Origin of the sequence: Shewanella sp. Arc9-LZ, from assembly GCF_010092445.1 — a bacterium.
In the GTDB taxonomy this organism is placed as follows: domain Bacteria; phylum Pseudomonadota; class Gammaproteobacteria; order Enterobacterales; family Shewanellaceae; genus Shewanella.
In genome coordinates this window covers 2768226-2825896 of sequence record NZ_CP048031.1, presented here as the reverse complement: position 1 = coordinate 2825896, position 57671 = coordinate 2768226, and the positions used below count along the sequence as shown (strand labels likewise).

Annotated in this window: 49 protein-coding genes (2 of these 49 cut by a window edge); 29 read left to right on the top strand and 20 right to left on the bottom strand. The window is 40.9% G+C overall.

Annotated features, from left to right (window positions below):
- From purB to GUY17_RS12055, 5 genes are all read right to left on the bottom strand, one after another.
- On the bottom strand, window positions 1-469 hold the 5' portion of the coding sequence (gene purB, locus GUY17_RS12075) for an adenylosuccinate lyase (protein WP_101086954.1). Its footprint begins 902 nt before the window's first position; only the first 469 of its 1371 coding nucleotides appear in the window; it begins with the start codon at window positions 467-469; its stop codon lies beyond the left edge, outside the window.
- A gap of 39 nt (window positions 470-508) precedes the next feature.
- The gene (gene hflD, locus GUY17_RS12070; RefSeq protein WP_281047853.1) at window positions 509-1141 is read right to left on the bottom strand and encodes a high frequency lysogenization protein HflD; all 633 of its coding nucleotides are present in this window, start codon (window positions 1139-1141) and stop codon (window positions 509-511) included.
- A gap of 3 nt (window positions 1142-1144) precedes the next feature.
- Window positions 1145-2263: a tRNA 2-thiouridine(34) synthase MnmA gene (mnmA, locus tag GUY17_RS12065; protein ID WP_101086955.1), complete on the bottom strand. Its 1119-nt coding sequence runs from the start codon at window positions 2261-2263 to the stop codon at window positions 1145-1147.
- A 258-nt stretch (window positions 2264-2521) separates the two neighbouring features.
- Window positions 2522-2995, bottom strand: a complete 474-nt coding sequence (locus tag GUY17_RS12060; RefSeq protein ID WP_162023298.1) for an NUDIX hydrolase — start codon at window positions 2993-2995, stop codon at window positions 2522-2524.
- A 32-nt stretch (window positions 2996-3027) separates the two neighbouring features.
- Window positions 3028-3723 carry a pseudouridine synthase gene (locus tag GUY17_RS12055; protein ID WP_101086957.1) on the bottom strand — a complete coding sequence of 232 codons (696 nt, stop codon included), beginning with the start codon at window positions 3721-3723 and terminating at the stop codon, window positions 3028-3030.
- 380 nt (window positions 3724-4103) lie between these two features.
- On the opposite strand from GUY17_RS12055, the gene GUY17_RS12050 reads away from it, so the two are divergent.
- Window positions 4104-6329 carry an NADP-dependent isocitrate dehydrogenase gene (locus GUY17_RS12050; RefSeq protein WP_101086958.1) on the top strand — a complete coding sequence of 742 codons (2226 nt, stop codon included), beginning with the start codon at window positions 4104-4106 and terminating at the stop codon, window positions 6327-6329.
- A 155-nt stretch (window positions 6330-6484) separates the two neighbouring features.
- Here the strand turns inward: GUY17_RS12050 and cspD are convergent, their stop codons facing one another.
- A complete protein-coding gene (gene cspD, locus GUY17_RS12045; protein WP_011637711.1) occupies window positions 6485-6691 on the bottom strand; it encodes a cold shock domain-containing protein CspD in 207 nt (68 codons plus the stop codon).
- 196 nt (window positions 6692-6887) lie between these two features.
- On the opposite strand from cspD, the gene clpS reads away from it, so the two are divergent.
- Complete coding sequence (gene clpS / locus GUY17_RS12040) at window positions 6888-7196, top strand: ATP-dependent Clp protease adapter ClpS (protein WP_101086959.1); 309 nt, start codon at window positions 6888-6890, stop codon at window positions 7194-7196.
- Window positions 7197-7238: 42 nt separating this feature from the next.
- Window positions 7239-9497, top strand: a complete 2259-nt coding sequence (gene clpA, locus GUY17_RS12035; RefSeq protein ID WP_101086960.1) for an ATP-dependent Clp protease ATP-binding subunit ClpA — start codon at window positions 7239-7241, stop codon at window positions 9495-9497.
- A 398-nt stretch (window positions 9498-9895) separates the two neighbouring features.
- Here clpA and infA read toward each other — a convergent pair whose 3' ends face one another.
- From infA to aat, 3 genes are all read right to left on the bottom strand, one after another.
- Complete coding sequence (gene infA / locus GUY17_RS12030; RefSeq protein ID WP_011496276.1) at window positions 9896-10114, bottom strand: translation initiation factor IF-1; 219 nt, start codon at window positions 10112-10114, stop codon at window positions 9896-9898.
- A gap of 79 nt (window positions 10115-10193) precedes the next feature.
- Window positions 10194-10913, bottom strand: coding sequence for an arginyltransferase (locus GUY17_RS12025; protein ID WP_162023297.1), 720 nt, complete (start codon window positions 10911-10913; stop codon window positions 10194-10196).
- Window positions 10903-11610, bottom strand: a complete 708-nt coding sequence (gene aat / locus GUY17_RS12020) for a leucyl/phenylalanyl-tRNA--protein transferase (protein WP_162023296.1) — start codon at window positions 11608-11610, stop codon at window positions 10903-10905. Before aat ends, GUY17_RS12025 begins: the two co-directional genes overlap by 11 nt.
- 46 nt (window positions 11611-11656) lie before the next feature.
- Here aat and GUY17_RS12015 point away from each other — a divergent pair, with 46 nt between their 5' ends.
- Complete coding sequence (locus GUY17_RS12015) at window positions 11657-12151, top strand: glycine zipper 2TM domain-containing protein (RefSeq protein ID WP_254439816.1); 495 nt, start codon at window positions 11657-11659, stop codon at window positions 12149-12151.
- Between the two features lie 159 nt (window positions 12152-12310).
- Here GUY17_RS12015 and GUY17_RS12010 read toward each other — a convergent pair whose 3' ends face one another.
- Window positions 12311-12673 carry a hypothetical protein gene (locus GUY17_RS12010; RefSeq protein WP_162023295.1) on the bottom strand — a complete coding sequence of 121 codons (363 nt, stop codon included), beginning with the start codon at window positions 12671-12673 and terminating at the stop codon, window positions 12311-12313.
- A gap of 424 nt (window positions 12674-13097) precedes the next feature.
- On the opposite strand from GUY17_RS12010, the gene GUY17_RS12005 reads away from it, so the two are divergent.
- Complete coding sequence (locus GUY17_RS12005) at window positions 13098-13850, top strand: Nif3-like dinuclear metal center hexameric protein (RefSeq protein WP_162024351.1); 753 nt, start codon at window positions 13098-13100, stop codon at window positions 13848-13850.
- A gap of 89 nt (window positions 13851-13939) precedes the next feature.
- A complete protein-coding gene (locus GUY17_RS12000; protein WP_162023294.1) occupies window positions 13940-15865 on the top strand; it encodes a monovalent cation:proton antiporter-2 (CPA2) family protein in 1926 nt (641 codons plus the stop codon).
- 110 nt (window positions 15866-15975) lie between these two features.
- Here the strand turns inward: GUY17_RS12000 and metG are convergent, their stop codons facing one another.
- Window positions 15976-18027 carry a methionine--tRNA ligase gene (gene metG, locus GUY17_RS11995; protein WP_101086967.1) on the bottom strand — a complete coding sequence of 684 codons (2052 nt, stop codon included), beginning with the start codon at window positions 18025-18027 and terminating at the stop codon, window positions 15976-15978.
- 156 nt (window positions 18028-18183) lie between these two features.
- Here metG and apbC point away from each other — a divergent pair, with 156 nt between their 5' ends.
- From apbC to GUY17_RS11950, 9 genes are read left to right on the top strand one after another with little or no spacing between them, the layout of a single operon-like run.
- Entirely contained in the window at window positions 18184-19299 is a 1116-nt protein-coding gene (apbC, locus tag GUY17_RS11990; protein ID WP_101086968.1) for an iron-sulfur cluster carrier protein ApbC, read from the top strand.
- A 9-nt stretch (window positions 19300-19308) separates the two neighbouring features.
- The gene (gene udk / locus GUY17_RS11985) at window positions 19309-19947 is read left to right on the top strand and encodes a uridine kinase (RefSeq protein WP_101086969.1); all 639 of its coding nucleotides are present in this window, start codon (window positions 19309-19311) and stop codon (window positions 19945-19947) included.
- Between the two features lie 23 nt (window positions 19948-19970).
- Window positions 19971-20555 (top strand): dCTP deaminase, encoded by a 585-nt coding sequence (gene dcd, locus GUY17_RS11980; RefSeq protein ID WP_101086970.1) that lies wholly within the window; start codon window positions 19971-19973, stop codon window positions 20553-20555.
- Entirely contained in the window at window positions 20555-21388 is an 834-nt protein-coding gene (gene pabC, locus GUY17_RS11975) for an aminodeoxychorismate lyase (protein ID WP_162023293.1), read from the top strand. The genes dcd and pabC overlap by 1 nt, the downstream gene beginning before the upstream one ends.
- Window positions 21385-22398, top strand: a complete 1014-nt coding sequence (gene mltG / locus GUY17_RS11970) for an endolytic transglycosylase MltG (RefSeq protein ID WP_162023292.1) — start codon at window positions 21385-21387, stop codon at window positions 22396-22398. Before pabC ends, mltG begins: the two co-directional genes overlap by 4 nt.
- Window positions 22395-23042, top strand: a complete 648-nt coding sequence (tmk, locus tag GUY17_RS11965) for a dTMP kinase (RefSeq protein ID WP_162023291.1) — start codon at window positions 22395-22397, stop codon at window positions 23040-23042. Before mltG ends, tmk begins: the two co-directional genes overlap by 4 nt.
- A 28-nt stretch (window positions 23043-23070) precedes the next feature.
- Window positions 23071-24054 (top strand): DNA polymerase III subunit delta', encoded by a 984-nt coding sequence (gene holB / locus GUY17_RS11960; RefSeq protein WP_059743857.1) that lies wholly within the window; start codon window positions 23071-23073, stop codon window positions 24052-24054.
- 51 nt (window positions 24055-24105) lie between these two features.
- A complete protein-coding gene (locus tag GUY17_RS11955) occupies window positions 24106-24432 on the top strand; it encodes a PilZ domain-containing protein (protein ID WP_059743855.1) in 327 nt (108 codons plus the stop codon).
- 55 nt (window positions 24433-24487) lie between these two features.
- The gene (locus tag GUY17_RS11950; RefSeq protein ID WP_162023290.1) at window positions 24488-25276 is read left to right on the top strand and encodes a TatD family hydrolase; all 789 of its coding nucleotides are present in this window, start codon (window positions 24488-24490) and stop codon (window positions 25274-25276) included.
- Between the two features lie 500 nt (window positions 25277-25776).
- On the opposite strand, the gene rsmF is transcribed toward GUY17_RS11950, so the two are convergent.
- Complete coding sequence (rsmF, locus tag GUY17_RS11945) at window positions 25777-27231, bottom strand: 16S rRNA (cytosine(1407)-C(5))-methyltransferase RsmF (RefSeq protein WP_162023289.1); 1455 nt, start codon at window positions 27229-27231, stop codon at window positions 25777-25779.
- A 124-nt stretch (window positions 27232-27355) separates the two neighbouring features.
- Between rsmF and GUY17_RS11940 the strand changes: the two genes are divergently transcribed.
- Window positions 27356-28582 (top strand): nucleoside recognition domain-containing protein, encoded by a 1227-nt coding sequence (locus GUY17_RS11940; protein ID WP_162023288.1) that lies wholly within the window; start codon window positions 27356-27358, stop codon window positions 28580-28582.
- A gap of 131 nt (window positions 28583-28713) precedes the next feature.
- Here the strand turns inward: GUY17_RS11940 and GUY17_RS11935 are convergent, their stop codons facing one another.
- The 3 genes from GUY17_RS11935 to GUY17_RS11925 form a co-directional block, all read right to left on the bottom strand.
- On the bottom strand, window positions 28714-31359 hold the full coding sequence (locus GUY17_RS11935; RefSeq protein ID WP_162023287.1) for a PqiB family protein: 2646 nt from the start codon (window positions 31357-31359) through the stop codon (window positions 28714-28716).
- On the bottom strand, window positions 31346-31942 hold the full coding sequence (locus GUY17_RS11930; protein WP_162024350.1) for a paraquat-inducible protein A: 597 nt from the start codon (window positions 31940-31942) through the stop codon (window positions 31346-31348). The genes GUY17_RS11935 and GUY17_RS11930 overlap by 14 nt, the downstream gene beginning before the upstream one ends.
- A gap of 109 nt (window positions 31943-32051) precedes the next feature.
- Complete coding sequence (locus tag GUY17_RS11925; RefSeq protein WP_011637688.1) at window positions 32052-32678, bottom strand: paraquat-inducible protein A; 627 nt, start codon at window positions 32676-32678, stop codon at window positions 32052-32054.
- Between the two features lie 213 nt (window positions 32679-32891).
- Here GUY17_RS11925 and GUY17_RS11920 point away from each other — a divergent pair, with 213 nt between their 5' ends.
- The 13 genes from GUY17_RS11920 (at window position 32892) to GUY17_RS11860 (ending at window position 53781) form a co-directional block, all read left to right on the top strand.
- A complete protein-coding gene (locus GUY17_RS11920; RefSeq protein WP_101086979.1) occupies window positions 32892-33185 on the top strand; it encodes a YebG family protein in 294 nt (97 codons plus the stop codon).
- Window positions 33186-33234: 49 nt separating this feature from the next.
- On the top strand, window positions 33235-33693 hold the full coding sequence (locus GUY17_RS11915) for a GAF domain-containing protein (RefSeq protein ID WP_101086980.1): 459 nt from the start codon (window positions 33235-33237) through the stop codon (window positions 33691-33693).
- Between the two features lie 277 nt (window positions 33694-33970).
- Window positions 33971-34582, top strand: coding sequence for an RNA chaperone ProQ (gene proQ / locus GUY17_RS11910; protein ID WP_011637685.1), 612 nt, complete (start codon window positions 33971-33973; stop codon window positions 34580-34582).
- A gap of 21 nt (window positions 34583-34603) precedes the next feature.
- Window positions 34604-36655: a carboxy terminal-processing peptidase gene (prc, locus tag GUY17_RS11905; RefSeq protein WP_162023286.1), complete on the top strand. Its 2052-nt coding sequence runs from the start codon at window positions 34604-34606 to the stop codon at window positions 36653-36655.
- A gap of 132 nt (window positions 36656-36787) precedes the next feature.
- Window positions 36788-39349 (top strand): aminopeptidase N, encoded by a 2562-nt coding sequence (gene pepN / locus GUY17_RS11900; protein ID WP_162023285.1) that lies wholly within the window; start codon window positions 36788-36790, stop codon window positions 39347-39349.
- Between the two features lie 90 nt (window positions 39350-39439).
- Window positions 39440-39655, top strand: coding sequence for a DUF2835 domain-containing protein (locus GUY17_RS11895; protein WP_162023284.1), 216 nt, complete (start codon window positions 39440-39442; stop codon window positions 39653-39655).
- Window positions 39656-39970: 315 nt separating this feature from the next.
- Complete coding sequence (locus GUY17_RS11890; protein ID WP_162023283.1) at window positions 39971-42019, top strand: DUF1302 domain-containing protein; 2049 nt, start codon at window positions 39971-39973, stop codon at window positions 42017-42019.
- 13 nt (window positions 42020-42032) lie between these two features.
- Complete coding sequence (locus GUY17_RS11885) at window positions 42033-43397, top strand: DUF1329 domain-containing protein (RefSeq protein WP_101086985.1); 1365 nt, start codon at window positions 42033-42035, stop codon at window positions 43395-43397.
- 58 nt (window positions 43398-43455) lie between these two features.
- Window positions 43456-44466 carry a YCF48-related protein gene (locus GUY17_RS11880; RefSeq protein WP_101086986.1) on the top strand — a complete coding sequence of 337 codons (1011 nt, stop codon included), beginning with the start codon at window positions 43456-43458 and terminating at the stop codon, window positions 44464-44466.
- 49 nt (window positions 44467-44515) lie between these two features.
- A complete protein-coding gene (locus GUY17_RS11875) occupies window positions 44516-46822 on the top strand; it encodes an RND family transporter (RefSeq protein WP_162023282.1) in 2307 nt (768 codons plus the stop codon).
- Between the two features lie 328 nt (window positions 46823-47150).
- Entirely contained in the window at window positions 47151-51998 is a 4848-nt protein-coding gene (locus GUY17_RS11870) for an NAD-glutamate dehydrogenase (RefSeq protein ID WP_162023281.1), read from the top strand.
- Between the two features lie 61 nt (window positions 51999-52059).
- Window positions 52060-53079 (top strand): quinone-dependent dihydroorotate dehydrogenase, encoded by a 1020-nt coding sequence (gene pyrD, locus GUY17_RS11865; protein WP_162023280.1) that lies wholly within the window; start codon window positions 52060-52062, stop codon window positions 53077-53079.
- 168 nt (window positions 53080-53247) lie between these two features.
- A complete protein-coding gene (locus GUY17_RS11860; RefSeq protein WP_011637675.1) occupies window positions 53248-53781 on the top strand; it encodes a cell division protein ZapC in 534 nt (177 codons plus the stop codon).
- 88 nt (window positions 53782-53869) lie between these two features.
- On the opposite strand, the gene GUY17_RS11855 is transcribed toward GUY17_RS11860, so the two are convergent.
- The 5 genes from GUY17_RS11855 to GUY17_RS11835 form a co-directional block, all read right to left on the bottom strand.
- Complete coding sequence (locus tag GUY17_RS11855) at window positions 53870-54619, bottom strand: SDR family oxidoreductase (protein WP_162023279.1); 750 nt, start codon at window positions 54617-54619, stop codon at window positions 53870-53872.
- An 83-nt stretch (window positions 54620-54702) separates the two neighbouring features.
- On the bottom strand, window positions 54703-55428 hold the full coding sequence (locus GUY17_RS11850; RefSeq protein WP_162023278.1) for a histidine phosphatase family protein: 726 nt from the start codon (window positions 55426-55428) through the stop codon (window positions 54703-54705).
- Window positions 55429-55430: 2 nt separating this feature from the next.
- Window positions 55431-56498, bottom strand: coding sequence for a phosphotransferase family protein (locus tag GUY17_RS11845; protein WP_162023277.1), 1068 nt, complete (start codon window positions 56496-56498; stop codon window positions 55431-55433).
- Complete coding sequence (locus GUY17_RS11840; RefSeq protein WP_162023276.1) at window positions 56498-57331, bottom strand: SDR family oxidoreductase; 834 nt, start codon at window positions 57329-57331, stop codon at window positions 56498-56500. Before GUY17_RS11840 ends, GUY17_RS11845 begins: the two co-directional genes overlap by 1 nt.
- A gap of 11 nt (window positions 57332-57342) precedes the next feature.
- Window positions 57343-57671 carry the final stretch of an acyl-CoA dehydrogenase family protein gene (locus GUY17_RS11835; protein WP_101086994.1) on the bottom strand. 892 nt of this gene lie beyond the right edge of the window, so 329 of the gene's 1221 nt are visible here — the last part of the coding sequence; the start codon falls outside the window, past its right edge — the gene reads right to left on this strand; it ends in the stop codon at window positions 57343-57345.

Sequence of the window (57671 nt, the reverse complement as noted above, 5' to 3'; positions counted from 1 at the left end):
ATTTTTTGATCGCATCAATAATCTGCTGACAATGCGGCACTAGCACTTGTTCACGCGCTTCTTTTAACATTAAGCCATGAGATAAGTTGTTAATGTCTTCAGAGGTACAGGCAAAATGGACAAATTCATCAATGGCGACTAACTCGGCATTATTGGCAATTTGTTCTTTAATAAAGTACTCAACCGCTTTAACGTCGTGATTGGTGGTGCTTTCAATCGCTTTAACGCGCAGGGCGTCTTGTTCGCTAAAGTTGTCCTTGATGCTGTCTAGCACGGCAAGGGCGGTTTCGCTAAAAGGGGGAACTTCTTCAATCTCTGGGCAGCTAGATAATAGCTTTAACCAGTTGATTTCAACTTGAACACGGTACTTAGTAAGACCGAACTCGCTGAAAATCCCTCGTAATGAGGCGGTTTTACTACCATAACGACCGTCTACCGGAGAGATAGCAGTTAGTGCGGAAAGATCCATTTGAAGCTCCTTGATGAACTTTGTTGTAGGGTGATTCGATTAATTGTTATTTTGGCTTTGTTTTGCTGTATCAAATATGGCCTTACGGGCAAACACTAAATGGCGGCGTTTGCCACCTAATTGGCGCCATAATACTGCACTGCGCATTGCAGCAAGCAGTAACGCACGAATTTTGTTTTGCACCTGAGGCTGTTTTAAGCAATCGGGATTACCTGATATTTGTAATTTAGGGCCTAATTCACTGATGATATCACTGTAAATACTGGCAAAATTGGCAAGTACTTGTTCATCGGTAATCGCAAAATGTGCCAGTTGGCGATGCACTTGATTGATGCGCTCTGCCAGCATACCCAAACCATTGGGCGAGCGGGCAAGCTTACGTTCAAGCGCTAATACGCCAACTAAGTAACGAGTGGTTTCGACATCTTTGTTACTGCCATCGCCGAGCTGATTTTGAATCAGTTGGTAGCCATTATCTAAAATGGCTTTATCTTGATAGACCTCAACTGTCGATTCAGGCTCTGTGACTAAAATAGTATTAAGCGTAGCAGCTAAGGCGTCTTTGTCACTTTCGCCGTGGCGTGCTAAATACTGCACTTGGCCAATCGCTTGTAAAATACCCGCGAAGGCCATAGTGCGTTCAAACAAGATGTTGTCTGGAGTTTGGCTCACGGATTATCCTCGAATTAAAGTATCGATTATGCCGCCACCTAAACAGATGTCACCATCATAAAACACGGCTGATTGCCCAGGGGTCACTGCGGCAACCGCCTCATCAAACATCACCGTAATATTGTCTGCGTCATCATAGGTGAGGGTACATCCAACATCACGTTGACGATAACGGGTCTTTACCGTAATCGTGCTGTTATTGGCTGGACCTTTACGATCAACCCAATGGAGCTGATTGACAGTCATACCTGTTGACATTAAACGAGGGTGATTGCCGCCTTGCGCCACAATAAGCACATTACGGACTAAATCTTTTTCGACCACATACCATGGGTCTTCATTGCTGTTTTTTAGTCCACCAATGCCAAGGCCTTTGCGTTGTCCAAGTGTGTGATACATCAACCCTTGATGTGTACCAATCACTTCACCTTCCGATGTTTCGATATCACCAGGTTGTGCTGGTAAATACGTTGCTAAGAAGTCAGTAAATTTACGTTCACCAATAAAGCATATGCCAGTGCTGTCTTTTTTGTCGTGAGTAATGAGTCCCAATTTTTGGGCTATTTCGCGTACTTGATGTTTTTCAAGTTCACCGACAGGGAACAAGCTACGGGCAACTTGTTCGTGGCTTAAGGTGTATAAGAAGTAACTTTGATCTTTATTGCCATCAACCCCACGGAGCATTTCAACGCTGCCATCGCTATTATCACGACGACGAACATAATGGCCCATGGCGATATAATCGGCGTCTAAAATGTCGTCGGCAAATTCAAGAAATGCTTTAAATTTGATTTCTTTATTACACATGATATCGGGATTAGGCGTGCGGCCTGCTTTGTATTCTGCTAAGAAGTATTCGAATACGTTATCCCAGTATTCGGCAGCAAAATTGACGGTGTGCATTTTTATACCTAGCTTGTCGCAAACCGCTTGAGCATCTTTTAAATCATCTGCTGCAGCGCAATATTCATCAGTATCGTCTTCTTCCCAGTTCTTCATAAACAGACCTTCAACTTCGTAGCCTTGCTGCATTAACAAGTAAGCTGATACTGAAGAGTCCACACCGCCGGACATGCCGACAATGACTTTTTTTCCGTTTGAAGTAGGGCTGAGTGATGTCATAAATCCTAAAAACCTTGAAGAAAGATAATGTATATATTGTGCCGCAATGCCGATGTTTCAAGGCGATTGTGCTAGATTTTTGCTAGTCGTTAACTTGAATACTATTAGTTGCGAATATCGCAGAGATTATAGTTGCACATATCGAAGAGATTAATTGGTAAACGGCCAATTAATACGACATTTGTGCGGCGCGTATTCTATCACGCATTCGCTTAATGGGCTATCTTGAGGCACATACAAATAGCCTAATACAAGCCATTAAAAATAATCGACATTGAGCAACGATAACGGCGTGTGCTGTGCGGAATGGTTTTTATCCGTTTGTTGTAAAAAATCTTCAATACTTTTTAGCACTAATGGGCTACGAAGCTGGTTGCCAAGGGCGATGATGTCTGCAAGATTAAGCCAATGGGTAGCGGTAATGGCATTATCACCGGGTGTGGCGTGTTGTTGCTCGGCCAGCTCAATACAAAATGTATAACGAACAAAGGCTAAATCTGTAGCTGCCCGAAATTGATAGATCCCTACTAAGGCTTGTGGTGTCAGCTCAAGTCCCGTTTCTTCAACAATTTCACGAGCGCATGCTGCAATAATCGATTCATTGGCTTCTAAATGCCCCGCTGGTTGGTTAAATTTAACCTCACCGTTGATGCATTCTTCAACCAATAAAAATTTACCTTGGCAGTGGATCACGCAAGCTACAGTAGTATTAGGTTTATAGCGCTCAGTCATATTTCCCTCTTGTATAAAGCGTCTGCCAGCGATTACATTGCCGTGCTGATCACTTTGTATTCACCATTTGGTAAATCATCTAGACACCATTGACCTATTTTATAACGGATTAATCTTAAGGTTGGGTGACCTACATGTGCGGTCATTCTTCTGACTTGGCGATTTCGACCTTCACAAATTTGCACTTCCAGCCAGGTTGTTGGAATGGCTTTACGCTCTCGCACCGGCGGGGTTCTTGGCCAAATATCAGGAGATGTCATTACGCAAACTTTAGCCGGTAATGTCATGCCGTCTTTTAATTCAACCCCATTACATAAGGCATTGATTGCCTCATCTGATGGTTCGCCTTCCACTTGAACCCAATAGGTTTTAAAGGTTTTTTGCGATGGCTGGGTAAGCTTTGCCTGCAATTGTCCGTCGTTGGTAAGCAATAGCAAACCTTCACTATCACGGTCTAAACGTCCTGCTGCGTAAACATCGGCTACTGGAATAAAGTCTTTTAATGTTTGTCGGCCTGCTTCATCGGTAAATTGGCACAACACGTCAAATGGCTTGTTAAATAATACGATGACGGGATTTTCAGGCCGTGGTTTTTGTGGCGGTCGCGATTTTGCCCTGCCACGATTGGCTGTCGCACTTGTTGCCTCTGAATTAACTGGTTTTGTAGACGCGCCAGTTCTGTAAGTAGATGTTTTTTTAAATTGACTGAATTTACCGATTTTTGACATAAAGGTATGGTTAACATCCTTTGCTAATACAAGTGAGTGAAAAGTGAACGAATATAAATCTATTTATGGTAGTTTACTGCGTATTCGCCCTTAGTGGAATTTGAAAATTACTAAGAATGATCTATGATGTCCGCCTAAAAATTGTGATCTGTACCTAATTTATCATTCTGAGATATCGGCTTTAACCGCTAAATCTCAGAGGTTTGAGAACAAAATATAATAATAAAGGGATAGGGGATTTCACATACTTGGCTTATAAAAAAGTGTGCCATGGTCGCTGACCACGGTTAACTTGTGCGAGTGTTATCCACCAAAGCCCGTCAAATGCTTACGCAATTTATTCTAATAAATTATAAATTTACAATAATGTAGGAAACAAAATGAAAGATAACACTCCAACGATCATATACACAGAAACCGACGAAGCACCGGCACTTGCCACGCTGTCTTTATTACCGATTATCCGCACTTTCACTAACGCTGCTGGCGTAAAAGTTGAAACGCGCGATATCTCTTTGTCAGGTCGTGTTATTGCTAACTTCCCTGAAAAGTTAACCGCAGAGCAAAAAATTGCTGATGCGCTAACCGAATTAGGCGAATTGGCTAATAAGCCAGAAGCTAACATCATTAAATTACCTAACGTTAGTGCATCAATTCCGCAGTTAAAAGCCTGTATTGCTGAACTTCAAGCAAAAGGTTATGACATTCCTAACTATCCTGATGAGCCTAAAAATGACGCAGAAGTTGAAGCTCAATCGCGTTATGATAAAATTAAAGGTAGCGCGGTAAACCCAGTATTACGTGAAGGTAACTCAGATCGTCGTGCACCAACGTCAGTGAAAAACTACGCCAAGAAAAACCCACATTCAATGGGTAAATGGGCCAGCGACTCTAAGTCTCACGTTGCTCATATGAACGAAGGCGACTTCTATGGCAGTGAGCAGTCTGTCACTCTAGCGGCAGCTGATAAAGTCAATATCGTGTTGACTCAACAAGACGGCAAAGACGTTGTATTGAAAAGCGGCTTAGCGTTATTAGCGGACGAAATTATTGACTCATCAGTGATGAGCAAAAAAGCGTTAGTGGATTTTTATGCTCGTGAAATCGAAGCGGCAAAATCTGAAGATGTTTTACTATCTTTACACCTTAAAGCGACCATGATGAAAGTGTCTGACCCAATATTATTTGGTCTTGCCGTTAAAGTGTTCTTTAAAGATGTGTTCGATAAGCACGGTAAATTATTTGCTGAGTTAGGCGTTGATGTAAACAATGGTTTTGGTGATGTTTATGCCAAAATTAGCACGTTACCAGAAGCTAAACGTAACGAAATTGAAGCAGATATTGCTGCTGTTTATGCTGCTCGTCCAGCACTTGCGATGGTTGATTCTGATAAAGGTATCACTAACTTACACGTACCTAGTGACATCATTATTGATGCATCAATGCCGGCAGCTATCCGTTCTTCGGGTAAAATGTGGGGTCCTGATGGCCAGTTACAAGACACCAAAGCAATGATCCCAGATCGTTGTTACGCTGGTGTTTATCAAGAAACGATTTCGTTCTGTAAAAAGCACGGTGCATTTGATCCAACTACGATGGGCAGCGTACCTAACGTGGGCTTAATGGCTCAAAAAGCAGAAGAATACGGTAGCCACGATAAAACCTTTGAAATTAAAGCTGCTGGTACGGTTAATGTGATTAACCAAGCCGGTGATGTGTTAATGAGCCATGACGTTGAAGCTGGCGACATTTATCGCATGTGCCAAGTGAAAGATGCGCCAATTCGCGACTGGGTAAAACTAGCCGTCAAGCGTGCACGTTTAAGTAATACGCCTGCGGTATTCTGGTTAGACAGCAACCGTGCTCATGATGCTGAGTTAATTAAGAAAGTGACTCAATATCTAGCTGAGCAAGATACTGCTGGTTTAGACATTCAAATAATGACGCCAGAGGATGCAACTCGCTTTACGCTAGAGCGCATCATCAAAGGTGAAGACACTATTTCGGTAACGGGTAACGTGTTACGTGACTACTTAACCGATTTATTCCCAATTCTTGAACTGGGTACCAGTGCTAAAATGTTGTCTATCGTGCCGTTAATGAATGGCGGTGGCTTATTTGAAACAGGTGCCGGTGGTTCAGCGCCTAAGCACGTGCAACAAGTCGAAAAAGAAGGTCACTTACGTTGGGATTCATTAGGTGAGTTTCTAGCACTTGCTGCGTCTTTAGAGCATTTAAGCCAAACGACCAATAATCCTAAGGCACAAGTATTAGCAGACACCTTAGATGTCGCTATTGGTGTATTCCTTGATACCAATAAATCACCATCACGTCGTGTAGGTGAACTTGATAACCGCGGTAGTCACTTTTACCTAGCAATGTATTGGGCACAAGCATTAACTGAGCAAACGGCTGATGCAGAGCTTGCTGCACACTTTGCACCTCTAGCTAAGTCATTGGCTGCAAATGAAACGGTTATTCTTGCTGAATTGAACGGTGCACAAGGCCCAGCAGTTGATTTAGGTGGTTATTACCGTTTAGATGCAGCTAAAGCCGAACAAGCAATGCGCCCTAGTGCAACATTAAACCAGTTTGTAATTGGTTAATCTGCACAAGAGCTCTCCTAACTAGGTGTGAGTTATTCTGTTAATGAATACATCTTCAATTGAAGGTGTATTAAATTGATTGAGTTGATGTTTTTTTAGGCAATAAAAAAGACAGGGATTAAAATCCCTGTCTTTTTGTTTTATAGTCTCACCAATTAGATTGTTGGCGAGATGGCTGAAGCATGCATTCCTTTGGGGCCTTCTTCAACTTCGAAGCACACAGGTTGACCTGCTTTTAAGGTACGATAACCTTCCATTTCGATAGTTGAATAGTGCGCAAATACATCTTCGCCACCCTGATCAGGGCAAATAAACCCGAATCCTTTGGCGTTGTTGAACCATTTAACAGTTCCGTTTGCCATACTTCCACTTCCTTCTGTTGTCTACTTACCAGTAAGATAGTAAAACTTATTATCCAGCGGTCTAGTATTCGCCGCCTACCAAACAGAATGAAATTTGTACGAAAATATGTCAAGTGGTAATTAACAAAAAAACAACATTTAATTAATTTAACGATATCAAGTGGTCGGGAACCAAACGAGAGGCTAGAATTAAACAATGGCTAAATTAGGCAATGTAGAACATATTGAAGGAAAGGTTGAATCTGAACTACAACCACCCCATATGTATAAAGTGGTGCTAAACAATGATGATTACACCCCGATGGACTTTGTGGTAGAAGTATTACAACGTTTTTTTGAAAAAAATGAACAGCAAGCTGTAGATATTATGTTAGCGATCCATAACCAAGGCAAAGGATTGTGTGGTGTATTTCCATTTGGGATTGCAGAAACAAAAGTTTTTCAAGTAAATCAGTTTGCAAGAGAAAACCAACATCCGTTACTGTGTACGTTAGAGAAAGTATAAAATCGATATCTCACAGTCTGTGGTTAAATTTAGGGGGTGCTTATGCTGAACAAAGACCTGGAAGTCACCTTGAACCTAGCGTTTCAGCAAGCTAGAGATTCACGTCATGAATACATGACGGTAGAACATTTATTATTAGCGCTGATTGATAATCCTTCTGCCTACGAAGCATTAATTGCTTGTGGGGCGGATGTTAATCGTTTACGAGAAGAAGTGGCTAATTTCATTCAACAAACCACGCCCATTATTGCAGAATCAACTGAAGAACGTGAAACCCAACCCACTTTGGGATTTCAACGTGTTTTGCAACGAGCTGTATTCCATGTGCAATCGTCTGGTCGTAACGAAGTTTCTGGTGCCAATGTACTCGTCGCTATTTTTAGTGAACAAGAATCGCAAGCAGTGTATTTACTGCGTCGTTGTGATATTACCCGTTTAGATGTGGTTAATTTTATTTCTCATGGCATGTCAAAAGAAGATGATTCTGGCGAACCACAAGATCAAGAACGCATTGACGAACAATCTGAAAATCCAGAAGACCGCAGCATGTTGGCGCAGTTTGCTGCTAATTTAAATCAATTAGCCCAAGACGGCAGTATCGATCCATTAATTGGCCGTGATGCTGAAATTGAACGTGCTATTCAAACATTGTGTCGTCGCCGTAAGAATAACCCATTACTTGTGGGTGAAGCTGGGGTGGGGAAAACGGCTATTGCAGAAGGTTTAGCTTATCGTATTGTCAATAAGCAAGTGCCTGATGTTATGGCCAATGCAACGGTGTATTCGTTAGATTTAGGCTCATTATTAGCGGGCACTAAATACCGTGGTGATTTTGAAAAGCGTTTTAAAAGCTTATTAAAAGAACTCGCTGCTGATGAGCATGCCATTTTGTTTATTGATGAAATTCATACCATTATTGGTGCTGGTGCCGCTTCTGGCGGTGTGATGGATGCATCTAACTTACTTAAACCATTATTATCGAGTGGTAAGTTACGTTGCATGGGCTCAACCACATTCCAAGAATATCAAAGCATTTTCGAGAAAGATCGTGCTTTAGCGCGTCGCTTCCAAAAGATTGATATTAATGAGCCTTCAGTTGCCGAAACCACCAAAATTTTGATGGGACTTAAATCTAAGTACGAAGAATACCATGGGGTGCGTTATACCCAAGCTGCCATCAGCAGTGCGGCTATTTTATCGGCCAAACACATAAACGATCGTCATTTACCTGATAAAGCGATTGATGTGATTGACGAAGCCGGTGCGCGCATGGTGATGATGCCGCAAAGCAAACGTAAGAAGACCATTGGTCAAGCGGAAATAGAGGCCATCATTGCTAAGTTGGCGCGTATTCCTGAGAAGTCGGTATCGTCGACTGACAAGGATATGTTACGTAACCTTGAACGTAACCTTAAGATGGTAGTATTTGGTCAAGACAAAGCGATTGAGAGCCTTAGTGCTGCTATACGCTTATCGCGCAGCGGTTTAGGTTCTGAGAAAAAGCCAGTAGGCAGCTTTATGTTTGCAGGCCCGACTGGGGTAGGTAAAACAGAAGTCACTAATCAATTAGCTAATTGTCTTAACCTTAAACTGATTCGCTTTGATATGTCTGAGTACATGGAACGTCATACCGTGTCACGTTTAATCGGGGCGCCTCCAGGTTATGTGGGTTATGACCAAGGTGGTATGTTAACCGATGCTGTGATTAAAAATCCGCATTGTGTGGTGCTACTTGATGAAATTGAAAAGGCGCATCCTGATGTATTCAACTTGTTACTGCAAGTGATGGATCACGGTACTTTGACCGACAACAATGGTCGCAAAGCAGATTTCAGAAATGTCACCTTAGTGATGACCACCAACGCTGGCGTACAAGAAACTATTCGTAAATCGATTGGTTTTAGACAGCAAGATCACACTCAAGATGCCTTAGCTGAAATCAATAAAGTCTTTTCACCTGAGTTCCGTAATCGCTTAGATTCAATTGTATGGTTTAATCATTTGGATATGACCGTTATCGCCAAAGTGGTTGATAAGTTCTTAGTTGAGCTTCAGGCACAGCTAGATGATAAGCGTGTCACGCTAGATGTTAGTGATGAAGCGCGAACCTTGCTTGCAGAGAAAGGTTATGACAAGTCGATGGGCGCACGCCCAATGTCACGTGTCGTCACTGAATTGATTAAACGTCCGTTAGCGGATGAGATTCTGTTTGGTGTGCTTGAAAGAGGTGGTATTGCGCATATTGACGTTAAAGAAGGTGAGATCAATATCGATTGCGAGTCGTTAGAAAAAGTCTCGTAGGAATCAATCCATATACTTGAAAATATGCCATTAAAAAAGATGACCCATGGGTCATCTTTTTTTATGTATGTTAATTGCGCCCAATACCGTTACTTATAAATAAGCCTTCAACTCAAAGCATTTCTTACTGTTCAATTCAATGGGTATTGATAGCAAAATGGGTATTCCCTTTTTAAATCAATAAACATAGTAGTGGATCGTATGAGGTGCTTCTGCAAAACGGATTACAACCATCGCGATGCCTGGTTGAATGCTCTGATAAAGGGATACCCATTACGTTGAACATTCGTCTTGTTTGATGCGTGTTGCTTTACGTTGAATACACTTTATTTATGCAGTTTGGTATAACAACAAAAAAACCGACAGGCAGTCGGTTTTTACATTGTTGAGGCTAGCGATTAACGTGCGCGGAAGACGATACGACCTTTTGATAGGTCATAAGGAGTCAACTGTACAGTGACTTTGTCACCCGTTAAAATACGGATGTAGTTTTTGCGCATTTTGCCAGAGATGTGGGCTATCACCACATGTCCATTTTCAAGCTCTACGCGGAACATTGTATTTGGCAAGGTCTCAAGGATAGTGCCCTGCATTTCAATGTTGTCTTCTTTCGCCATTAATTAGTTATCCCATTAGCCTTCAAATATGAAAAAATCGGGCGTATCATGCCCCAAAAACACTGAACTGTAAAGGGCGTTAACGAGAAAGAGCCGTAAGATTTTCACCAACTTGCCAACCGAGTGCTGTTAAAATTTGATACGGACGGTATTGACGTTTGTAGCTCATTTTCCGATTTTGATCAATTTGATAGCCTAAATATAAAAAACGTTTACCCAATGATTTTGCTAATTGGCATTGGATTAAAATCATCAGCGAACCTAATGAACGGTCGGCATAATCAGGATCAAAATAACTGTAAATTGCTGAGAAGCTGCTCATCATTTCATCGGTTACGGCCACCCCAATTAATCGCTCTTGATCAAACACCTCAATAAACATCGGCGGTAACCAATCTGATAATAAAAAATCATCATATTGGGTTGGCGATGCAGGAAACATTGGCCCATCGTTGTGACGTTCATTGATATAACGTTGATACAAATCATAGTGCTCTGGCCGTGAGGTATGAGTGACTTTCCAATGCAAATCTTGGTTGTTTTTTAAGGTTCTTTTTTGGCGTTTAGATAATATAAAATCATTAACATTCAATCTAATAGACTGACAAGCTTGGCAGGAGGGACAACGAGGTTTGTAAATAGCATTGCCGTTACGACGAAAGCCCATCGTCAGCAGTTGTTCAAACAGCGCTGCGTCTATTTGCGGTTCTTGGATCACCAGTAATTGCTCTTTATTACCTTCAATATAATTGCAATCAAAAGGCTGGCTTATTCCAACGCTGACAGATTTAGAATTCAATAAACACCTCTTGTTTGTTCCACATTGACGCTGAAGTTGTACGATCTCTGTACTGATGAAGCACCGTTAAAAACTCGCTTCTAGGTAAGGCTTTAGCCCCAAGGCTAACTAAGTGAGGATTCATTACTTGCGCATCAATCAATTGAAAATCGTGTTTCACCAAGTGTTGATTCAGTATAGCAAAGGCTGCTTTTGATGCATTTGTTTGACGATGAAACATCGATTCACCGCAAAAAATACCGCCCACCGGAATACCATACAATCCGCCCACTAGCTGTTCGCCTTCCCATACTTCAATAGAATGAGCACGCCCTTGGAGATGCAGCTCATAGTAGGCCATTTGTATTTCGGCCGAAATCCAAGTGCCATCTTGGGTGTTACGGGGCCCAGCACAACCGGCAACAACATCTAAAAATGCATGATTGATGGTAAAGCGCCATGAAGACTTTTTAAGAAATTTAATTAAGCTTTTACTGCCAAAAGGATGGCTTGGTGTGAACACCGCTCGAGGATCGGGAGACCACCACAAAATGGGGTCATTAGCGTTAAACCAAGGGAAAATACCTTGGTAATAGGCTTGTGCTAGGCGGTCTGGCCGCAAGTCTCCTCCGATGGCTAATAGACCATTCGGATCAGTAAGAGCTTGCTCAGGCGGCGGGAAGCCGATGGATTGATTTAAATAAGACAGTGAGTTCACAATTGAGTATATTATTTGTAATACCTTATCGTTAACTTAGCGGAAAATGGCCATGTTTAAAATCATAACTGTAAGTGTGAAGAGTATTTTTGCAGTATTGCTGACTATTTGTTTGTTTTGTGGTCAAAGCCAAGCTGCTTACGAACGTAATCAAGCCGTTCCAGTTGAAAAAGTGTTATACGGCCACATTGAATCTGTGAAGCATGTGACAGAGAAACAGCTAGTAGAAGATAGTCGAAGCGGTTGGAAAACCTTTGGCGGTGCATTAATCGGTGGTGTCATCGGTCATCAATTTGGTGGCGGTTCAGGTAAAGATGTTGCTACTGTTTTGGGGGCGTTGATTGGCGGTGGCATTGGCAGTCAGCACGGTAACCAACAATATTATCTTGAAACTAAGTTAGTTGAACTAATGATAAAGCAAGAAGATGGTAGCCAAGTTATGGTGATCCAAGATGCGGATCCGGGTATGAGTTTTACTGCCGGAGATGAGGTTAGGGTGGTTTACTTAACCGGTTATGTCAGGGTCGACCTAGCGATGTAAATATTCTCGATGTAGTAATTCTCGATGTATTTATTCTCGATGTAATTATTCTCGATGTGAAAATGCAACTAAAACAAAAGGAGCCTAGGCTCCTTTTGTTTACACACTGTGGTCAATATTTGCTAACAATACTGTTTGATCTGTTGTTGCTAATAGAGATTAAAATCCACGCGGCAAAGTTTGATTACCGGTTGTGTTTTCGAGTTTTTTACGCCACAACTGCTTAGGCGTTAATCCGCCTGAGTTTGATTGCACTTTTTTACTCGGTTGTTTTTTCGCTGCAGTTTTTGTCGTTAACCTTGCAGCAGGTTTAATAGCTGCTTGGTTCGCAGTCGGTGCTTTTTTTACTGACGATGCAGTTAGTTGTGAATGCATGGATTCAAGTTCGCTAAAGCGCACTGATTTACCGCCGTCAATTTTGTACCAGCTGCCAGCTTGTTCAATAGAAACTGCTTGTCCAGACTGCTTTTCAAGAGCCATTTGTAGTTGGCCGATGACCTCTTCTTTAGTCAATGTTGTCATAGTTAATAACCTATTTGTTATCATGTTAAATGAAGGTTGTTACTAATTTTAATGTGTGAAGGCTACAAAAGTCCAATTAGTGGCTGTAATTGTCGGTTTATCTCTCATAAAGTCCGATTTATCAGCGTTTATGACTGCTGTTGTTGAAATATTCGACAGTGAGTTACATTGAATTATTAAACTCATCTCTAGTGAAGGTATTGAATAAATAAGCTAAAATTAGCACGATACCGTTTATTATTCTGAGCAGAGGTTAATTAGTTAAATCCCTAAAAAATCGTACAACTCAGTGGCTGATTCGCTTGCAATTCAACAACGGATTGTAAGTGATAAACGGCCCATTATCTTCTGAGTTGACTTCAGAGGCTTCTATCCATTTTGTTAGGAAAATATTATGTCAACACATCATCAAGGCTCCTCTACCATTACTCGTCAAACGTTAGGGACATATTTAGACAGTTTTTTAAACGTGTCAGCCTTTAAAGACTACGCTCCTAATGGCTTACAAGTTGAAGGTAAGTCTGATATCCGCACGATTGTGACAGGCGTAACAGCATGCCAAGCATTAATTGAGCAAGCGGCGGCCGTTAATGCTGATGCTATTCTTGTTCATCACGGTTTTTTTTGGAAAAACGAGCCAGAAATTATCACTGGGATGAAGTATCGCCGAATTAAGGCATTAATGGACCATGATATGAGTTTATTCGGCTACCATTTACCGCTTGATGCCCATCACGGTATTGGAAATAATGCCCAACTAGCTTACCAGTTAGGGATTATTAGTCCTCGAGTATATGAACCAGTAGGACAAGACTTACTCTGGCATGGTCATTTAGAGCATCCTTTAAGCGCCAGCGAATTTAGTCAATTACTGACTAAGGTACTTAAACGTGCACCATTACATATTGGTGATAACAGCAAGCCTATTTCAACCTTGGCTTGGTGTACTGGTGGTGCTCAAGACTATATTGATTATGCAGCCCAAATGGGGGTAGATGCGTTTATAAGCGGTGAAGTGTCAGAACGTACTTATCATGCGGCAATGGAGCAAGGGCTGCATTATTTTGCTGCAGGACATCATGCTACTGAACAATTTGGTATTCAGGCATTAGGGCAGCATTTAGCCAGTAAGTTTGATTTAACCCATCATTTTATTGATATCGTTAACCCAGTGTAGTGGATTAAAATACATCGCTGAATATTGGCCCGCACTTGTAATTGCAGTGTAAAAGTCGATATTAATTATTTACCCGATAAGGACCCCCAATGACAGAGTACTTTTTACAGGCTTTTATTTATCTCACCGCTGCAGTCATTGCTGTTCCGTTAGCGAATAAATTAGGCTTGGGTTCCGTGTTGGGATATTTGATTGCGGGTGTGGTCATTGGTCCTATTGTTGGTTTAGTGGGCAGTGAAACCAATACCATTCAACACTTCGCCGAATTTGGTGTGGTGATGATGCTATTTTTGGTTGGCTTAGAACTGGAACCCAAAATGTTGTGGGCGATGCGTAATCGTTTACTGGGTCTTGGTGGCTTACAAGTTGTGGGTTCGGTTGTGGTGGTAATGGCTTGTGCAATTTATGCGGGCTACCAACTGAGTATTGCATTAACGATAGGATTAATTTTTTCACTATCCTCTACCGCAATTGTGTTGCAGACCTTATCTGAAAAACGCCTCAATAAAACCCACGCCGGAAAGAACGCATTTTCGGTATTGTTGTTTCAAGACATCGCGGTCATCCCCATGTTGGCCTTTATTCCGTTATTAGCCTTACCTGAGTTAGTTGAGAAAGCCCAAGCTGCAGTTAGTAGTATGAGTGAACAACACGAGCAGTTAAGCCTAGTGGCCTCATTACCTGGTTGGGCATATGCCATTGTACTGGTATTAGCTATTGGGGCTGTGGTGTTAGGTGGTCACTATCTCAGTAGACCATTATTTAAAATGGTCGCCGAATCAGGTGCTCGTGAAATCTCCACCGCAGCAGCACTTATGTTGGTCATCGGCATTGCGGCATTAATGAGTTTAGTGGGTATATCACCCGCATTAGGCACCTTTTTAGCAGGCGTTGTACTGGCAAACAGTGAATTTAAGCATGAGCTTGAAGCCAATATTGGTCCGTTTAAAGGCTTATTATTGGGATTGTTTTTTATCACTGTTGGCGCTGGAATCGACTTTACGGTTCTATTTGCTGATTTTGGTGAAATAATTGCAATCACCTTAAGTGTTATGCTGATTAAAGCACTTGTGCTGTATTTATTAGCGTTGATTTTTAGGATTAAGGGCAGTGATCGTTGGTTGTTTGCGTTATGTCTGGCTCAAGCGGGGGAGTTTGGTTTTGTATTACTGAGTTTCAGTGTTCAACAGCATGTTATTCCAACTGATCTGGCGCAGACTTTATCTATCGTAGTCGCGTTATCGATGTTTTTAACCCCAGGGTTATTTATATTATTCGATAAAGTGATTTATCCACGCTTTCAAGTGAAAAAAAATCAGCGTGAACAGGATAATATTGATGATGAGGGCACGGTGATTATTGCGGGTATTGGCCGTTTTGGCCAGGTGGTAAATCGCTTTTTAATTTCGAATAATATTAAAACCGTAGTGCTCGATTATCAGGTTTCACAGGTCGACGCTATCAGGCGTATTAATACTAAGGCCTATTTCGGTGATGCGACTCGTCCAGATTTATTAAAAACTGCTGGCATTGAACAAGCTTCGCTTTTTGTGGTGGCCATCGATAATAGAGAAAGTAGTGTGGAGTTAGTTAAATACTTACATCATACCTACCCTAAACTTAAGATTGTTGCTAGAGCATTTGACCGTGGTCATGGGCATTTATTAAAAGAGGCTGGCGCTGACGCGGTCGAGTCGGAAACGCATCATTCAGCTCTTGAACTCAGCTTGTCATCGTTACAGTTATTAGGTCATTCGGAAGAATATGTGTTGAGACGAAAGGCAACCTATAAGCGGGTTGAAAAAGAAGCCTCTAAACGTTTATACGATATGTGGTTGAAAGAATCAGTGGGTGAGCGTTTTGGTAACGATTTTATTAAACTGTTTATGTTATATGAAGAGCGATTAAAGCAGGCAATGGATGAAGATAATGCCACTCACCAACAAGATGTAGATATCCAGAACGAAGTTAATGCAAAGCCAAAATCAGATGTTGATGTTAATTCTAATCATTAATGCACTACTTTATACTTGTAGATTAATCACTTAATCACTGGTAGTGTTTTTCTGGATGTGTTTCTGTTGAAAAGACCGCCGAGGCGGTCTTTTTTCTATGTATTTAACAGTTACTTAACGCGCATGCCAGGTTGAGCACCTTCATGGGGTTCTAGTATAAACAGATCTTTACCGCCAGGACCTGCAGCTAATACCATACCTTCTGAATCACCAAACTTCATTGTACGTGGGGCAAGGTTTGCCACCATCACGGTGAGTTTGCCAACCAAATCTTCAGGAGCATAAGCAGATTTAATACCTGCAAATACTTGTTTGGTTTCGCCGCCTAAATCTAATTCAAGACGCAGTAATTTATTGGCTTTCTCGATATGTTCCGCTTTGCTGATACGCGCAATCCGTAAGTCAATTTTTGCGAAATCTTCAAAGCTTATTTCTGGGCTGATAGGATCTTGCTCTAATTGATTAACGGCTTGTGTCGGCGCATCGGTTTTAGGTGCGTCCGTATTACTGGCTTGCAAGTTCTCTTTAGAGGCATCGATGATAGCTTCAATGCTTTTGGGTTCGATACGCTGCATTAATGCTTTAAATGGCGCTATTTCATGACCTGATAAATCTTGGCCCAAATTGTCCCACGTTAAGGTTAACTGTAAAAAACCTTCAACATCACCGGCCAGTTTTGGTAATACAGGCTTGAGGTAAGTGACCAAGATTCTGAATAAGTTTAATGCATTACTGCAAACTTGATGTGCTTCATCTTGTTTATCGTCTTGCTTAACTAATTGCCAAGGTGCCGCGTCTGCAACATAGGCGTTAGCAATATCAGCTAATGCCATGATTTCACGCATCGCTTTGCCAAATTCGCGAGTTTCATATAATTCGGCAATCACTTCGCTTTTGGCTAAGAATATGTCGGTTAAGCTACTGTCGGTTACCTTGGCTAACTTTCCGTCAAAACGTTTGCCGATAAAACCTGCCGTTCGTGAAGCAAGGTTAACTAATTTACCGACTAAATCTGAGTTAACTCGTTGAGCGAAATCTTCTAAATTTAAATCCAAATCATCAATACGACTATTTAATTTAGCCGCGTAATAATAACGTAGGTATTCCGGATCTAAATTATCTAAATAAGTACGCGCTTTAATAAACGTGCCTTTAGACTTAGACATTTTTGAACCGTTTACCGTGACATAGCCGTGAGCATAAACACTGGTCGGTTTACGAATACCAGCGCCTTCAAGCATTGCTGGCCAGAATAAACTGTGGAAATAAACAATGTCTTTACCGATGAAGTGATACACCTCAGCGGTAGAGTCTAAACTCCAAAAATCGTCAAAGTTTAAATCATCACGCTTGTCACATAGGTTTTTAAATGAGCCCATATAACCGATAGGTGCATCTAACCAAACATAGAAAAATTTGCCGGGAGCATCAGGGATTTCAAAACCAAAGTAGGGTGCATCACGAGAGATGTCCCATTGCTTTAGGCCTTGTTCAAACCATTCGTTAAGCTTGTTGGCCATTTCTTGTTGCAATGAACCTGATTGAATCCACTCTTTTAACATGCCTTCAAATGCTGGCAGGTCGAAAAAGAAGTGTTCGGTATCTTTCATTATTGGTGTAGCACCAGAGACTGCCGATTTAGGATTTATCAGATCGGTTGTACTATAAGTTGCACCACAGTTGTCACAGTTATCACCGTATTGATCTTCAGATTTACATTTTGGGCAGGTGCCTTTAACAAAACGGTCAGGCAAGAACATTAACTTTTCAGGGTCATATAATTGTGAAATGGTTTTGGTTTTGATGTAACCGCGATCACGGAGCTTTAGATAAATATCACTGGCCAAAATGCGGTTTTCGTCGCTGTGAGTACTGTGAAAGTTATCAAACTGGATATTGAAATCCGCGAAATCTTGCTGGTGCTCTTTTTGCACTTGGGCAATCATTTCTTCTGGCGTAATGCCCATTTGCTGCGCTTTAAGCATAATCGGCGTGCCGTGAGCATCGTCGGCACAAATGTAGTGGCATTCATGTCCACGTAACTTTTGAAAACGTGACCAAATATCCGTTTGGATATATTCAAGCATGTGGCCTAGATGGATTGGGCCATTGGCATAAGGAAGGGCACTTGTGACCAGTATTTTACGCTGTGATTTTGTCATTTTGTCTCGATATCAAATTACACCAAAAATATTGCCTGATACTAACTGATTAGCAGACTTTTTTCACCAAAACATGACTTAAAAAGGCTTATTAGTCGCTATTTTTTTACCAAGTTCTGATACACTTGTGCAAATTTCTGGTTCGGAGTTGCCGTTTTGGTCAATACGCATACAAATTATCAATTAAGTGATGAATTATTGTCACCAGTGTTAGATATTTTAGAAGCATTTGAAGATCCTTATTTGCATAAAGGTTTGGTTAGTGCAGGATGTGTTACCGCATTGTCGATAGAAGGAAAACGCCTACAATTAGGCTTAGTTTATCCTTATCCGTGTATGACACAATACCGTGACACCGTGATGGCAATAACCAATAAATTGGCTGTTCTTGACGCCATTGATGAAGTGGAATGTGAAATTGATTTCCAACCACGGGTTTATTCCGCGCTGCCAGCCATTGCACCTATTCCTAATGTAAAACAAGTTATTGCTGTGGCTTCTGGTAAAGGCGGTGTGGGTAAATCAACCACCGCAGTAAACCTCGCATTAGCGTTAAAAGCTGAAGGCGCCGAAGTGGGTATTTTAGATGCCGACATTTATGGCCCGTCTATTCCATTGATGTTGGGCATTCCTAATTTTCGTCCACAATCGCCAGATGGAAAGCACATGACACCTGCATTGGTGCATGGCATTTCTGCACAATCAATTGGCTTTATGCTAAGTGGTGATGAAGCTGCAGTTTGGCGTGGTCCTATGGCCGCAGGTGCTTTAGCACAGTTACTTAACGAAACGCAGTGGCCTGAATTAGACTATTTAATCGTCGATATGCCACCAGGAACTGGTGATATTCAACTGACATTATCGCAAAAAGTACCGGTTAGCGGTGCGGTGATAGTGACAACGCCGCAAGATATTGCTTTAGCGGATGCCAAGAAAGGCATCACCATGTTCAACAAGGTCAACATTCCAGTACTTGGGATTATCGAGAACATGAGTTTTCATCTTTGTCCTGAATGTGGCCATAAAGAACACCCATTTGGTACTCATGGTGGTAGTCAAATAGCGGAACGTTATAACGTACCATTATTAGGCTCACTGCCATTACACATCAATATTCGTGAATCAATGGACAATGGTACGCCGAGCGTGATGAGCGAACCAGAAAGTGAAGTGTCAGGGATATATCGCGAAATTGCCCGCAAACTAGGGGCAGAATTAGCACTTCAACAAGTACAATCAACCGTAAAAATTAGCATATCAGAAGACGAGTAAGGTTAAGAGATGAATTCTCAGCAGTGTGTCATTATTGGGATTGCCGGTGCGTCGGCTTCAGGTAAAAGTTTAATTGCTAAAACAATTTTTGAAGAATTGTGTCGTGATTTAGGAACAAATCAAATTGGTGTGATCAATGAGGATGCTTATTATCATGATCAAAGCCATTTGACGATGGAAGATCGTGTCAAAACTAATTACGACCATCCAAAAGCGTTAGACCATCAGTTATTAGCGTCTCATTTATCTCAGCTTAAACAAGGTGAGCCAGTTAGCATTCCATGTTACAGCTATACTGAGCATACTCGTATTAGCGACACGTTGACCATGCAGCCTAAAAAAGTGATTATCTTAGAAGGCATTCTATTATTAACCAATCCTAAATTACGTGACTTAATGGATGCCAGTGTGTTTATGGATACGCCATTAGATATTTGCTTTTTACGTCGGTTAACTCGTGATGTTGCTGAACGTGGCAGAACAATGGAATCGGTTATTTCACAATATAAACGAACCGTACGCCCGATGTTTTTACAGTTTATTGAGCCGTCAAAACAATATGCCGATATTATCGTTCCACGGGGCGGTAAAAACCGTATCGCAACTGATATTTTAAAAGCTAGAATTCAGCATTTATTGGCGAAGTAGCCTTATCTAGAAGAGAGTGCAGCATGCGTTTAACTGATATAGAGATTGAGCAATGTTTAGATAATGGCACCATTATTATCGATCCTCGTCCTGGTATTGAAGCCATTTCGGGAGTGAGCGTGGATGTACGTTTAGGCAGCCAATTTCGTGTATTTAAAGACCATACTGCACCTTACATCGATTTAAGTGGCCCTAGTGCAGAAATGCAAATAGCACTTGATCGGATCATGAGCGATAAAATTGAAATTGCTGATGATCAAGCTTTTTTCCTTCATCCTGGCGAATTAGCATTAGCGGTAACCTATGAAAGTGTGACCTTACCTGCAGATGTTGTAGGTTGGTTAGATGGTCGCTCATCACTTGCCCGTTTAGGGTTGATGGTACATGTGACCGCACATCGTATTGATCCCGGTTGGCAAGGTAAAATCGTACTTGAGTTTTTTAACAGTGGCAAATTGCCGTTGGCTCTTCGCCCTGGTATGACGATTGGTGCGCTTAATTTCGAGCGCTTAAGCTCTGCGGTTGCTCGTCCATATAACACGCGTAAAAGCTCGAAGTACAAAGATCAACAAGAGGCTGTGGCAAGCCGGATCAGCCAGGATAAATAATGGCACCAGTTTGGGTTAATCACGTTGAAAACGGACTAATGAGTCCATTTGATCGTGGTGTTGCTTATGGTGATGGTGTGTTCGCAACCATGCGCACAGCATCAGCTGATATGCCCGCAGGGATCCTATTCCTTGACGGGCATATTTCTCGTTTGCAGCAAAGTTGCGAGCGCCTAAGTATTCAGTGGCATCCAAGCGACTTATTAATACAACAATTAATCCTACTCGCCCAACAATACCCACAACATTGTATAAAGCTATTGCTGACGCGTGGAGTCGGTGGCCGTGGTTATCAGGCTCCTTTGAGCGCAGACGTTACAGAAGTTGTGTCAGTGCATCCCATTCCTGAGCATTACCTTGATTGGCAGCAAAGTGGTATCTCGCTAGCATCATCACCCATATGTCTTGGCAGGCAACCACTTCTAGCGGGAATGAAACACCTTAACCGATTGGAACAGGTGCTCATAAAGTCACAACCTCTACCGAGTACTCATCAAGATTGGCTAGTGTTTGACTGTGACGGTAATGTGATAGAGTCATCCATGGCCAATATTTTTGTAGTCAAAAATGGTCATGTGTTTACCCCAGCAATAACCCATGCGGGCGTAAGTGGTGTGATGCGTGAGACATTAATTGATACTCTGCTCTGTCAGGGTTTCTCAGTTATGGCTACACAATTAACACTTGGTGATATTCAGGCCGCGGACAATATATTTATAACGAACAGTTTATTTGGCATTGTTGATGTAACTGCCATTGACGATTTTCAATTTAGCCATTGGACGCAAACACCGCGATTCAGGCACATTTTGAGTGTGAATTTATCATCATGATTAAAACCATAAAAACCTTTTTTTTAGCCAGTCTTATTCCTCTATTTACAGTATTTTGTCTTGGAGGATATTGGCTTGTATCTGGCTTAATCGCTTACCAAAAACAGCCATTACAGTTAACTGAAATTCAAACATTAACGGTTGAACCTGGTACTAGTTTGATTAAGCTTGCGCAACAACTAGAGCAACAATCATTTATTACCGATAGCTGGAAAGTTAAATATCTGGTCAAACTTGAACCTAAGCTTGCCCATATTAAAACCGGTTTGTATCAATTGATCCCAGGCGATACATTAGAAGCGTTATTAAAACGGCTGTACTTAGGCCAACAAGTGGTTTTCAGCATCACCTTAATCGAAGGTAAAACCATTGCCGAGTGGCAGCAAGCACTTACCACGACTGAGCATTTAGCAAAAAATACCGACGACTTTAACCAAGTGCTATTACAAAATGGCGATACCTCTGGTTTGCCTGAGGGTAAGTTCTATCCAGAAACATTCCATTATCATGCAGATGATAACTTACAGACTATTTTAAACCGCAGCTACACCATGATGCAGTTAAGCTTAGCGCAAGCATGGGAAGGGCGCGACCCTGATTTAGCCTTATCATCACCTTACGAATTATTAATTATTGCGTCTATTATTGAAAAAGAAACGGGCAAACCTGAAGAGCGTGATTGGGTGTCTGCAGTGTTTAATAATAGACTTAAAAAAGGTATGCGTCTTCAGACCGACCCCACGGTAATTTATGGCATGGGTGAACGTTATAAAGGTAATATTACTCGTAAAGATTTACGCGAAGCAACGGCATTCAATACCTACAAGATTGATGGTTTACCGCCAACGCCTATCGCTGCACCAAGTCGCGCATCATTATTTGCCGCCGCTAATCCAGCCAAAGTAAATTACTTGTACTTTGTTTCACGCAATGATGGCAGTCATGTGTTTTCATCTACGTTGAAAGCCCATAATAATGCCGTAAACGAATTTCAGAGAAAAAGAAAATGACTCAACAGCAAGGCAAGTTTATTGTCATTGAAGGATTAGAAGGCGCGGGTAAATCAAGCGCGATAGCCCTTGTTAACGATATTATTAAGCAGTATATCGGTCAGGCTCCTGTGTGTACTCGTGAGCCGGGCGGGACTCCTTTGGCAGAAAAAATGCGCGATTTAGTTAAAATTGCCGATGAGACAGATCCATTATGCGATGAAGCAGAATGCTTACTTATTTATGCAGCGCGAACACAATTAATCGCCAATGTTATTAAGCCTGCTTTGTCTGCGGGTCAATGGGTACTTGGCGATAGACACAATCTGTCATCATTAGCTTATCAAGGTGGTGGCCGAGGGTTAATGCCATTAGTGAAAGCGGTCAGTGATGCTTGCTTACGTGGTTTTAAACCCGATCTCACTTTATATTTGGATATTGATCCTACGTTAGGCTTAAGCCGTGCAGCCAGTCGTGGCGAGCTTGATAGAATAGAGCAACAAGCGATTGATTTTTTTGAGCGAGCCAGACGAACCTACTTACAATTAGCGCATGAAGATGACAGCATTGTGGTGATTGATGCCAGTCAATCCATGGAACAAGTGCATAATGATATTGGTATACAATTACAACGCCATTTATCCACTCTTATGAGTGAGCAGTGATTGATATTAAAAAGGATAATGTGCCGACATGAGTGATTATCAGATTGACCAGCTGCCTTGGTTAGCCGATCCACATCAGCGTTTTGTTGACCAGCATTATCGAGGCAAAAGCAGTCATGCGCATTTGTTCAACATCGATAAAGCATTAGGGGGCGATAAGCTTGCTAAGGCCGCAGCGCAAACTGTGCTTTGCCAGCAACTCACTCCGGTTGGTGCTTGTGGCCAGTGTAAAAGTTGTTTGTTATTGGCAGCAGGTAATCATCCTGATTTATATATAATCGAACCAGATGGCAACCAAATTAAAGTCGATCAAATTCGTCAGCTCTGCCAAGCGTTAACCCAAACGGCTCAGCAAGGTGGCGCACGTGTAGCTATAATCGTTAATGCCGAACGCTTAAATTTGGCAGCGGCTAATGCATTATTGAAAACCCTTGAAGAACCTGGCGATGATGTTGTACTCATTTTGCAAACCAATACATCAGCCCAGTTACTAGCGACCATTACCAGTCGTTGTCAAACGCTTAATTTTGTTGAGCCAACTAAAAATGAGATCCATCAGTGGTTGGCGGCGCAGCAGTTGTTACCGCCAGCCAACGCCGATGGCAAAATCCATGATGTTACATGGTGTCTTAGTGTTGTTGGTGGTCCTCTTGCGTTAGCAAATAGTTTAACCAGTCAGCATTATCAACAACTGCTGACATTTCGCCAAGATTGGGCCCAAAGTTTACAAACGGGTCATTTAAGCAACAGTTTATTGAAGGTGTCAGAACAACAAATTGTTGATGCACTTAATGTTTTGTATTTGTACTTGCGCCAATATGTGTTAAAAAGTAATAAGCTAAAAACTGAAAACACAAGTCGTCAGTCATTAAATCCACTGGTTCAATCAAAAGTCATTGAACTTGCTGGGCGTGTGATGACCATGTGTCATAGACTTGAAACAATGCCGAGTGTGAACGCGCCAGCCTTGTGTCAACAATATGTGCTCACATTTAGACAGTTGACCCATTAAAACGTTTTTATATTGATTTTTAACCTGCTTATGGAAAGAAAATAATTATTTATGGTCGATCTTGTTGTTAATTACGATACATTACATAAACTTTATCGTGCTTATATGCCTTTTATTAAGCCTGCAGGTTTATTCGTTGCGACTACAGAAAGTCATTTTTTAGGCCAAGAGCTTACCATTGCTTATCGATTGCCTAATGCCACTCAAACAAATGAATTTAAAGGCACAGTGGTATGGATTAATCCATTAGGTGCATCTGGTGGGCGCCCAGCGGGTATTGGGGTTAAAATTAAAACTGATGTTGAAAGTCATAAACATCATATTGAAAAATTATTATCAAGCGAACTTGCCTCTAGCGATTTGACCTGCACTATGTAGCTAGGTATTCTTGCGCATCTGTTTTATTTGTTAATGTAGTTGCGAAAGAATTCCCATGCTAATTGATTCACATTGCCACCTTGACCGCTTAAAAGCGGCCCCAGACTCAGCCAGTTTACAATTCATTATGGACAATGCCAAAGCTCAAGGCGTTGACTATCTATTGTGCGTCAACGTTCGTCAGCAAGGCTTTGAAGCCATGCGAGATAAAATGTCTGCCTTTAATAATGTGTTTTTGTCTTCTGGCGTACATCCTCTCGATGTACAAGAAGGGTTGAATATTGAAGACATTAAACGTTTTGCAGAAGATCCCAGAGTGGTTGCCATTGGCGAAACAGGCTTAGATTATTTCTATTCAAATGACACAAAAACCTTGCAACAGCAGTGCTTTGAACAACAAATTGCGTTAGCTGTTGAGGTGAATAAACCATTAATTGTACATACTCGCGATGCCCGTGAAGATACCATTAATATGCTAAAAGCAGGTCATGCCGACAAAGTGGGTGGCGTGTTGCATTGCTTTACTGAAAACTGGGAAATGGCCAAAGCCGCCATTGATTTAGGCTTTTATATTTCTGTTTCAGGAATTGTAACGTTTAAAAATGCAGGTGAATTGCGCAGTGTTATTCGCCAAGTACCAAAAGACCGATTACTGGTCGAAACCGATTCACCTTATTTAGCTCCGGTGCCGCATCGTGGCCAAGAAAATCAGCCTGCTTATGTTCGAGATGTTGCCGAATTTGTCGCAGAATTGCGCGGTGAAAAATTCGAAGAGTTAGCTCAATACACCACGGATAACTTTTTTAATTTATTTAAAGATGCCGCTAAGTTAGTTGGCCGCTAAATCAAATCTGCAGCTAGTTCAAGATTGAAGCTAATTCAATCCTGAGACTAACAGCAAATTATCTAATTTGTGGCTTACTTCGCGGCAATAAAGTTCTGATATGCCTGCTGTGCAGGCAAACAAAATAACGTTAGCGCAGTTGCTTAAATAATTGCGCTAACGTTACTCAAATACCACCATGAACCTATGACTTAAGCACATTTTAGAGCGTGTTGGTGGGTGAAATAATAAAAAAAGGCCCAAAACTATCCAATTGTTTTGGGCCTAGGGAAAGGGCTCGATTAAGAGCCTTGCGCTACTGTTGTGGCATCTTAAGATAGCTTAAAATGCCAAATACTGAGTCGAACATGAATTAATTATAGGCACTCAAATTGTGTTGTGCATAAAATTTAATTAATAATGTTGGTTTAGCACTCTGTTTTATCACTGTGTTTTATAGTAATTCATTGATAATTATGTTTTATATTCTTTATTCTTGCTCATCGAAATAGTGTAGCGTGCTATAGGCTCAAGTTAACGTTATCGCGGACCAAATCACGCGGTAAATTGTTTTTCAGTCTATGGCCTAAATGTTTTACAACCCCAAGCACGACTTTATGATAACTCACTAACATTTCGCCTTGTGGCATGATGGCTAACTGCTGCTGTGTCGGTTGATCAAAAGTACTTGTAGCAATATCACGACCCATTAAAAAACCTTGTGCTTGCGCCGCACTTAATTCCATGGTTTTTGCTGGATTATGCGCTGCTGCCGATAAAGCAATAACGGCTTCATGTTTAGCTTTGTAGCCTTTTTTCATCGCATCAGCGAGCTTAATGCCAATACGTTGAAAACGCATCTTGCCTATAAAAGGCATAAATTGGGCTGGAAACAACCAATATTCATCGTCACGCAACATGATCACGTCATCGCTGGGTAACTCGAGACAGAAGTTGTTTTGAAAGTATTGTGTTAATTCCACTTTTTGCTTTTCGTTTACGGGAGTAAAAGGAAAGTTTTTTTGTAATTTAGGCTGTTTTTTTACTCGCTCGACTGAGGCGGTTTTACGAATTTTAGCGACAAAAAATCCTTCGCTGTCGTAAATCTGTGGCCAAACATGTAAAAAACCATCTTCAGTGCATGCTTTATTTGCACCATCAAATAACTCAGCCAGTGACACAAACTCAACCGCATCGGGGTAAGTTTGCTGTAAGTGATAACAGATATGTTGGTTTTCTAACTGGCTTAGAGTACAAGTCGAATAGACTAACACTCCGCCTGGCTTTAACGCTAAAAATGCTGATTCGATAAGATCTTTTTGGGTTTCACCAATCGCAGTAACATCTTCAATATCCCAGTGTTTTAATGCCAAGGGATCTTTACGGACGGTACCTTCGCCGCCACAAGGAGCATCCAATAAAATAGCATCAAACGATTCATATAAATATTCACCAAAGACTCGGCCATCAAAATGGGTTAGGGCGGTGTGGCTGGCCCCCATACGTAACACATTAGCGTGTAATACTTTAACGCGACTGGCAGAATATTCATTAGCGACTAATAAGCCACTGTTATTCATTAAGGCTGCGATTTGAGTGGTTTTAGAACCTGGCGCAGAAGCGACATCTAAGATTATTTCGGCGGCGGTTTCATTGGAAAATAATGCGGTCGGCGGCAGCATTGAGCTGGCTTCTTGGATATAAAATAGCCCTTGAATATGTTCAATGGCATTACCCAGTTGGATATCATCTTTACCCTCAATCCAAAATCCGTCAGCACACCAAGGTACTGGAGACAGTTGCCAGCCGGCTTTAGTCATGATGCTGAAAAATTGTGCAGTACTGATTTTAAGCGTATTCACCCGAATGGATTTACGAAGTGGTTTATCACAATAGGCGATAAACTCTTCTAAAGCCAAGTGAGCGGGTAACTCTTTCTCAATGTGATTGATAAAGTTTATATTTAATTGGGCCATAATAAGAAACGATACATTATTGTTGCAGTAATTGAAGCGATCATATCACGGAATTGTACACCCTGTTTGGCAATGATTACTGTATATTGACGTTAATAAAACCGACTGGCTAATGGAGTGGTGTGTGCTAAATAGAGTGTGGTTATTATTTTTTATCATTGCTGCGTTGTCTATCTCGATTCAATTAGTGAATGGCAATGTCGATGTATTAAGCGAGTCGGTGACGGCATTGTTTGCCAGTGCTAAGTTAGCCGCTGACATCTCGCTTGGCTTAATCGGTGTGTTAGCGTTATGGATGGGCTTGATGCAAGTTGGTGAAAAGGCCGGTGTGGTGGGTTTGTTTGCCCGCATATTTGAACCTTTACTGTCTAAGTTGATGCCTGAGGTTCCTCGTGGACATGTCGCCTATGGCAGCATTAGCATGAATCTTACTGCTAATATGTTGGGACTGGACAATGCAGCAACGCCTTTAGGCTTAAAAGCGATGCATGATCTGCAATCTCTTAACCCTGTAAAATCAGTAGCAACCAACGCCCAAATTTTATTTTTAGTATTAAATACCTCATCAGTAACATTAGTCCCTGTAACAGTCTTTCTTTATCGTGCCCAACAAGGTGCGGCTAATCCTGCTGATATCTTTTTACCCATTTTATTGGCCACAAGTGTTTCCACCGTTGTGGGACTATTGGTTGTCGCGTTAGTGCAGCGTATCTCGTTAATCAATAGTGTTATTTTGGCTTATGCTGCAACCATTATGAGTGTATTCATGGCCGGGATTGCTTATTTGGTGACATTATCCGCCGATGCGATAGGCCAGGTGTCTATGGTGTTAGGTAACGGTATACTGTTGTTGCTGATTTTAAGTTTTATTTTAGTCGCAGGTTATCGCAAAATTGCCGTGTATGACGAGTTTGTTGATGGCGCTAAACAGGGCTTTAGCCAAGCAATTCAGCTAATCCCTTATTTGCTGGCGATGTTATTAGCCATTGGGTTTCTTAGGGCTTCAGGGGCGTTAGATTATGCCTTACAGCTGTTAGCAAGTGGCGTGAGTGCATTAGGCGCCGATACGCGCTTTATTGATGCGATGCCAACCGCGTTCATGAAACCTTTTAGCGGTTCTGGTGCGCGTGCGATGATGTTAGAAACCATGAGTCATCACGGAGTTGATTCTTTTGCGGGCCGACTAGCAGCTATTTTACAAGGCAGTACCGAAACAACATTTTATGTGTTGGCTGTGTACTTTGGTTCAGTGGGGATCCGTAATGGTCGTCATGCACTAGGGTGTGGTTTAGCAGCAGATTTTGCAGGTATTAGTGCCGCCATCGGTGTATGTTATTGGTTTTATGGTTAAAAATCAATTATCGAAATCAATTATCGAAATCAATTATCGAAATCAATTATCGAAATCAATAAGATAAATAAAAAGGCCGATAAATATATCGGCTTTTGTTTTTGTACTAATTGTATTATCTCTAGCTGAGGTTACTTAGTTTGTGTAGGTCGCCATTGTGCCCATTCATCTTGTATATTCTCATGCAATGGGAAACGTTCGGTTGCATTGATACGATTACTATCTGATGTTGTATCTTGGGTCGCAAATGCTATACCACCGGCGAGTATCGTTTCTAATGAGCCTGTTTCTAACTGTGCACCCGAAAATAAACCGACGTCTAATTTAATACCAGAGGCATCCCAAAACTGGCTAGTCTGGTTGATTAAGTGACTATATTCAGCATTTACATGGGCAAACAACGTAATTTCAATTCCTGAGTCATCCAACCTGTATCCATCAATTTGTCCGACTTTAATTCCGCGGAAAAATAGCGGTGTACCGACCTTAATAGAACCTAGTTGATCGTCAACTAATTGGAATGCTAATGCATCTTTAGGTACGGTAGCCTCAAAGCTCGAGTGAGGTTGGGCAACAAAATTATCAATAATTTCTGTGCTGTTACCTGGGATAACACCAATATAAGGACCCGTTAATAGTGTTTCTGGGGCATTAATACCCGCTAAAGAAATTTGTGCATCGACGATAAAAAATTCAGTGTCACTGGCACTAAAATGGTTTACGTAATGGCCATAAATATAAGCTTGTGCATTCTGAGTGTTTAAATCTTGATTTAGTTTAACCTGTGACACTTCACCAATTTTATGCCCTTGATAGCGAATAGCCGCTTTTTCTGACACTTTAGTACTCACAGGCAGAGTGAGGTTGATGACTTTAGCCTGCATGAGTGCGAGTGACTTGTTGTCATATAATCGTAGATTAGGTTGATTATTTTCAGTATCAACTCTGTCGTCTATATGTCCAAGGGTAATACTGCCATTTATTGCACCTTTCAATGGTGCAACATTGATATCGACACCGGCTAAACTGGCATTGATGGCTACAGCGTCATTACGCCAAAAAACCGTAGTCGGCTTAATTAACGGAACAAATTTATTGTCGATATTGATATCGATATTAAATTTATCCGTTTTAGCTAACCAATTGACTTTATTCACTGAGCCTATTTGCATTTTTTTGTAATAAATTGGCGAGCCTTCAGCTAAGTCGGCACCATCAATACTAGTTAAAGTAAAGGGTGTCAGCTGTTGTTGAGCGTAAAGCGTTTGCGCCGATTCAATTGATTCGTGCAGTGTTAAAGTACTATTAGCCGAAAGCAGCATTTCGCTGTTACCCGGAATTAAGCTAATAGCGCCTTCCAACATCGTAGTGAGGTCGCGAGTTTTAACATTAACGCCCTCTAGTGAAGCATTAATGGCTATGGCACTTTCAGGAACAAAGAAGCTTCCCTTAGTCAGCAAACTCTTAAACTCTGGTTGAATTTCAATGTTATATTCAACAGTTGAAAAGTCTTTACTTAAACCAATACTGGTTATCTGCCCAATAGGCAATTGTTTATATCGCACTTGCGCGCCATTACTGACACCTGTGTGAGTCGTGGCAACTACCGTCAATTTAAGTTTGTCTTGACTGAGCAAATCGGGAGCATGTGATGCCAATTCAAATTGCATCGCCTCTTCGGTTATTTGAGTGCCTGGTAAGACATTAATAACACTGCCAGTAACCAGTCTACTGATATTTTTGACACCTTTTAATGATAACTCGGCACCACTTATCCAAAATTGGCTATCGTTGGTAATTAATGCTTTGTAATGATGTTCAACCCGAGCAATAAGCTTCACTCCAGTGTCGGTTAAGGTTACTTTTTCTATTTCACCAATAACGATACCGCGGTAGGTGATGGCGGTGCCTTCATTAACATCTTCACTGCTAGATGCAGTTAAATCAAAATGAACACCTCCAATAGCGGTGAGTTCATCCTCATATAAGTTGTAAACATCACCATTTTGGGCTTTTTCAGTGTAGTTGCCGGTATCAAAGCTGATGCCGCCGGCCAAAATAGACGCGATACTTTCAGTGCTGACTTTTATCCCCGCTAAAGAAGCATCGATTTTCAAGCCCGATACATTCCAAAAATGGGAGTCTTTATTGACTAAATGGGCATATTGTTCTTGAACAAATGCGCTGATAATTATTTGTTTATTTCCGTCGAGGCGATAACTGACAATGCTTCCGACAGGTGCTTGACGGTAAAATACAGGCGAGCCAACATCAATCGAACCCAGTTTAGGGGATTTTAGTTCGATCATCAGTCCTTCACTGCCGGGGAGTATCGCAGGCGCTTCACGTTGTGCTTCAAATACGGTTGCAGAGCGACCATCACCAGGTTGAAGGGCAATATAATTACCAGAAAATAACGTATCGAGCCCTTCAACTCCGGTAATACTTGCTTTAGGTTTTACTAACCAAAAAAGGGTATTTTTATTGAGGAAAGGGTCGGCACGGTAATCCATAATAACTTTAACGTTTACCCCTTTTAGATCATCGTCAATACCAATGTCAGTGACTTTACCTACCGTCAATCCTTGGTATTTGACCAACGTTTTGCCGATATCAATACCCGTAGCACTAGGGAAATGTATTAATATTTCAATGCCGGATTCTTTAATGCTTTTGACCCCTAACCAGGCACCTAATATCAAAGCAACAACCGGTAATAACCATATTGGCGAGAATAACTTTTTCTTCACAATTTTAGGCGATTCAATTTGTGTCATCAGTGTTTTCCAAGCGGTCCCAAAGTAATCGAGTATCTAACACTTTTGCTGCGACTTGTGTTAGTAAGATAACTAACGCAAATGCTGTCGCGGCAGGTGCAGGTTTTGCGTCTAATAATTGCCCCATATTAACTAAGGCAACGGTTAATGAAATAACGAATAAATCGAGCATTGACCAGCGGCCGATCCATTCAATAATGTGAAACCCAACCATTAATTTTCTTTTTGATATTGGTAAGTTAAAACTAATAGCCGTCAAGTAAGTCGCTAAGCCAATAATTTTAAGCCAAGGTACTAAAATACTGGCAGTGAAAACAATGATAGCAATCGGAAACATACCGGTTTTGACTAAATGACTAATGCCACTAAAAATGGTGTCATTGGTGACCACTCCGCGATTAGTTAATAAGGTAATAGGGTAAATATTGGCGACAACAAGTAAAATTGTCGCGGTAACTAATAAAGCCCAACTTTGTTGGATGCTGGCATAATTACGGCTACTTAATTGACTAAAACAACGTCGACAATGACTGTTACTTGTGACGTTAAGTTTGCGACAAACAGGGCATAAACATAAGCCCATTTTCTTGCCCTGAAGATGAGGTAAAACCTCAGTTTTCGGCTCGTTATCGGTATTCGCAGTTTGCTTAGTGCTGTCCACTATATGTTCATTGGATGGTGTAATTGGAGTACTAGGCATCTACATAACTCCACATGTGTTCTAGATTATATTCACGTTGTAAAAATAAGATGATGATAAACAACATTGTAAAACTGAATGTTCCCATACCAAAATACACATCGGAAAAGTCTGATAACTGAAAGGCCGACACGAGAAAACTGATGACATAAATTTCTAACATGGTCATTTGTGATATCAAACCATGATTTTTTAACAATGTAGTGTAGGTTCTTTGCCAAAATGAGTTGTGCAGTTTTAATTTTACAATTACAACTTGAGCCATAATTGACAAAATCAATAACCCAGGCGCGATAACTGCAGCAACCATTACCGCTAGGCCTACAACCCAATATCCTTCGGCCCAAACCGTCACAGCAGCTTGCAGCACCGTAGTGGTTCGTACACTGCCAAGGAAGTGGATTTCGAGTACTGGCAATAAATTAGCAGGAATAAAAATAATTAACGCCGCAACGCATAACGCTAGCATGCCATTAATGGAGCAATAAGGTGAATCATAGAGCGCCGTGTGGCAACGCGGACAAAGCGCACGGGCACTTGAAGGCAAAGCTCGTTTTCTCACTGCCAAATCACATGATTGGCATAAAATTATAGAATCATGATCATCAAATTCATGCATGAAGAATTAATCTAATCCATAGTAAAACACATTATTGGGTAGCGAAGAGTCAAACCTCTCTGCTTGGCCTTATATTGGCAGAAAAATGAGTTAATTGTTAAATAATCTCGATTTTCTTGTGCTTGATAATATCAGAATAATCAGAACACTTGCATCATAAGTTAACTATGTGAGATTCTATGCACTGTATATAAAAACAGTGAGGATTACATCATGGCAGTGATAACCCAATTTGTCGTGGTCAGAGAAGGGGTGGAAAAGATGACATTTATATCGAAGAAAGAGGCTGATGCCTACGATAAGATGCTCGATATTTCCGATAACCTAGTGCCATTTCTTATTAAGGCAGACCTCGGACTTGATGAAAATAAATGCGAACAGCTGGCATTTTATCTAGCAAACAATAAAGATGAGCTTTCTAACTTGCTAAAAGGCATCGTACAGGTTAAAAACGCTCCTACAGCGAAAACTAAAAAGACTACGGCTAAAACTACATCTGCAGAATAGTCGTATTCATCACTCATTCTTCGATTGAGTGTCAGCTTAAGGAATGGACATGAAAACCGAATTTTACCAAACATTAAATCGTCAAGCACAAGCTTTACTTGAAGGCGAAGATGATTTGATTGCTGCTATGGCAAATTTTTCAGCGTTGCTAAATGACAACCTAGAAGACCTAAATTGGGCAGGTTTTTATATTAAGCGTGGTGAACAATTAGTCCTTGGACCATTCCAAGGTAAAGTGGCTTGTACCCGTATCAATATCGGCAAAGGTGTTTGTGGCACTGCCGCAGCAGAAAATAAAACCCAACGAGTTGCCGACGTTCATCAATTTGATGGCCACATTGCATGCGATTCTGCCAGTAATTCAGAAATCGTGATCCCTGTTAGGCAGGGTAATGAGGTTGTGGCAGTGTTAGATATTGACAGCCCATTACTGAATCGATTCGATCAAGATGATCAAATTGGTTTAGAAAACATGGTAAAAAGTTTCGAAACTTGCCTATTTGGTTAAATAGCGAACAAATTAGATTAAATCATGGTCGCATTCGCTGTCGCGGGCTTTATAATATGCCGCTATACGCATTTGTGCTGGATTTACTGATGAGCGATGATTAAGCTGAGAGTAAGTTTGGTTAAATTGTTAAGGTTTGTTTCAATGACTTTAGCAAACTGGCGGATAGTGATATTTTGTACGTTAAGCCTTAACAGTAAGGTTTAACGAAAGATGAACGACTGCAAGGCAAATTGTATGCCGCATAATCAGTCCCTTTATTAACGTGGAAGTAAAAATGGAATCAACAGACAAGTTGACCGACACCAACGCAATTTTAGCGTATTTATATGAAACCTTTCCTTTATGCTTTATTGCAGAAGGTGAAACGAAGCCATTAAAAATTGGTTTGTTTCAAGATTTGGCTGAACGGTTAGCTGATGATTCTAAAGTCAGTAAAACACAATTACGTGTAGCGCTTCGTCGTTACACAAGCAGCTGGCGCTATTTGAAAGGCGTTAAAGCAGGTGCTAAACGTATAGATCTTGACGGTAATGAATGTGCTGAATTAGAACAAGAGCACATTGACCATGCTATTTTGACGCTTAAAGAAAGCCAAGATAAAGCTAAAGCAAAACGTCAAGCGTTAGCGCCTAAAAAGCCGGCAAAGAAAGTGGCACCTAAACGTGCTCCTGCCGTTAAAAAGGAACGTCCTGCACCGGTAGCGGCTCCAGTGATTAAACTTGTGCCGGCTAAGCTAGAAGATTTAAAACAAAAACAACGCGTTAATGTTAAATTAGGTGCCACACCTGTTCCTGGTGTTGTGACTGATATTAATAAAGAGGATGTGCTTGTTCAATTAGATTCTGGCTTATCCATCAAAGTACGTGCTGAGCACATACTATTATAGAAATTTAAGGAGTACTTGTTGATGCGAAAACTTACCTTGGCCGCGTCAATTGCCAGTTTATTTGTCGGCTTTTCGGCATGGGCAATTTCACCAACGATTCAAATCAGCGAGTTACCTAAACTAGCACAAGAGCCACAACATAAAGTGGCTAGCAAGCGAGTAACAACTTTGTTTACTCGCTCGCATTATCATCGTTTTGTACTTGACGATGCATTCTCTGAGCAAATATATACCCGTTTTCTTGAGCAACTTGATTATCGTCGTAATGTGCTGACTGCGGCAGACATTGCGAGCTTTAGTCAATATCAAAACCAGTTTGATAACATGGTTGAATCAGGCGATATTAGCCCTGCATTTACCATGTACGACCTAGTACAGAAACGTCGTTATGAGCGTTTTGCTTATGCGTTGTCTTTGCTTGATAAAGAGTTCGATTTTACTCAAGCTGGCGATGCGTATGAATTTGATCGCAAAGATGCGCAATGGCCAAAAGATGAAGCCGAAGTGAATGAACTTTGGCGTCAGCGCGTTAAATATGACGCGTTAAATCTTAAATTAACCGGTAAAAAGTGGCCTGAAATTGTTGAAGTGCTCGAGAAGCGTTACAACAATGCCATTAAGCGTTTAAGCCAAACACAAAGCGAAGACGTGTTTCAAACAGTCATGAATGCGTTTGCTCGTAGTGTTGAACCTCATACAAGTTATTTATCACCTCGTAATGCAGAACGTTTCCAAATGGAAATGAATTTAAGTCTTGAGGGTATTGGGGCCGTGTTGCAAATGGATGATGACTACACCGTCATCAAAAGTTTAGTGGCCGGAGGGCCTGCTGCCAATAGCGAGAAATTATCACCAGAAGATAAAATTGTTGGTGTTGGTCAAAAAACCGGTGACATTGTTGATGTCATAGGTTGGCGTTTAGATGATGTTGTTGATTTGATCAAAGGGCCAAAAGGAAGTGAAGTCGTATTACAGATTTTACCGAATAAAGGCGGGGCTAATGCTAAACCTTTTGAAGTGGTCATTACCCGAGATAAAATTCGTTTAGAAGACCGTGCCGCGACCTCAAAAGTGGTTGAGCCTAAAGAAGGCCAGTATGCCAATCGTAAAGTCGGGGTGATTCAAATCCCTGGATTTTATATGAATTTGTCACAAGATGTGGCTAAAGAAATCACTAAACTTGAAAAAGACAATGTTGAAGGGATTATTATTGACCTCCGTGGTAATGGCGGTGGAGCATTAACCGAAGCGACATTACTCACAGGCCTGTTTATTGACATGGGCCCAGTTGTTCAAATCCGTGATGCTAATGGTGGCATTAATCAAAATCGTGATAATGATGGCGCCAGTGCATATAATGGCCCATTGGCGGTGATGGTTGATCGTTATAGTGCATCGGCTTCAGAGATTTTTGCTGCGGCTTTACAAGATTATGACCGTGCACTTATCGTCGGTGAGTCTACCTTTGGTAAAGGGACTGTTCAGCAACATAAAAGCTTGGGTCGTATTTATGACATGTATGAAAAGCCAATTGGTCACGTACAATATACTATCGCTAAATTTTACCGTATTAATGGTGGCAGCACTCAATTAAAAGGCGTTACGCCTGATGTCCGTTTTCCAAGTGCTTTAGAGGCTGGCGAATACGGCGAGTCAGAGGAAGAGAATGCTCTGCCATGGGATAAGGTTCCCGTTGCTCAGTACTCTACTTTAGGGAATATCAACCCTATGCTGATCAACAATCTTGATGTTAAACATAAAGAGCGTATCAGCAAAGATGTAGAGTTCAGTTATATATACCAAGACATTACTGAGTTTAAAAAACATCATAAAGACAAAACAATATCACTTGTTGAGAGTGAACGAATTGCTTCTCGTGAAGACGATGATAAGCGTGCTTTAGACCGAGCAAACGCACGTCGAATCCATCAAGGTTTGGCTGCCGTGAAGTCTTTAGACGATATTGAAAAAACAGATGATAGCAAGTTACCTGATCCCTTTTTAGATGAAACGGCTTATATCACCCTCGATATGGCTGACGTAGAAAAAATAGCTAAAACTAACTCAAAGTAATTTTTTATTACTGTTAAAAAACGCGCTTAGGCGCGTTTTTTCTTAATCACAATCACTAAAAACAGTACCAATTCGATAAAGACCACGCCCATTTAATCATATTGGCATTAGTACCGTTCAAGAGGAACATGTATGAACCAAGCGCAAGAAAAACACCTAAAAGATTATACCAAGCCTTCATTCACCATTACCCATGTTGATTTGAACGTTATTCTGGATGGCAAAAACACTAAAGTGACAGCCATCAGTAAGGTGATCCGTAATGGTGAGCATCAGCATGATTTAGTGCTTGATGGCGAACAACTTTCGCTAAGTACAGTGAAACTTAATGGTGTAGCAGCTAACTATCGTCAACACGACAACCAATTAATAATTAGTACGGACCAAAATGAGTTTGAATTAGAAGTGGTCACTTTGCTTGACCCTGAGGCAAATTCGAGTCTTGAAGGGCTTTACATGTCAGACGGTGCTTATTGTACCCAATGTGAAGCAGAAGGATTTCGCCGGATCACCTATTTCTTAGATAGACCCGATGTTCTGGCTATTTATACCGTGCGCGTTGAAGCCGATAAACAGGCATTTCCATTTTTGTTAAGTAACGGCAATTTAATTGATAAAGGGGAGATGCCTCGTTCTGGTCGTCATTTTGTCAAATGGCATGATCCATTCCCTAAACCAAGTTACTTATTTGCCTTAGTCGCTGGAGACTTTGATTTACTTAATGACAGTTTTACGACTCAAACTGGTCGTGAAGTCAAACTGCAAGTTTTTGTTGATAAAGGCAACTTACATAAAGCTGATCACGCTATGGCATCATTGAAGAAATCAATGAAATGGGATGAAACTCGTTTCGGTCTTGAATATGATCTTGATATTTATATGATTGTTGCAGTTGATTTTTTCAATATGGGTGCGATGGAAAATAAAGGCTTGAATGTCTTTAATACCAAATACGTGCTCGCTGATAAAGCCAGTGCAACAGATGAAGATTATCATGGTATTGAGTCGGTTGTAGGCCATGAGTACTTCCATAACTGGACAGGTAACCGAGTCACGTGTCGTGATTGGTTTCAGTTAAGTTTAAAAGAAGGCTTAACGGTATTTCGTGATCAAGAATTTAGTTCCGATGTTGGGTCGCGCGCAGTTAACCGAATTCATGCTATTCGAGTGATGAAAAATCAACAGTTTGCTGAAGATACCGGTCCAATGTCACATCCTATTCGGCCTGAAAGTGTAATTGAAATGAATAATTTCTACACTGTGACGGTATATAATAAAGGCGCTGAAGTTATCCGCATGATGCACACCATTCTAGGCGAAGAAGGCTTTCAAGCTGGAATGAAGTGCTATTTTGAGCGTCATGATGGCCAAGCGGTAACCTGCGATGACTTTGTTAATGCTATGCAAGATGCTAGCGGTAAAGATTTAACCTTATTCCGTCGTTGGTATAGCCAAGCTGGTACACCCGTTGTGACGGTAAAAGACCGTTTTGATGCGGATAAAGGTGAGTACCATTTAACCGTTACTCAACAAGTGATGTCGCAAGGTGTGAAGGGCCAAACCTTGCATATTCCGTTCAGTGTTGAGCTGTTGGATAGTGTAGGGCAATCAATAGTCAATAAAGTGCTAGATGTGACTAAGGCCAACCAAACCTTTGTGTTTGATGGACTAGAAAGCGCACCTATAGCATCTTTACTACAAGATTTTTCAGCACCTGTTAAATTGGTTTACGATTTTAGCATTGATCAACTTGTGCATCTTATGCGCCATGCTTCTAGCGAAGTGGCGCGTTGGGAAGCATCTGTGCAGTTAGTGAGCCAAGCCATTTGGAATAACGTTGCTCAGTTGCAAAAGCAGCAAGTCATGATGGTTGATACTCGTGTTGTTGAAGCATTTAGAGGCGTCATTTTAGATGCGAATATAGACCAAGCTTTAGTGGCTGAAATTTTGTCTATTCCTACTGCTTCTGCATTAATTGAGCAGGTAGATAGTGTTGATTTAGATGCTTTGGCCAAAGCCAGAGAGTTTGTTGTTGAAGAACTTGCATCAGCTTGTGAAGATGAATTATTGGTACGTTATCGAGAGCTGATACTTTTAGATAACGCTGGTGCTCGTGCATTTAAAAACATTGCCTTGTCATTGTTATGTCAAGTGACCGATACTCATGAATCGTTAGTTGAAAAGCAATATTATTCAGCTAAAAATATGACTGATAGCTTAGGGGCTTTGAAAGCGGCAGCTACAGCCAAACTAGCCTGTTTACCTATGTTATTAAGTGACTTTGAGTCTACGTGGGAATCAACGCCATTAGTGATGGATAAATGGCTGACATTACAAGCGTTAGTGAATAGCGATGAAGTGATAGATCAAATTAAAACGCTGACAAAACACAGCAGTTTTAGTTTTTCTAACCCGAACCGAGTACGTTCATTGATTGGGGCTTTTGCCGCCGCAAACACTTATCAATTTCATCGTGCTGATGGCGAAGGCTACCGTTATTTGACTAAAATTTTAGTCAAATTGAATAAGTCGAATCCACAAGTCGCATCGCGAATGATCACACCATTAATTCAGTTTGCCAAATTCGATCAACATCGTCAGCAATTAATGAAACAGTGTTTAGCAGAGTTAAAAGCTTTACCGGATTTATCGAAAGATTTATATGAAAAAGTCACTAAATCATTGGCCGAATAATAGCGTCAACGACTATTCATCTAGTATGAATAGTTAGACTGTTTAGTATGTTAAAAAGGAGAGCTTGCTCTCCTTTTTATGGAGTAAATTATGGAGTTATTATTTTCTCTTAACGTAAGTTATGAAGCATTTCTACCATATTACCAAGGACTTGCAGAGAAAGTGCAAGTAAGAGATCACCACGGTCGTGTGTTGCACATCAATGGTAAGTATTTTAGACCTTATTTAACTCCTCAAGGTATTCAAGGACAGTTCAAATTAGTCCTTAACCAAGATGGGAATTTCAAATCACTTAATAAATTATAGAGTATTTACTTCAAACGTTTGATTGATTAGTGGTGTGTGAAGTAGCACCCCGTTAATATATATAAGTCTATGAAAATAAACTTTTTTCGTTAATGGTTAAATGACTGTAATTATATCGTCTGTGTTAATTCAAATATAGGCTGGTTTTATTTTGTCGTTTTTACCCCGACATCGTTAATTTTCTTAAACATTTTCTTTTTTTTGACCTTGCTCAATATAGTTAAATGCTGTAACAATGGTGTTGCCTGTGGGCTAACAAGATGTTGGTTAAATTCCTATAACAACTAATCCAACAGGTTACGGAGATGAACTAAAATGAATATTGTTAAAAAAAGATTTAACAAGTCGGCTCTCGCTTTGGGGGTGGTGTCGGCATTATGTTTGGGGATGAGCACTTCAGCCTCAGCCGTTTCTTTTGATTGGGGTGATGTACGAGGTACATTTGACTCAACTTGGACTGCAGGTGCGAGTTGGCGTGTGTCAGACCGCGATTGGAATAATCAAATCGGAAAGGTAAACCAACCACAATTCGATTGGTCTGGTTATTCGGCATTTGGTGGTGCGTTTGGATCAACCAAATATACCTCAACAGAAATTTGGACTCAGCCTGGTTCTTATTCAAGCAACAATGACTTAAGTAATTTGTTGTATGCGCAAGGTGATACTACTTCTGAGATTGTTAAAGGTCTTCACGAGTTATCACTGAAGTACGAAAATTACGGTATCTTTTTACGCGGTATGTATTTTTACGATCGCAAATTAAATGATGGTGATTATGGCTTTAACGATCCATTAACCGGAAAAGAATTCGATCCTTGTGAAGATAACAAAGCATCAGAAGTGCAATGTAAAGATATTCGCTTACTAGATGCATTTGTTTACGGTAACTGGGACTTAAATGACGGTGCTAACCCATTAAGTGTTCGCGTGGGTAACCAAGTCGTTTCATGGGGCGAAAGCACCTTGATTTCTCACGGCATTGCTGAAATCAATGCTGTAGACTTAAATATTCTTAATGCACCCGGTGCGGAGCTCAAAGAAGCATTCCGTCCACAAGGCATGGTTTGGGCATCGTTAGGTTTATCTGAAAACTTAAACCTAGAAGCATTCTATCAGTATGATTGGCAGCCAATTTGGATCCCTACACCGGGGTCAAACTTTGCAACCAATGATTTTGCTGGATATGGTGGCTACAACCAAAATGCGCAATTGGGTTTCAACTCCAATCCAGATATCAACCAAGATTTCCTTATTTCAGAATATTCACGTTTATATGAAGCTGCAGCCGCTACTGGGTTTAACTCAGCATATGCCGCTTACATGACTGCTTATTCAACTAAGGTTGCTTTGGTTCAAGATGCTGCAGATCCTAGTGATGATGGTCAATTTGGCGTTAAATTAGGCTATTACTCTCCAGAACTGGGCGAAACTGAGTTTGGTTTTTATTACATGAATTACCACAGTCGTCGTCCAATTATTAGTGGTACTGCCTCTAACTTTACTGCAGAAGCTATTGGTCGTGATTATGGCCGTTTAGCACAAAGTGGTGGGAACATTGACCGCGAACTTTTGTTAAGTATGGAAACCTTTACCAAATCGCAAATTGTATATCCTGAAGATATCCAGTTGTATGGTTTTAGTTTTAACACTTTGGTAGGCGATACTTCTGTTGCTGGTGAAATTTCTCATCGTGTTGATGAGCCATTGCAAATTGACGACGTTGAATTACTTTTCTTAGCGATGCCTCAGCAGCTAGCTAATGCGGGTCTTCGTCCTGATTTAGATGGTATTTCACAAATGGATAATGTGGAGCCTGGCTCAAACGCTGAGGGGTATATACTTACCGATACAACCCAAGCACAGGTAACCTTTACCCACTTATTCGGCCCGACATTAGGTTTAGATAATCTAACCATGCTTGCTGAAGTCGGTGGTGTGTGGATCCATGATATGCCTGGTTTTGACGAATTACGTCTAAACGGTCCAGGAACCGCTCGTTCTGGTGGTAACCCAGAAATGACTGGTATTATTGCCGCATTACATAATGGTCCTGAAACCAATCCATTCCCAACAGATTTTGCGTGGGGTTATCGTTTAGTGGCGAAAGCTGACTTTAACAATGTGTTTGCTGGTGTGAACATGTACCCAAGAGTGATTTTCTCTCATGACGTTGATGGCATTACACCGGATCCAATGTTCTTATTCACCGAAGGCAGAAAATCTGTCGCTTTGGGTGTGAACTTTGATTATCAAAGTCGTTGGGGCGCAGATATTTCTTACAACAGCTTCTTTGGTGGCGTAGGAACAACAAATGCGATGACAGACAGAGATTACATCTCTTTCAACGTCAAGTATTCGATTTAGAAGGATAATTATAATGAAGAAACTGACGATATTATCGGCAGCAGTGATGCTAGCACTAAGTGCACCTGCTGCGCTGGCGAAAGTATCACAAGCTGATGCAGACAAATTGGGTACAACATTAACCCCTATGGGTGCAGAAAAAGCGGCTAATGCCGATGGTTCAATTCCTGTTTGGAGTGGTGGTATTAGCAAACCTATAGCGGGTTACACTAAGGGTATGCATCATCCAGATCCTTTCCCAACTGACAAAGTGCTATTTACGATCACTAATGAAAATAAAGCCCAGTATGCTGAGTTTTTAACCCCGGGTCAGAAACAATTATTTGAAGTATATCCAGATACTTACAAAATGAATGTCTATGAAAGTCGCCGTACTGCAGCCGTACCTCAATATGTTTATGATGCGACTAAAGCCAATGCCGTTAGAGCTGAGTTAGTTTCACAAGGTAACGGTATTACTGGGGCGACCATTGGTGTGCCATTTCCAATCCCTGCTAACGGTTTAGAAGTGATTTGGAATCATATTTTACGTTATCGTGGTGTTGATGTAGAAACCTATCGTAGCCAAGCTGCGCCGATGTCTAATGGTTCTTACACTTTGGTTGAAAACGCTGAGGAAATTCGTTTTGAATATTCTCGTCCAGAGGTGACATTAGAGAAACTTAAAGAAACAAATACATTGTTTTACTTTAAACAAGTTGTGACTCAACCAGCACGACTTGCTGGTACAGCATTACTTGTAAAAGAAACCATGGATCAAGAGGCTCTTCCACGCCAAGCTTGGACTTATAACACTGGACAACGCCGAGTTCGTAAAGCGCCTAACGTAGCTTTTGATACACCTGGTACTGTGTCTGATGGGTTAAGAACAACAGATGATTTCGATATGTTTAACGGCTCTCCAATGCGTTATAACTGGGAATTAGTCGGTAAGAAAGAGATTTACATTCCATACAATGATTATCGTTTACATTCAGATGCGTTGAAATATGACCAAATTTTAAAACCTGGCCATATTAACCCTGAATATCCACGTTATGAAAAACATCGCGTATGGGAAGTCAAAGCGACGTTAAAAGAAGGCATGCGTCATACATATAAAACTCGTGTGTTTTATATTGATGAAGATTCATGGCAAGTTGCAGTAACTGATATATATGATAATCGCGATGAGCTTTATCGTGTTGGTGTCGCTCATCTTATCAACTATTATGAAGTGCCTGCGCTTTGGAGTACCTTAGAAGTGTTCCACGATCTTCAATCTCGCCGTTATTTAGCAATGGGTCTAGACAACGAAGGTCGCATGTATAATTTTGATGCATCGCTTTCTGAAGCTAACTTTACCCCAGACGCCCTAAGACGTGCCGGTATTCGTTAACAAGCCATAAATAAAATGGGGCGCGGTTGCGCCCCTATAAATTGTAAAGGAAGTTTGTATGACGTTTAGCATGCTTCGCAGTGCAGTGGCGATTGGGATTAGTGCATGTTTATATACTACTTCAGTAGATGCTCAACTCGATCCACTCTCTGTTCAGATTCAACCCCTAGCTCAATCCTCTTTATTGCTTGATATTGCTAATGCGGGTGACAAACTTGTCGCGGTAGGCCAACGCGGTAATGTGTTGCTTTTGGACAATAATCAATGGCACCAAGTCGCGACCCCTGTATTGTCTCAATTAACCAAAGTGTTTTTTTTCGACGACAAACAAGGTTGGGCTGTCGGCCATGATGCCACCATCATCCACACTCAAGATGGTGGATTAACGTGGTCGGTGCAGATGCAATCTGCTGAAATAGAGAAACCTTTTCTAGATATTCGTTTTTATAGTCCCGTTGATGGTATTGCGGTGGGCGCTTATGGATTATTTTATCGCACCGCTGATGGCGGTAAAACATGGCAACAAGAATTTCATCAAGAATTATTATTTGAAGAAGATATTGCCTATTTAAATGAACTTAAAGCAGAAGATGAAGCATTGTATTTATCTGAGCGAGCTTCATTATTACCCCATTTCAACCGTTTAATTCGCCTGAAAGATAAACGATTGTTGCTTGTGGGTGAGCTTGGCTTGGTCGCGGTATCGAGTGATAACGGCCAAACATTTTCGAAAACTAACTTTGATTATGATGGTTCAATGTTTAATGCCATTGAAGTTGGCGAAGATGTTTATGTCATGGGCTTACGTGGTCATGTGTTTAAGTCAGACTTAACGCTATCCGCATGGCAAGAAGTTAATTTACCTGTCCAATCATCAATTAATAGCGCACTTATTACCGCTAGTAATGACCTATACCTGGTGGGAAATGCTGGGATTGTGTTGTCAGTAGATGATGATAAAGCAACAATTGTTGCCAGACGCCAAGGTGAAAATATAGTGGCAATTGCTAAAGACAGTAAAGGCCAGTTATGGTTTGCCGGTTCTAAGGGACTGTTCCAGCTTGATTAACCTTTTGGTTAAACTGGACAATTAAAACAACAATAATAGGGCCGAAAAGATGTTAGAAAAACTGGTCAATGGATTTGAATCTCATTTATTCCGCAATCGAAAATGGGTCATCATTTCGTTTATTTTTATTACTTTTTTCTTAGGGTATCAAGCCAGCCAATTAAAAATGGATGCTGCTTTTAGTAAAAATATCCCACTCAATCATTCGTACATGCAAACGTATACCAAACATCAAAAAGATTTTGGTGGTGCTAACAGTATTATGGTGGCGGTAGAAGATACCAGTGGCAATATATTTAACCCGGTATTTTTTGATGCGCTCAAAAATGTGCACGATCAATTATTTTTTATTCCGGGTGTAGAACGTTCTCAGGTTAAGTCGTTATTCTCACCTTCAACTCGTTTTACCGAAGTCGTAGAAGACGGCTTTGCCGGTGGTCCGGTGATCCCTGCTGATTTTAGTAATGATGATTACGGTCTTAAAATCGTTCGTGATAACATTGAAAAAGCTGGCATTGTAGGCCGACTTATCGGTAATGATTACACCTCTGCCATGGTGTCTGCGCAGTTAATGGAGTTTGACCCTCAAACGGGTGAGGCTATTGATACTATTGCGTTTGCAAATCAATTAGAGCAAGAGCTTCGTGGCAAGTTTGAAAACGATAAGATCAAAATTCATATTATCGGTTTTGCAAAAATGGCTGGGGATGTTGCTGAGGGCGCTAAAGGCGTACTGCTGTTCTTTTTAATCGCCATTGCGATTACTGCTGTAATGGTATACCTATTTTCAAAATCGATAGTGCTAACCGTCTTGCCACTAGTGTGTAGTTTGGTTGCAGTATTTTGGCAATTAGGATTATTAACCGTGGTTGGCTTTGGTTTGGACCCAATGTCGATTTTAGTGCCGTTTTTAGTGTTTGCTATTGGTGTTAGTCACGGGGTACAGATGATCAATGCTGTACGTCGTCGTGTGCTTGATGGCCAAACAACTAAAGCCGCTGCAGCGTCCGCATTTCGTAGCTTATTAGTGCCCGGTGGTGTTGCATTATTATCTGATACGGTTGGTTTTTTAACCTTACTGTCAATTGATATTGGTATTATTCGTGAGTTGGCTATTTCTGCATCGTTAGGTGTCGCGGTTATTATTTTAACCAATCTGATTTTACTACCATTGGTGATTTCATATTTTGAATTACCGAGTAAGCAAGACACTCCTGAAAAACGTCAAAAAATTGAAAATATTTGGCGTGGTTTGTCTAAATTTGCGACCCCTAAATATGCCATTGTAGTATTGATTTCGACTGCGATACTTTACGCGGTTGGTTTTCAACAAGCGTCCAAAATGCAAATTGGTGATTTACAGGGCGGGGCGCCTGCACTGCATCAAGACTCTCGTTATAACCAAGACACTTTCTTTATCACTAAACATTTTTCAATTACAACTGATGTAATGTCTGTGATTGTAGAAGCTACACCAGAAGCCTGTACTTATCATTCATTGTTATCTCAGATAGATCAGTTCGAATGGATGATGGCAAATACACCTGGGGTAGAGTCAACGGCAAGCTTGGCATCTATTGCTAAGAAAGTGAATGCAGGATTTAACGAAGGTAACCCTAAGTGGGAGATTTTACCGCGTACCACCGCGAGTTTAGTCCAAGCCGTTGGCCAAGTACCGACAACATCTGGTTTGCTCAATAGTAATTGCTCGGTTATGCCTGTGTACTTGTTCTTAAAAGATCACAAAGCTGAAACCATCGAGGTGGTTGTAGACAAAGTTAAAGCGGTTGCCGCACAACTTAACTCTGACACTTTGCAATTTAAGCTAGCATCAGGTCCTGTTGGTGTCATGGCCGCCACAAATGAAGCCGTGAGCGAAGCTCAGCTACCAATGATGCTATATGTATATGGCGCTGTGTTTGTACTGTGTTTAATTAGCTTTAAGTCACTCAAAGCGACGATTGCGGTAATTATTCCACTTTATGTGGTATCAACATTAGCGCAAGCATTAATGACCTTGCTTGATATTGGTTTAGCGGTGAGTACCTTACCGGTGATTGCATTAGGTGTGGGTATCGGCGTTGATTACGGGATTTATATCTTGTCGACGATGTCCAATAAACTCAGTAATGGCATGCCGGTGCAACAAGCGTATTTCGAAGCTCTCGTTGAACGTGGTAGTGCGGTTATCTTTACCGGCCTAACGTTAGCCATTGGAGTGAGCACTTGGTTCTTCTCAGACCTTAAATTCCAAATGGATATGGGAATTTTGCTGACATTTATGTTTTTAGTGAATATGTTGGGAGCAATTATTATTCTACCCGCACTTTCAGCGATGTTTTGGCGAAAAAAGTAACTAAAACATGTAATTAAATAAAAAAGGGAGCTTAGCTCCCTTTTTTATTTTGCATAGTTACTCTATGCAAACGACTTAAATGTCATTTTAAACGCTAATCTATGCTGCCGACTGGATTTATAGAGGATGTACCACTAAAATTTTCCTCGATATAGCAGCAATTTAGTAATAAACTTTGCACAAGATCTCAAATATGAGTTTCTTTTGTTAAACGAAAAACAGTTATTTACGTGCTACACACAAAATGACTCGGACCGACACAATCAACAAGCCGAAGCATCCATATAATGATAAGAGCGCTGCCATAGACGCTTAAGGAATCTGCAACATGGCCTTGAAAGATGCAATGCCTTCAGTACTACTGGAAAATGTAGTCAATTTAATTCACACAAAAATCCCTCATTCTCAAGCCAAACAAGTTGAGCAATTTGCCAATTGCCTCTACGCCCATATGTCAAAAGACGATCTCAATGCTCGTAATGACAGTGATTTATATGGTGCTGTAGTGAGCCTTTGGAATGCGCTGAATAAAACGGCCCAGGATCAAACCCACATCCGTGTATTTAATCCTAGCCAAGCAAAACATGGCTGGCAGTCAACTCACAGCATTATTGAGGTTATCCAACTTGATATGCCTTTCTTGGTTGACTCGCTCTCAATGGCGTTAAATCGAATGGGCATCACTGCCCATGTGATGTTACATACGCCATTAGCCGTTGTACGTGGTAATAACAACAATGTGTCAGATGTGTCATTTGTTAATGACACATCTGATAACAGCAATAATGTTGCTGTATTCTTGGTCGAAATTGATAAACAAAATAGTGATGCTGACATTAAAGCGATTGAAAAAGAAATTCAATCTGTACTTGCTGATGTTTCAGCGTCGGTCAATGATTGGCAATTAATGTCAGATACATTAACCGAGACTATTAAGCAATTACCTTCACGTCCATTCCCTGGTGATAAAACGGAATTGAAAGAGTCAGTTGATTTTTTAAACTACTTGAACAACCATCATTTCACTTTGCTTGGCTATCGTTATTACGATTTAAAACGTGTTGAAGGTGATGTTGAGCTTGTTCCTAATATTGAATCTAGCTTAGGGCTAATGAACCGTTCAAAAACCTCACACAGTGAGCGTGGTTTATTACTTTCAAGTTTATCTGATTCAGCCCGTAAAGAGGCATTAGATGAAAGCTTACTTGTTCTCACCAAGAGCTCTGCTAAAAGTCGTGTACATCGTCCGGCTTATGTAGATTATATTGGTGTTAAACGTTTCGATAAAAAAGGCAACGTAATCGGTGAAGATCGCTTCATTGGTTTATATGCTTCAAATCTTTATAACCGTAGCCCACGCGAAATTCCATTATTGGGCGAAAAGGTTCAGCGGATTCTTGATAATTCTGGGCTAACTCCGCGCTCGCATGATTATAAAGCGTTGATGAACATTCTTGAAAACTTACCTCGTGATGAGCTAATTCAAGCTAAAGATCCTGAGCTATCAAACATAGCTCATGGTGTTTTGGAAATGCAAGATCGCGATAAGTTAAAGCTGTTTGTGCGTAAAGACGGTTATGGTCGTTTCTTGTCGTGTTTAGTGTATGTGTCTAAAGACCGCTACAACACTAAGTTACGCCAAGACACTCAACGTATTTTGGCACAACATTTCCAAAGTAATGAAGATGTTGAGTTCACCACGTATTTTTCTGAGTCTACTCTGGCTCGCACTCACTATATTATCAAAGTTGATAATAACAATATGGATGTTGATGTGGCCGCCATTGAAAAAAATCTTATTGAAGCCGCTCGCTCGTGGGATGACAAACTGCACACTGCATTAAACAATGCCGTTGGTGAACAAGCTGGAACAGGACTGACAAAGCGTTATTTAAATGCGTTCCCACCTAGCTATAAAGATGATGTATTACCAAGTTCTGCTGTGGTTGATATGCAGCATTTAGAAGCTTTGGATGATGATCACAAGTTAGGCATGTTGTTCTATCAGCCACAAGAGTCGGCGTTAAATGACAATAAAGTTCGCTTAAAACTGTTTCATAAAGACGAGCCAATTCATTTGTCTGATGTTTTGCCAATGCTAGAAAACTTTGGCTTACGCGTGATCAATGAACGTCCGTACGAAGTGAAAACCAATGATGGCGCGACATTCTGGATTTTAGATTTCTTAATGACAGTGCAAGGCGCTGCCACAGAGAATCTAGCCGACAGTCAAGACCGTTTCCAAACGGCTTTATTGCAAGTGTGGCAGAAGAAGTTAGAAGATGACGGCTTTAACCGCATGGTACTGTCAACAGGCCTCAGTGGTCGTGAAGTGTCTATTTTGCGTGCTTATGCTAAGTATATGCGTCAAATTGATGCAACATTCAGTCAGTCGTACATCGAAGAAACGTTTAGCCGTTATCCTAAATTAGCGGACTTATTGGTGAAAATGTTCATCCGTAAGTTTAACCCTAAACTAAAAACGCGCACCTTAAGTAAGTTCCTTGAACAGGTGAACATACAACTTGATGACGTTTCAAGCTTAGATGATGACCGTATTATTCGTCGTTACTTAGATTTAATTAACGCCACATTACGAACTAACTTCTATCAAACTGCTATTGGCGGAAAAGCGAAAGACTATATCTCGTTTAAATTTGCACCGAGCTTAATCCCAGAAATGCCTAAGCCGATGCCTAAGTTTGAGATTTTCGTGTATTCGCCTCGTGTTGAAGGTGTGCATTTACGCGGTGGTAAAGTGGCCCGTGGTGGTTTACGTTGGTCTGATCGTCGTGAAGACTTCCGTACCGAAGTACTCGGTTTAGTAAAAGCACAACAAGTTAAAAACACCGTGATTGTGCCTGTAGGCGCAAAAGGTGGTTTTGTGTGTAAGCAACTGCCGACAGAAGGTGGCCGCGAAGCATTATTCACTGAAGGGCAAGAATGTTACCGTATCTTTATCCGTGCGTTATTAGATATTTCAGACAACATTGTTAATGGTGAAGTGGTTCCACCCGCAGATGTTGTACGTCACGATGAAGACGATCCATATTTGGTTGTTGCTGCTGACAAAGGCACGGCAACATTCTCAGATATTGCTAATGCGATTGCGATTGAATATAACTTCTGGTTAGGCGATGCGTTTGCTTCTGGTGGTAGTAACGGTTATGACCACAAGAAAATGGGTATTACTGCACGCGGTGCATGGGAGTCGGTTAAACGCCATTTCCGTGAAATTGGTGTAGATTGTCAAACGACTCCATTTAGTTGTGTTGCGATTGGCGACATGGCTGGTGACGTATTTGGTAACGGTATGCTGTTATCTGAGCAAACTCAATTGGTCGCTGCATTTAACCATATGCACATCTTTATTGACCCTACGCCCAAAATTGCAGAAAGCTATGCTGAGCGTCAGCGTTTATTTGTACTGCCACGCTCAAGCTGGGAAGACTATAACGCTAAACTGATTTCTAAAGGCGGCGGGATATTCTTACGCTCTGCTAAGTCAATTAAATTGACACCAGAAATCAAGAAAATGTTGGACACTGACAAAGACACCATGAACCCAACTGAACTGATGAAAGAACTACTGAAAATGCCAGTAGACTTGATTTGGAATGGTGGTATTGGTACCTACGTTAAGTCGAGCAAAGAATCGCATGCTGAAGTAGGCGACCGTGCCAACGACACCTTACGTGTTAATGGTAAAGAAGTACGTGCCAAAATCATCGGTGAAGGCGGTAACTTAGGTTGCACTCAATTAGGCCGTATTGAATACTGCGCTAATGGCGGCCGTATGAATACCGACTTCGTCGATAACGTTGGCGGTGTAGATTGTTCAGATAACGAAGTTAACATCAAAATCTTCTTAAACACGTTAGTGGCAGAAGGTGAGTTAACCGTTAAACAGCGTAACCGTTTACTTGAAGACATGACTGACGAAGTCAGTGAAATTGTGATTAAAGATTGTAAAGATCAAACCCGTACGATTTCGGTTACCCAAGTACATGGTGTGTCACAGCTTAAAGAGCAAATTCGTTTTATTCAGTATCTTGAAAAAGACGGTAAACTTGACCGCGCACTTGAGTTCTTACCAACTGATGACGATCTTGCCGAACGTTTAGCCAATGGCCGTGCTTTAACTCGTCCTGAGTTATCGGTATTAGTTGCTTACGCTAAAATGGTACTTAAAGAACAGCTCGTGACACCTGAAATCACTGAAGATGCATTTTTAAGCAAGTTATTAGTGGCTTATTTCCCTAAAAAGTTACAAGCAAAATACGCTGATAAAATGACCGCACATCCTCTACGTGGTGAAATTATTGCTACATCATTAGCTAATGAATTGGTTAATGATATGGGCTTTAATTTTGTACAACGTATGCAAGATGAGACCGGTGCAACAGTTGCTGAAGCGGCTATTAGTTATACTATGGCCCGAGAAATCTTTGGTCTTGATGAGTTAACCGCTTCTATTACTGAGTTAAATGGTGTTATTCCGGCACATGTGCAGGGTGAAATGCTACATCAGTTACGTCGTAATATGCGTCGAGCATGTCGTTGGTTTATTCGTCATCGCAATCGTGCTCATGATATTGATCAAACAGTGGCATTCTTTAAGCCTGTATTTGAACAGCTTAAAGCTAACGTTGACCAGTATATGATTGAAGCTGAAGTTAAAGTGATTTCTGCTGAAATTACTACTCTAGTAAAAGAAAATGTCCCTAAAGCAGTTGCACTAATTGTCGCTAAAATGAGTACATTATTCTCTGCGTTAGACATTGCACAAATTGCTCAAATCGAGAATAAGTCAGTTGATCTGGTATCAGAAACTTACTTCAAACTCGGTGCAAAAGTTGAATTACATTGGTTCTTAGAACAAATCAATGCTCAACCTGTAGCAAACCATTGGCAAGCACTTGCGCGTGCGGCATTCAGAGAAGAACTTGATTGGCAACAACGAGCATTAAGTTCTGCAGTATTACGTACTTGTACAGATACTTGTGATGCAGATAGTGTTATTAATCAATGGATTACATTAAACAAACCATTGCTTGAAAGATGGTATCACATGCTAGCCGACTTCAAGGTTTCTCAAACCCATGAATTTGCTAAGTTCTCAGTCGCCTTAAGAGAACTGAACTTGCTGATTTTGCATTGCGAAGGTCAGAAGTAGTTTTTATAATGTGAATAAGCCCTGGCGATTGCCGGGGTTTTTTTTAGGTCTAGGAGAAAACATGTTTTACAAACTCGCGCAAAAAGTAATGTTTCAGATGGACCCTGAGTTAGCCCACAATATCGCGATTGGCAGTTTGAAAATGACCGGAAACAATCTGTTAAATTGTTTCTATCGTCAACAGGTTAAATCTGCTCCTGTAACCTGTATGGGACTGACGTTCCCAAATCCTGTCGGCTTAGCTGCAGGATTAGATAAAGACGGCGAGTCAATTGATGCTTTTCATGCAATGGGTTTTGGCCATGTTGAAGTCGGGACAGTAACACCACGGCCACAAGCCGGTAACGATCAACCGCGTTTATTTCGATTAAAACCTGCCAAAGGCATTATTAATCGCATGGGTTTTAATAATAAAGGTGTCGATAATCTGGTTCGTAATTTAATGGCCAAAAAGTCTGACATTATGGTTGGCGTGAACATAGGTAAAAATAAAGACACTCCAGTAGAGCAGGGTAAAGATGACTACCTAATTTGTATGGAAAAGGTTTATCAATATGCGAGCTATATTGCAGTTAATATTTCCTCTCCTAACACTCCTGGTTTACGTTCAATGCAATACGGTGAGTTATTAGATGACTTACTTAGCTCAATTAAAGCCAAACAAACTGAATTAGCCGCTAAACACGGTAAATATGTGCCAGTGGCGCTAAAAATTGCGCCTGATTTAAGCTTAGAAGAAATTAGCGCGATAGCTGATTCATTGATGAGTAATCAGTTTGATGGTGTTATCGCTACCAACACCACCTTAAGCCGCGATAATGTGGTTGGATTAAAAAATGCTGAAGAAATGGGTGGGTTAAGTGGCAAACCGTTGACGGATTTATCAACACAAGTGATCAAACAATTAGCGATCTGTTTACAAGGTAAGATCCCGATCATTGGTGTTGGTGGGATCAATAGTGCAGCAGATGCTTTAGCTAAATTTGACGCTGGCTCAACTATGGTGCAGATATACTCTGGTTTTATCTATCAAGGTCCTAAATTGGTTGATCAGATCGCTAGAGCTTATTGTAAAAAATAGTGACTAAAATATAACGTTATTGATCAAAAATCATGCCGCGATCGAATTTTAGATCATTCGATCGCGCTAACACTATGAAATTTATGTTATAATTTATAATTAAATTTTGATATTGGGTGAAAAATAAACTATTATGCACAAGTGTTCAACATTTAGGTGCAGATTGCCATGTTATTAATGCCAAACAAGGACTGGCATTGGGAATACAATGAAACTTGCAAGCAGCTAAGTATTTCATTGGGTTCCGAGATGGAGTTCTTAACCCCATACAAGACAAAACTATTAATTCCAGATGCGTTAACCGCAACTGAATTTAATCTTGAACACGCAAAATTCTACATTAAAATGCTCGAAACACTTCCTAAAGTGCTACACATCTCTGATGCAGGTATTGTACAAACCGCTTTAAATGCCACCGCTGCCCATTTTTTATTACAATCACAAATGCCCAAGTCTTGGTTTTTCGACGTGAGTGATGAGTGTGTTTATTGCGAAGTCGGTAAGTTATTTCAACTTAATTGTGGTTATTCAAAAGTATTAGCATTAGTGGTTGATAATGGCTTACAAGCCGCAACAGTGATGATTCTATCGCAATACTGTCAGTTATCAGACAGCAAATCGCTAGTACAATTCGACACCATTAAAGTGATGCATAATCGTTTGCACCCATTGCGTAAAGCCAGACAAGTCGTGGCAGCTTAATAAATATCATTGAAGTTAATGTGCGTAATAAAATAATGCCAAACATAGAGTTTGGCATTTTTGTTTTAGCTCATTTTCTTAAAAAAATTTAACTCATTTTACGCAGCACACTAAGCGGCGCAATACGTAATACCCAATGCAAAATAGCCCATGGATAACTCGGTACATAAGCATTAGCTTTCTCTTTTTGAATCGCTTTCACCATAGCTTTACAACCTGTCTCGGTGTCGACAATAAACGGAACCGTTTTAACTTTTTCATTAATTTCACTGCGAATAAAGCCAGGGTGTATACACGTCACTTTTATTGGTGTGTTCATCACATCGATACGGATACCTTCAGATAACGACGTTAAGGCTGCTTTTGTAGCCGCATAAACGGTCATGGCACGTCTAAATCCACGCACTGCACTAATCGAAGAAATAGTGACAAGATGGCCATTTTTTTGCTCACGAAAAATGGCCATCGCAGCTTCACATTGGGCTATTGCAGCAATAAAGTTAGTTTGCGCAGTTTGTAAGTTAGCTTCAAAAAAACCGCTACCAATTGCAGCACCTTTGCCCATTCCAGCATTAACAATGACGCGATCAAGTTGGCCTAACTCTTGTTTAAATTGACTAAATACTTCAAATACTTGTGGGTGGTCGTTCACATCAAGTGATTTAATTAACACCTGTATATTGGGATTAATCACCAATAATTCTTGCTTTAATTCTTCGAGGCGGACTATTCGTCTAGCACACAAGGCTAGATTATGGTTTTGCTTAGCAAATTCAATTGCCATACCGCGGCCTAAACCTGAACTCGCCCCAGTGATTAATATGTTTGTCCGTTTCATAATGTGCTCTTTTTTTTGTTTTAATTGTTTTGCTAAATGTGTTGAGCATCGTCACTTAACGATACTCACAAAGTGAATATAACTTAAATTAAGCTGTGTAAATGGCGTTGCTCCCCATCAAAAAAGCTATGCTCATTTAAGGTAATTAAACTCAGTCGTTGTCGTTTTAACTGTAATTGGCTCACACCGCAATTAACTAGCTGTTTATTGATATTAAAAAATTGACCTTCTGGTACTGATAATATTTGCATTATCGCGGCACTAATTACGCCACCAGAGGTGAATACAAACACAGTGTCATTGTCATTTGTCTGCTCGATCAGTTGTTGTAATCCTTGGCTTACACGTTGAGTAAAGTGTTGCCAAGATTCGTTATAGTTATAGTTATAGTTATAGTTATCGTTAGCGTAATTTGATTGTTGTTGCCATTGCTCAATGGCTTGACTAAATAATTCGATAAAGGCCCTGGTGGGTGAAGTTTGTTGTTGAAGGTAATGCTTCATCGCTTCTGGATTGGCTAAGTCTGGTCGATAAACCGCAATAACATTCTCATGGTCAAACTCATTCCAAAGAGTACTTATCTGTAATGACTCATTCAATAAAAGTGGTGACAACGTCGATAAACAAGCATCACGAGTTTGTTGATGACGAGTCATGTTGCCGCAAATAACATGGTTAGGTTGAATTAAGCGTTGGTTAAAATACTCACCCAAATGCCTTGCTTGGCTATGGCCTAAACTTGATAAGTTGTCATAGTTATTAGCGCCAAAGCTTGCTTGCCCATGGCGGATTAAATAAATATTCGCCACGGTTATCCTTTTTGCTTCATTGCACGTTTACAGCGCCACAACAAATAATGTGAAAAAATCCAAAATTGTTTGAATGCAGGGTTGCGTGTTTGTTTATGGTGATAGCGATAATAAATTTGCTGCACTATGCCAGCTAAACGGAATAAACCAAATACTTCATAAAAGCGAAAATCTTCAATAGTGATGTCCATTTTGTCACAGTAATATTTCACCACTTGCTTGCGAGTGAGCATGCCATCAAGGTGTGTGGGTTGGCGGCGAGTCATTTGAGCTAAAAAGTCATCATCGGCTTCAACCCAATAGGCGAGGGTATTGCCCAAATCCATCAATGGATTACCGAGTGTTGCCAGTTCCCAGTCAAGTATTCCATTGACCTTACTGATGTCATCTGGATCTAACACCACGTTATCAAACCGAAAGTCATTGTGGGTTAGGCAAATGGTTTCTTGTGCTGGTTTATGTTGTTGTAGCCAAGTCATCACACTTTTACCAGAGGGCACATTCCAAGTTTTAGCTTGAGTGTAGCGCTGGCTCCAGCCATCAATCTGACGCTGAGTATAACCTTCGCCTTTGCCGATGTGGTTAAGGTTAGCTGCATCAATATCCACTTTGTGTAACTCGATTAAACAATCAATCACATTGGTGCAAAGGGTTCTGGCTTGTTGTTTATCGACTTTTAAGCCTTTAGGAAGATTTTGTCTTGGGATAATGCCATTGAGCTTTTCCATGACATAAAACTCAGTCCCTAAGACATTGTCATCATCGCAATGTACCAGCATTGCAGGCACATAAGGGTACACGGGTTTAAGTGCTTGCTGTAATCGATACTCGCGCCCCATGTCGTGAGCACCTTTGGCTTTGGTGCCTTTAGGTGCACGGCGTAAAATAAGATCGCGATTAGCGTAGCTTAAACAGTAAGTCCAATTGGATGCACCGCCAGTGTACTGGGTTATAGTTAACTCACCTTCAAGCCCATTAATGTGCTGTTTTAACCACGGGTCGATAACCGCTGCGTCAAGCTCCTCGCCGGTACGAACCGTTTTAGCTTTATCAAGATATTGTTGGTTCATTAAGCTTGTTCCTCCCTTAACAATTGCCTAAGACGCTGTGTTTGTTTTAACACTAGTTTAAAATACCAATGTAAAGGCAATAAACGTTTTAACTGATAAAGCCGTTTGCCTTGTTGATGTGTCAGTAATAGAAATTGTTTGTTCTTTTCGCCTTGATAGGCGATGTCTGCCACTTGTGTTGCATTGATAGGTGACTTATCAAATAGCTTACCCATGAGTTTTTCCATGGTTGGTAATTGGGTGCGTAAGCTAGTACCAAGATTTGTTTTAAAAAAGCCAGGGCATAACACGCTAACATTAATATTGTCATCGGCAAGTTCTAAGCGCAACGTTTCTGACAACGATACCACAGCCGCTTTTGATGCATTATAACTGGACATAAATGGGATTGGGGTTAAACCCGCTTGTGATGCCACATTCACAATACTGCCAACACCTTGTTGTTTAAAAAGCGGTACAAATTGCTGACACATGTTAACGATACCAAATAAGTTGATTTCCATAATCCAACGCCATTGCAACATAGGTTCAGCTTCTATTTTATCTGCAGAAGCCACGCCAGCATTATTGATTAATACATCGATATGTTGCCAACGCTCATTCAGTACTTTTACGAGGGTTGTAATGCTGTCTGTGTTGGTGATATCGCAAGGCACGAAAAAAGCCTTGCCTCCTAACGCTTCGATTTCTTGGCACACCTGTTCGCCAGCTGGTTGATTAATATCTGCAACGCACACTTCGGCATGCTGACTCGCCCATTTAAGCGCAAGAGCTTTACCTAAGCCCGATGCCGCGCCGGTGATCACCACATGTTGTTGTTCTATTGGTTTCATTGTTATCACCATTATTGGTACTTTGCTAACTCAAGACGCGACACCATGGCCATATGCACTTCATCCGGTCCATCGGCTAAACGTAAACTGCGGGCCATTGCTGCAAAACCTGCTAATGGTGTGTCATGGTTCATGCCTGCACCACCATATATTTGAATCGCCATATCGACGACTTGGGTCAGCATATTCGGGACAACCACTTTAATTGCAGAAATATCGGTCATGGCGTGCTTGACGCCTAAGTTATCGATTTTCCACGCGGCATTAAGTGTCAATAATCGAGCTTGTTCTATTGCCATGCGCGCTTGGGCTATACGTTCAAGATTACCGCCTAATTTGA

What these genes read in the sequence shown, in the direction of transcription:
- mnmA (WP_101086955.1), bottom strand. Translation starts at nt 2,263, where the DNA reads ATGACATCACTCAGCCCTACTTCAAACGGAAAAAAAGTCATTGTCGGC.
- GUY17_RS12060 (WP_162023298.1), bottom strand. Translation starts at nt 2,995, where the DNA reads ATGACTGAGCGCTATAAACCTAATACTACTGTAGCTTGCGTGATCCAC.
- GUY17_RS12055 (WP_101086957.1), bottom strand. Translation starts at nt 3,723, where the DNA reads ATGTCAAAAATCGGTAAATTCAGTCAATTTAAAAAAACATCTACTTAC.
- GUY17_RS12050 (WP_101086958.1), top strand. Translation starts at nt 4,104, where the DNA reads ATGAAAGATAACACTCCAACGATCATATACACAGAAACCGACGAAGCA.
- cspD (WP_011637711.1), bottom strand. Translation starts at nt 6,691, where the DNA reads ATGGCAAACGGAACTGTTAAATGGTTCAACAACGCCAAAGGATTCGGG.
- clpS (WP_101086959.1), top strand. Translation starts at nt 6,888, where the DNA reads ATGGCTAAATTAGGCAATGTAGAACATATTGAAGGAAAGGTTGAATCT.
- clpA (WP_101086960.1), top strand. Translation starts at nt 7,239, where the DNA reads ATGCTGAACAAAGACCTGGAAGTCACCTTGAACCTAGCGTTTCAGCAA.
- infA (WP_011496276.1), bottom strand. Translation starts at nt 10,114, where the DNA reads ATGGCGAAAGAAGACAACATTGAAATGCAGGGCACTATCCTTGAGACC.
- GUY17_RS12015 (WP_254439816.1), top strand. Translation starts at nt 11,657, where the DNA reads ATGGCCATGTTTAAAATCATAACTGTAAGTGTGAAGAGTATTTTTGCA.
- GUY17_RS12010 (WP_162023295.1), bottom strand. Translation starts at nt 12,673, where the DNA reads ATGACAACATTGACTAAAGAAGAGGTCATCGGCCAACTACAAATGGCT.
- GUY17_RS12000 (WP_162023294.1), top strand. Translation starts at nt 13,940, where the DNA reads ATGACAGAGTACTTTTTACAGGCTTTTATTTATCTCACCGCTGCAGTC.
- metG (WP_101086967.1), bottom strand. Translation starts at nt 18,027, where the DNA reads ATGACAAAATCACAGCGTAAAATACTGGTCACAAGTGCCCTTCCTTAT.
- udk (WP_101086969.1), top strand. Translation starts at nt 19,309, where the DNA reads ATGAATTCTCAGCAGTGTGTCATTATTGGGATTGCCGGTGCGTCGGCT.
- dcd (WP_101086970.1), top strand. Translation starts at nt 19,971, where the DNA reads ATGCGTTTAACTGATATAGAGATTGAGCAATGTTTAGATAATGGCACC.
- pabC (WP_162023293.1), top strand. Translation starts at nt 20,555, where the DNA reads ATGGCACCAGTTTGGGTTAATCACGTTGAAAACGGACTAATGAGTCCA.
- mltG (WP_162023292.1), top strand. Translation starts at nt 21,385, where the DNA reads ATGATTAAAACCATAAAAACCTTTTTTTTAGCCAGTCTTATTCCTCTA.
- tmk (WP_162023291.1), top strand. Translation starts at nt 22,395, where the DNA reads ATGACTCAACAGCAAGGCAAGTTTATTGTCATTGAAGGATTAGAAGGC.
- holB (WP_059743857.1), top strand. Translation starts at nt 23,071, where the DNA reads ATGAGTGATTATCAGATTGACCAGCTGCCTTGGTTAGCCGATCCACAT.
- GUY17_RS11955 (WP_059743855.1), top strand. Translation starts at nt 24,106, where the DNA reads ATGGTCGATCTTGTTGTTAATTACGATACATTACATAAACTTTATCGT.
- GUY17_RS11950 (WP_162023290.1), top strand. Translation starts at nt 24,488, where the DNA reads ATGCTAATTGATTCACATTGCCACCTTGACCGCTTAAAAGCGGCCCCA.
- rsmF (WP_162023289.1), bottom strand. Translation starts at nt 27,231, where the DNA reads ATGGCCCAATTAAATATAAACTTTATCAATCACATTGAGAAAGAGTTA.
- GUY17_RS11935 (WP_162023287.1), bottom strand. Translation starts at nt 31,359, where the DNA reads ATGACACAAATTGAATCGCCTAAAATTGTGAAGAAAAAGTTATTCTCG.
- GUY17_RS11930 (WP_162024350.1), bottom strand. Translation starts at nt 31,942, where the DNA reads ATGGGCTTATGTTTATGCCCTGTTTGTCGCAAACTTAACGTCACAAGT.
- GUY17_RS11925 (WP_011637688.1), bottom strand. Translation starts at nt 32,678, where the DNA reads ATGCATGAATTTGATGATCATGATTCTATAATTTTATGCCAATCATGT.
- GUY17_RS11920 (WP_101086979.1), top strand. Translation starts at nt 32,892, where the DNA reads ATGGCAGTGATAACCCAATTTGTCGTGGTCAGAGAAGGGGTGGAAAAG.
- GUY17_RS11915 (WP_101086980.1), top strand. Translation starts at nt 33,235, where the DNA reads ATGAAAACCGAATTTTACCAAACATTAAATCGTCAAGCACAAGCTTTA.
- proQ (WP_011637685.1), top strand. Translation starts at nt 33,971, where the DNA reads ATGGAATCAACAGACAAGTTGACCGACACCAACGCAATTTTAGCGTAT.
- prc (WP_162023286.1), top strand. Translation starts at nt 34,604, where the DNA reads ATGCGAAAACTTACCTTGGCCGCGTCAATTGCCAGTTTATTTGTCGGC.
- pepN (WP_162023285.1), top strand. Translation starts at nt 36,788, where the DNA reads ATGAACCAAGCGCAAGAAAAACACCTAAAAGATTATACCAAGCCTTCA.
- GUY17_RS11895 (WP_162023284.1), top strand. Translation starts at nt 39,440, where the DNA reads ATGGAGTTATTATTTTCTCTTAACGTAAGTTATGAAGCATTTCTACCA.
- GUY17_RS11890 (WP_162023283.1), top strand. Translation starts at nt 39,971, where the DNA reads ATGAATATTGTTAAAAAAAGATTTAACAAGTCGGCTCTCGCTTTGGGG.
- GUY17_RS11885 (WP_101086985.1), top strand. Translation starts at nt 42,033, where the DNA reads ATGAAGAAACTGACGATATTATCGGCAGCAGTGATGCTAGCACTAAGT.
- GUY17_RS11880 (WP_101086986.1), top strand. Translation starts at nt 43,456, where the DNA reads ATGACGTTTAGCATGCTTCGCAGTGCAGTGGCGATTGGGATTAGTGCA.
- GUY17_RS11875 (WP_162023282.1), top strand. Translation starts at nt 44,516, where the DNA reads ATGTTAGAAAAACTGGTCAATGGATTTGAATCTCATTTATTCCGCAAT.
- GUY17_RS11870 (WP_162023281.1), top strand. Translation starts at nt 47,151, where the DNA reads ATGGCCTTGAAAGATGCAATGCCTTCAGTACTACTGGAAAATGTAGTC.
- pyrD (WP_162023280.1), top strand. Translation starts at nt 52,060, where the DNA reads ATGTTTTACAAACTCGCGCAAAAAGTAATGTTTCAGATGGACCCTGAG.
- GUY17_RS11860 (WP_011637675.1), top strand. Translation starts at nt 53,248, where the DNA reads ATGTTATTAATGCCAAACAAGGACTGGCATTGGGAATACAATGAAACT.
- GUY17_RS11855 (WP_162023279.1), bottom strand. Translation starts at nt 54,619, where the DNA reads ATGAAACGGACAAACATATTAATCACTGGGGCGAGTTCAGGTTTAGGC.
- GUY17_RS11845 (WP_162023277.1), bottom strand. Translation starts at nt 56,498, where the DNA reads ATGAACCAACAATATCTTGATAAAGCTAAAACGGTTCGTACCGGCGAG.
- GUY17_RS11840 (WP_162023276.1), bottom strand. Translation starts at nt 57,331, where the DNA reads ATGAAACCAATAGAACAACAACATGTGGTGATCACCGGCGCGGCATCG.